This window comes from Streptococcus gordonii, from assembly GCF_001553855.1.
Classification (GTDB): Bacteria; Bacillota; Bacilli; order Lactobacillales; family Streptococcaceae; genus Streptococcus; species Streptococcus gordonii.
Genome location: NZ_LQWV01000023.1, coordinates 115,344 through 157,565 on the forward strand (window position 1 = coordinate 115,344; position 42,222 = coordinate 157,565).

Annotated in this window: 43 protein-coding genes, 1 pseudogene and 1 CRISPR repeat array (1 of these 45 cut by a window edge); of the genes and pseudogenes, 41 read left to right on the top strand and 3 right to left on the bottom strand. The window is 33.5% G+C overall.

All coding sequences use genetic code 11. The annotated features are described in order from the left end of the window. The 12 genes from AWH02_RS06560 to AWH02_RS06625 form a co-directional block, all read left to right on the top strand. A protein-coding gene (locus tag AWH02_RS06560; RefSeq protein ID WP_060553386.1) for a glycosyl hydrolase family 28-related protein crosses the window boundary here: on the top strand, positions 1-1,065 show its 3' end. It extends 1,164 nt beyond the left edge of the window; only the last 1,065 of its 2,229 coding nucleotides appear in the window; the start codon falls outside the window, past its left edge; its stop codon occupies positions 1,063-1,065. Continuing rightward, on the top strand, positions 1,052-1,786 hold the full coding sequence (locus tag AWH02_RS10705) for a PP2C family serine/threonine-protein phosphatase (protein ID WP_081041926.1): 735 nt from the start codon (positions 1,052-1,054) through the stop codon (positions 1,784-1,786). Before AWH02_RS06560 ends, AWH02_RS10705 begins: the two co-directional genes overlap by 14 nt. Continuing rightward, entirely contained in the window at positions 1,786-2,424 is a 639-nt protein-coding gene (locus tag AWH02_RS06575; RefSeq protein ID WP_060553387.1) for a phosphate signaling complex PhoU family protein, read from the top strand. The genes AWH02_RS10705 and AWH02_RS06575 overlap by 1 nt, the downstream gene beginning before the upstream one ends. 16 nt (positions 2,425-2,440) lie before the next feature. Further along, positions 2,441-3,916 carry a UDP-glucose--hexose-1-phosphate uridylyltransferase gene (galT, locus tag AWH02_RS06580; RefSeq protein WP_060954915.1) on the top strand — a complete coding sequence of 492 codons (1,476 nt, stop codon included), beginning with the start codon at positions 2,441-2,443 and terminating at the stop codon, positions 3,914-3,916. 12 nt (positions 3,917-3,928) lie between these two features. Beyond that, positions 3,929-4,942, top strand: coding sequence for a UDP-glucose 4-epimerase GalE (galE, locus tag AWH02_RS06585; protein ID WP_060553389.1), 1,014 nt, complete (start codon positions 3,929-3,931; stop codon positions 4,940-4,942). A gap of 162 nt (positions 4,943-5,104) precedes the next feature. Continuing rightward, the gene (locus AWH02_RS06590) at positions 5,105-5,761 is read left to right on the top strand and encodes a DUF1868 domain-containing protein (RefSeq protein ID WP_000793817.1); all 657 of its coding nucleotides are present in this window, start codon (positions 5,105-5,107) and stop codon (positions 5,759-5,761) included. Positions 5,762-5,798: 37 nt separating this feature from the next. Then, positions 5,799-6,878 (top strand): extracellular solute-binding protein, encoded by a 1,080-nt coding sequence (locus AWH02_RS06595; protein WP_000748691.1) that lies wholly within the window; start codon positions 5,799-5,801, stop codon positions 6,876-6,878. Positions 6,879-6,981: 103 nt separating this feature from the next. Then, complete coding sequence (locus AWH02_RS06600) at positions 6,982-7,992, top strand: ABC transporter ATP-binding protein (protein ID WP_000589128.1); 1,011 nt, start codon at positions 6,982-6,984, stop codon at positions 7,990-7,992. Between the two features lie 11 nt (positions 7,993-8,003). Then, the gene (locus AWH02_RS06605; protein ID WP_003042184.1) at positions 8,004-9,695 is read left to right on the top strand and encodes an ABC transporter permease; all 1,692 of its coding nucleotides are present in this window, start codon (positions 8,004-8,006) and stop codon (positions 9,693-9,695) included. A 2-nt stretch (positions 9,696-9,697) separates the two neighbouring features. Next, a complete protein-coding gene (locus AWH02_RS06610; protein WP_001195063.1) occupies positions 9,698-10,408 on the top strand; it encodes an MgtC/SapB family protein in 711 nt (236 codons plus the stop codon). 586 nt (positions 10,409-10,994) lie between these two features. Continuing rightward, complete coding sequence (locus tag AWH02_RS06620) at positions 10,995-11,996, top strand: LacI family DNA-binding transcriptional regulator (protein WP_060553391.1); 1,002 nt, start codon at positions 10,995-10,997, stop codon at positions 11,994-11,996. 99 nt (positions 11,997-12,095) lie between these two features. Then, positions 12,096-12,797: an MgtC/SapB family protein gene (locus tag AWH02_RS06625; protein ID WP_060553392.1), complete on the top strand. Its 702-nt coding sequence runs from the start codon at positions 12,096-12,098 to the stop codon at positions 12,795-12,797. A gap of 64 nt (positions 12,798-12,861) precedes the next feature. Here AWH02_RS06625 and AWH02_RS11185 read toward each other — a convergent pair. Continuing rightward, positions 12,862-13,026: pseudogene (locus AWH02_RS11185) on the bottom strand (ImmA/IrrE family metallo-endopeptidase); the annotation flags it as partial. A 104-nt stretch (positions 13,027-13,130) separates the two neighbouring features. Between AWH02_RS11185 and AWH02_RS06635 the strand changes: the two are divergent. Together AWH02_RS06635 and AWH02_RS06640 are read left to right on the top strand one after the other, a co-directional pair. Beyond that, entirely contained in the window at positions 13,131-13,532 is a 402-nt protein-coding gene (locus AWH02_RS06635; RefSeq protein ID WP_060553393.1) for an ROK family protein, read from the top strand. A 482-nt stretch (positions 13,533-14,014) separates the two neighbouring features. After that, positions 14,015-14,308 (top strand): hypothetical protein, encoded by a 294-nt coding sequence (locus AWH02_RS06640; protein ID WP_060553394.1) that lies wholly within the window; start codon positions 14,015-14,017, stop codon positions 14,306-14,308. Positions 14,309-14,329: 21 nt separating this feature from the next. Here the strand turns inward: AWH02_RS06640 and AWH02_RS06645 are convergent, their stop codons facing one another. Together AWH02_RS06645 and AWH02_RS06650 are read right to left on the bottom strand one after the other, a co-directional pair. Next, on the bottom strand, positions 14,330-14,755 hold the full coding sequence (locus AWH02_RS06645; RefSeq protein WP_060553395.1) for a toxin: 426 nt from the start codon (positions 14,753-14,755) through the stop codon (positions 14,330-14,332). 2 nt (positions 14,756-14,757) lie between these two features. Continuing rightward, a complete protein-coding gene (locus AWH02_RS06650) occupies positions 14,758-15,090 on the bottom strand; it encodes a helix-turn-helix domain-containing protein (protein ID WP_060553396.1) in 333 nt (110 codons plus the stop codon). A 906-nt stretch (positions 15,091-15,996) separates the two neighbouring features. Between AWH02_RS06650 and AWH02_RS06655 the strand changes: the two genes are divergently transcribed. From AWH02_RS06655 to csn2, 27 genes are all read left to right on the top strand, one after another. Next, positions 15,997-17,760 carry an LPXTG cell wall anchor domain-containing protein gene (locus tag AWH02_RS06655; RefSeq protein ID WP_060553397.1) on the top strand — a complete coding sequence of 588 codons (1,764 nt, stop codon included), beginning with the start codon at positions 15,997-15,999 and terminating at the stop codon, positions 17,758-17,760. 70 nt (positions 17,761-17,830) lie between these two features. Further along, positions 17,831-18,133: a hypothetical protein gene (locus AWH02_RS06660; protein ID WP_060553399.1), complete on the top strand. Its 303-nt coding sequence runs from the start codon at positions 17,831-17,833 to the stop codon at positions 18,131-18,133. Beyond that, entirely contained in the window at positions 18,133-18,579 is a 447-nt protein-coding gene (locus AWH02_RS06665) for a hypothetical protein (RefSeq protein ID WP_060553401.1), read from the top strand. Before AWH02_RS06660 ends, AWH02_RS06665 begins: the two co-directional genes overlap by 1 nt. Positions 18,580-18,598: 19 nt before the next feature. Beyond that, on the top strand, positions 18,599-20,344 hold the full coding sequence (locus AWH02_RS06670) for an FtsK/SpoIIIE domain-containing protein (RefSeq protein WP_060553403.1): 1,746 nt from the start codon (positions 18,599-18,601) through the stop codon (positions 20,342-20,344). Positions 20,345-20,544: 200 nt separating this feature from the next. Next, a complete protein-coding gene (locus AWH02_RS06675) occupies positions 20,545-21,870 on the top strand; it encodes a replication initiation factor domain-containing protein (protein WP_231871955.1) in 1,326 nt (441 codons plus the stop codon). Continuing rightward, positions 21,867-22,187, top strand: a complete 321-nt coding sequence (locus tag AWH02_RS06680; RefSeq protein ID WP_060553405.1) for a hypothetical protein — start codon at positions 21,867-21,869, stop codon at positions 22,185-22,187. The genes AWH02_RS06675 and AWH02_RS06680 overlap by 4 nt, the downstream gene beginning before the upstream one ends. Positions 22,188-22,448: 261 nt before the next feature. Next, on the top strand, positions 22,449-22,721 hold the full coding sequence (locus tag AWH02_RS06685) for a hypothetical protein (RefSeq protein WP_060553407.1): 273 nt from the start codon (positions 22,449-22,451) through the stop codon (positions 22,719-22,721). Between the two features lie 55 nt (positions 22,722-22,776). Then, a complete protein-coding gene (locus AWH02_RS06690; protein WP_060553409.1) occupies positions 22,777-23,145 on the top strand; it encodes a hypothetical protein in 369 nt (122 codons plus the stop codon). A gap of 19 nt (positions 23,146-23,164) precedes the next feature. Next, positions 23,165-23,377 (top strand): hypothetical protein, encoded by a 213-nt coding sequence (locus AWH02_RS06695; protein ID WP_060553410.1) that lies wholly within the window; start codon positions 23,165-23,167, stop codon positions 23,375-23,377. Between the two features lie 17 nt (positions 23,378-23,394). Next, positions 23,395-23,874: an antirestriction protein ArdA gene (locus AWH02_RS06700; RefSeq protein WP_060553411.1), complete on the top strand. Its 480-nt coding sequence runs from the start codon at positions 23,395-23,397 to the stop codon at positions 23,872-23,874. 27 nt (positions 23,875-23,901) lie between these two features. After that, positions 23,902-24,369, top strand: a complete 468-nt coding sequence (locus AWH02_RS06705; protein WP_060553412.1) for an antirestriction protein ArdA — start codon at positions 23,902-23,904, stop codon at positions 24,367-24,369. Beyond that, on the top strand, positions 24,366-24,842 hold the full coding sequence (locus AWH02_RS06710) for a hypothetical protein (RefSeq protein WP_060553413.1): 477 nt from the start codon (positions 24,366-24,368) through the stop codon (positions 24,840-24,842). Before AWH02_RS06705 ends, AWH02_RS06710 begins: the two co-directional genes overlap by 4 nt. Beyond that, entirely contained in the window at positions 24,839-25,771 is a 933-nt protein-coding gene (locus AWH02_RS06715) for a conjugal transfer protein (RefSeq protein WP_060553414.1), read from the top strand. Before AWH02_RS06710 ends, AWH02_RS06715 begins: the two co-directional genes overlap by 4 nt. Before the next feature lie 5 nt (positions 25,772-25,776). Next, positions 25,777-25,995, top strand: coding sequence for a TcpD family membrane protein (locus tag AWH02_RS06720; protein ID WP_060553416.1), 219 nt, complete (start codon positions 25,777-25,779; stop codon positions 25,993-25,995). 9 nt (positions 25,996-26,004) lie between these two features. Beyond that, positions 26,005-26,397, top strand: a complete 393-nt coding sequence (locus AWH02_RS06725) for a TcpE family conjugal transfer membrane protein (RefSeq protein WP_060553417.1) — start codon at positions 26,005-26,007, stop codon at positions 26,395-26,397. Further along, positions 26,381-28,888 (top strand): ATP-binding protein, encoded by a 2,508-nt coding sequence (locus AWH02_RS06730; RefSeq protein ID WP_060553418.1) that lies wholly within the window; start codon positions 26,381-26,383, stop codon positions 28,886-28,888. The genes AWH02_RS06725 and AWH02_RS06730 overlap by 17 nt, the downstream gene beginning before the upstream one ends. Before the next feature lie 11 nt (positions 28,889-28,899). Further along, the gene (locus AWH02_RS06735) at positions 28,900-30,993 is read left to right on the top strand and encodes a hypothetical protein (protein ID WP_060553419.1); all 2,094 of its coding nucleotides are present in this window, start codon (positions 28,900-28,902) and stop codon (positions 30,991-30,993) included. Then, positions 30,993-32,114, top strand: coding sequence for a phage tail tip lysozyme (locus AWH02_RS06740; protein WP_060553421.1), 1,122 nt, complete (start codon positions 30,993-30,995; stop codon positions 32,112-32,114). Before AWH02_RS06735 ends, AWH02_RS06740 begins: the two co-directional genes overlap by 1 nt. 23 nt (positions 32,115-32,137) lie before the next feature. After that, positions 32,138-32,962: an LPXTG cell wall anchor domain-containing protein gene (locus AWH02_RS06745; RefSeq protein WP_060553422.1), complete on the top strand. Its 825-nt coding sequence runs from the start codon at positions 32,138-32,140 to the stop codon at positions 32,960-32,962. Between the two features lie 89 nt (positions 32,963-33,051). Next, positions 33,052-33,303, top strand: coding sequence for a hypothetical protein (locus tag AWH02_RS06750; protein ID WP_060553424.1), 252 nt, complete (start codon positions 33,052-33,054; stop codon positions 33,301-33,303). Next, the gene (locus tag AWH02_RS06755) at positions 33,296-33,541 is read left to right on the top strand and encodes a DUF4160 domain-containing protein (protein ID WP_006150004.1); all 246 of its coding nucleotides are present in this window, start codon (positions 33,296-33,298) and stop codon (positions 33,539-33,541) included. The genes AWH02_RS06750 and AWH02_RS06755 overlap by 8 nt, the downstream gene beginning before the upstream one ends. A gap of 65 nt (positions 33,542-33,606) precedes the next feature. Then, positions 33,607-33,942 carry a DUF771 domain-containing protein gene (locus AWH02_RS06760; RefSeq protein ID WP_060553426.1) on the top strand — a complete coding sequence of 112 codons (336 nt, stop codon included), beginning with the start codon at positions 33,607-33,609 and terminating at the stop codon, positions 33,940-33,942. A 37-nt stretch (positions 33,943-33,979) separates the two neighbouring features. After that, the gene (locus tag AWH02_RS06765) at positions 33,980-35,119 is read left to right on the top strand and encodes a site-specific integrase (protein WP_060553427.1); all 1,140 of its coding nucleotides are present in this window, start codon (positions 33,980-33,982) and stop codon (positions 35,117-35,119) included. Between the two features lie 665 nt (positions 35,120-35,784). Further along, on the top strand, positions 35,785-39,927 hold the full coding sequence (gene cas9, locus AWH02_RS06770) for a type II CRISPR RNA-guided endonuclease Cas9 (RefSeq protein ID WP_060553428.1): 4,143 nt from the start codon (positions 35,785-35,787) through the stop codon (positions 39,925-39,927). Next, complete coding sequence (gene cas1 / locus AWH02_RS06775) at positions 39,927-40,793, top strand: type II CRISPR-associated endonuclease Cas1 (RefSeq protein WP_060553429.1); 867 nt, start codon at positions 39,927-39,929, stop codon at positions 40,791-40,793. The genes cas9 and cas1 overlap by 1 nt, the downstream gene beginning before the upstream one ends. Further along, on the top strand, positions 40,790-41,134 hold the full coding sequence (gene cas2 / locus AWH02_RS06780) for a CRISPR-associated endonuclease Cas2 (protein WP_002876413.1): 345 nt from the start codon (positions 40,790-40,792) through the stop codon (positions 41,132-41,134). The genes cas1 and cas2 overlap by 4 nt, the downstream gene beginning before the upstream one ends. Further along, the gene (gene csn2 / locus AWH02_RS06785) at positions 41,124-41,786 is read left to right on the top strand and encodes a type II-A CRISPR-associated protein Csn2 (RefSeq protein WP_060553430.1); all 663 of its coding nucleotides are present in this window, start codon (positions 41,124-41,126) and stop codon (positions 41,784-41,786) included. Before cas2 ends, csn2 begins: the two co-directional genes overlap by 11 nt. Positions 41,787-41,876: 90 nt before the next feature. Next, positions 41,877-42,176: a CRISPR direct-repeat array (repeat unit 36 nt; unit sequence GTTTTAGAGCTGTGTTGTTTCGAATGGTTCCAAAAC). Positions 42,177-42,222 lie beyond the last annotated feature (46 nt).

The window sequence follows — 42,222 nt, forward strand, 5'->3', positions numbered from 1 at the left end:
CAAAAATCTGAAAATGTAACGATTCAAAATTCTTATTTTGGTAAAAGTGAAAAATCAGGTGAATTAGTAACTGCAATTGGGACACATTATCAAACTGCAACAACTGAAAATCCTTCAAATATTAAAATTCTAAATAATCATTTTGATAATATGATGTATGCGGGTGTTCGCTTTACAGGATTTACTGATATTTTAATAAAAGGAAATAGGTTTGATAAGAAAACTAAAGAGGAAAGTGAACACTATCGTGAAAATGGTGCTGCTTTAGTTAATGCTTATAGTTATAAAAATGTTAAAGACGTATTAGATCTGAATAAACATGTGACTATTACTGAAAATGTATTTAATATTGCTGATGCTAAAACAAAAGCAATACGAGTTGCAAAAGATAGTGCAGATTATCTTGGAAAAGTGTCTGATATTACTGTAACAAAGAATATCATTCATAATAATTCGCAAAATGCTGAACAGCCAAATATTGAATTATTAAGAGTCAGTGACAATTTGGTAGTGTCTGATAATATCATTTCCGGAGGTAAAGACGGAATTGTAATTGAAGAATCCGCTGGAACTATCACTGTCTTAAATAATCAACTTTCCAATTTAACAGGAAATCACGTTTCTTTACTTAAAACAGATTTTAAAGGGACTAGTTCAGACACAAATAATAATGTTGGTGATTTTAATATTATAACTGAGAATGAAAGTTATAAAATCTTTTCTCAAGATTCAGATAACCACTCAGACAACCACTCAGATAATCATGTGGAGGAATTAAAACCTGTAGTTGAAAACAAAAATAATTTAGCTAATAATTACTCAGCAAATAGTGTAGATGATAAAATTGAAAAATCAAATCATGATTCAGATAATGTAGTAACAGTAGAAATTTCACAAAAACAAGATGATGTAACCAATATTAGTGAAGTAGTGAAGGTAAAAGATAATCAACATGCATTACCTAAAACTGGATTAAATAAAATGGCTGAGATGGTTATAACTGTAATTGGAATTTGCCTTCTATTTGGACAACGGAGTTTAAAACGTCGTTATGAAGATAGATAGAATTTGCTCAATACAAGGTAGCGCTAAAGAGAACGAAGATAGCGTAGATTACAAAAACCAATATTTCTGGATTATAGATGGAGCAACAGATTTATTTAATGCAAAAGACTCTATAGGTTATTCAGTTTCAGAAGTATCTCATCTTATTTCTGAGTGTCTCAAGCAGTATTGTAACGATTCTTTATCATTGAAGAAAATTTTCGAGCTTGCTTTAGATGACGTTAGAAAAAGAATTAAGATAGATAAGTGTGAGTTTGATGATTATTCCCAGTTGCCAACATTTGCCTTTATTTTTGCAAAATTATCCGGTTTAAAATTAGAATACATAATGATTGGCGATTGTGTTATGATAGTCAACAATCAAGTGATTACAGATCATAGAGTAGATTGTCTTTTTGAGCAAGGAAAATTTGCAATCAAATCTAATCATGAAGTTGATAAAAAGACAATATTACAAAATATTAGGAAGCTAGCTAATAAACCAGAAGGATATTGGATAGGTTCACTAGACAAAAGTAGTATAAATCATATTTTAAATGGTAGTTTGGAAGTAACTAGTAATCATATTGTTTTAATGACTGATGGTTTTTACGACTTTTATACTCAAAATTCAGGCTACTCTTTTGAAGAATTGATTGAAATAAGAAAAAAATCTAGAAATATTGATCCTATTTATGGAAAAAAAGATGATGCAAGTATTTTGATTATTGAGGTTAGATAATGTTGAGAAGCAATTTTGACAATGAAATCATTGAATTGTCAAACAATCTAGAAGATATATGGGACTCTATAATAAAAAAGTATGAAATAATATTTGACACTCTAACCGAAGTTCAAAAACAAAGTATTATAGATAATGATTTAGTTATCAATAAAGCAGTTGTTGAAATAGATATGAAAGGAACCGAACTAATCTGTTTACAACATCCTGTCTCTAGTGATTTGAGAAAAATTATTGCTATAGTAAAGCTATCAACAGATATTGAACGTATCGGAGACCGAATCGTTGAAATAGTTATAGTTTTAAAAAATGTTCATGCAATGCATGAATGGGGGGCGTTGTTTTATGAATTGTTAAAAATACATTTTGAACTAGGCGAGTACTTAAAGAGAGCTTTATTGTGGTTTAAGAAGAGAAACTATGAATCTGACGAATATGACTATAATAAAAAATATCAGTTAATATCTAATTTATGTCAAAAACTAGGAGATAAAGCAGAAGAGAATTTTCTTATTGAACCCAAAAATGTTGATGAAGCTATTGTATTTTTAGAAGTTATTAATATTCTTGATAAGATATCCCATACAACACAATCTATTTATAAATGGTTAGATTATCAGGAAAGAGGAGTATTATAGTTAAAGAGGAGTATATATGCAGACAATTGTAGATAATTTTGTTAATAGAGTTATTGAATATGGAATTTATAAACCGATGGACCAGATATATATAAAAAATAGAGTATTGGCTTTAATCGGTGAAGAAGGAACTGATAAGTTCTCAAATGATAGTGATCTTAAAAAATTAAAAGATGATTTAGTAGAAATAGCTTTAAAGAATGGTAAAATTGCTGATTTAGCTGAGGCAAAGGAATGTTTAGGTGCAGAGCTGATGAATTTCATCGTTCCATTACCAAGTCGCCTTAATGATATTTTTTGGAGTTCATATGATGTTTCGCCACAGGAAGCAGTTGAAGAGTTCTATCAGCTAAGTAAAGATAGCGACTATATTAAATTGTCAGCTATCTCTAAAAATATAGCTTTTCATACTGAAACTAATTATGGTTCACTTGAAATTACAATCAATTTATCAAAACCGGAAAAAGATCCGAAAACAATCGCGGCAGAGAAATTGGTAAAGTCATCTAATTATCCAAAATGTTTACTTTGTATGGAAAATGAAGGTTATCAGGGGAGAATAAATTATCCAGCACGTGCTAATCATAGAATTATTCGATTGGAACTGGGAGACGAAGTATGGGGGTTCCAGTATTCTCCATACTCATATTTTAATGAGCATGCGATATTCTTGAATAGTCAACATGTACCAATGGCTATTACGTCTAAAACATTTGAACAATTATTGGAGATTGTTGATATTTTACCAGGATATTTTGCTGGTTCAAATTCTGATCTTCCTATCTCAGGAGGATCTATCCTTAGTCATAATCACTACCAGGGAGGAAAACATATTTTCCCAATGGAAAAAGCAAAATTTGAGAGAGAATTTCTTTTTAAAGACTTTGAGGATATTAAAGCTGGGATTATAAAATGGCCGATGTCAGTGATTAGGCTACAAGGTGAAAATAAAAATCGTTTGGTAGAATTAGCCACTAAAATCCTAGATATCTGGAGAGAATATTCAGATTTAGACGTAAACATCATTGCTAAGACTGAAGATATTCCACACCATACGGTGACTCCTATTGCTCGTAAAGTGAATGGGAGATATGAATTGGATATTGTTTTGAGAGATAATCATACTACTGAAGAATACCCAGATGGTGTTTACCATCCTCATCAAGATGTACAACATATTAAAAAGGAAAACATCGGGTTAATTGAGGTGATGGGACTTGCGATTTTACCACCTCGTTTGAAAACAGAGTTAGAAGAAGTTGAGAAATATCTTTTAGGAAAAGATAACGAAATTGCTGATTATCATTTAGAATGGGCCGTTCAATTGAAAGAAAAATATCCTGGACTTAAAGAGGAGGAGGTTCATAGCGTAGTTCAAAATGAAGTAGGGCAAGTATTTGCGAGAGTTCTCGAAGATGCAGGTGTTTATAAGAATACTCAAACCGGACATGAAGCATTTATGAGATTTGTTAAATCGGTTGGAATTAATTAGGAGGAAGTAAAAATGGCAATATTGGTAACAGGCGGAGCTGGTTATATTGGTAGCCATACCGTAGTAGAATTACTAAATTTAGGTAAGGAAGTCGTTATTGTCGACAACCTTTCAAACTCAAGTATTTTAGTATTAGATCGTATTGAAGCAATTACAGGGCAACGTCCTGCGTTTTACGAATTAGATGTTTGTGATAAACAAGGATTGAGAAAAGTTTTTGAACAAGAATCTATTGAGGCTGCAATTCATTTTGCAGGATACAAAGCTGTCGGCGAATCCGTGCAAAAGCCTGTAATGTACTACGAAAATAATATTATGAGTACATTAGCTCTTGTTCAAGTGATGTCAGAGTTTAATGTTAAAAAGATTGTATTTTCATCGAGTGCAACTGTATACGGTATTCACAATCAATCACCCCTCGTTGAGACAATGCCGACAAGTGCAACAAATCCTTATGGATACACCAAAGTGATGCTTGAACAGATTTTAAAAGATGTTCATGTAGCAGATTCAGAGTGGAGTATTGCGTTACTTCGTTATTTCAATCCGATTGGTGCTCATGAGTCGGGGTTGATTGGAGAAGATCCATCAGGCATTCCTAACAACTTAATGCCTTTTATTGCACAAGTAGCGGTAGGTAAGCGACCAGAGCTAAGTGTTTTTGGAGATGATTATGATACGGTAGATGGTACTGGTGTTCGCGATTATATCCATGTAGTGGATTTGGCAATAGGTCATATCAAAGCCTTAGAAAAAGTATCCGAACAAACAGATGTTTATATCTATAACCTGGGCTCAGGAGAGGGAACTAGTGTATTACAACTTGTAAATACATTTGAAAGTGTTAATAAGGTTCCGATCCCTTATAAAATTGTTCCAAGACGTTCTGGGGACGTTGCGACTTGTTATGCAAATGCAGATAAGGCGTATAAGGAATTAAATTGGAAGACTACAAAAACGGTCGAAGATATGTGTAGAGATACATGGAATTGGCAATCAAAAAATCCTAATGGATACAATAAATAATAAAGTTCAAGTAGTCTTGTAATATATATATTAAAAAAAATTAAAAAAAATTAAAAAAAATTAAAAAAAATTAATGAAAGCGCTTGACAAAGTAAACGGTTACATTGTATAATACAAATATGAATGACACCGATGTCAAAAAATATAAAAGAAGGTCTGTTTATGAAAAACTTAACAAAAATTAAGTTCAAAGAGAACGGAGAATTTAATCATTTTCCTGGAAATACAGTTGTAGCAAATCTTTATACTAATTCAGATTTGATGGAAGTTGTTGATATCATTCAATCACGCTATAGAGAGTTACCATTTATAGATAAATTCACATTAACTCCAAGAGATTCTATTCATATGACTGTAATTGAATTGCTTTGCCATGAAAATCGTGAGCCAGAATTTTGGAGTAGCCATCTACCATTGGATACGCCATTACAAGAAATTCATGATTACTTTGCAAAACAACTAGAAATTTTCCCATTGCTAAACGAAGATATTCATATGCGTGTGACTGAAATGGGAAATCAAAACATTTTAGTAGAACCAGCCGATGAAAAATCAGCTAAACGATTAGAAGAAATTAGAACATATGTTTCTGAAAAAGCAGGTGTTCGATTCCCTAATCATGATCGCTATCAATTCCATATCTCAATTGGATATCTTCGAGTTCCATTAACTGAAGAAGAAAATGAAGAGTTTACTAAAGTGAAAAAGGAATTAACCGAAGTTCTGCTTGAAAAGATTCCTGTCATTACAGTAAATCGTATCGATTACACAGTATTTGAAGATATGAGACGTTTTGTTCCATATTGCGAAAAATTTTAAAATAAAATTATAATTAAAAATAAAAAGGAGATTTCATATGAAAAAATCTAAATTATTATCGTTTTTAGCTGCAGGGGTTGCGGTTACAACATTGGCAGCATGTTCAGGTGGTTCAACTAATTCATCAAATTCTTCGAGCGATACACCTCAATCAGAAGAAAAAGCTGACAAGAGCCAAGAATTAGTAATTTATTCTAACTCTGTTTCAAACGGACGTGGGGATTGGTTAACTGCTAAGGCTAAAGAAGCTGGTTTCAATATTAAAATGGTTGACATTCCAGGTGCTCAGTTGGCCGATCGTGTTATTGCTGAAAAAAATAATGCAGTAGCTGATATGGTATTTGGTATTGGAGCTGTTGATTCAAATAAAATTAGAGATCAAAAATTATTGGTACAGTACAAACCTAAATGGTTAGATAAAATTGACCAATCTCTATCAGATAAAGATAACTACTACAATCCTGTAATTGTTCAGCCATTAGTTTTAATCGGTGCTCCTGACGTGACTGAAATGCCTAAAGATTGGACTGAGTTAGGTAGCAAGTATAAAGGTAAATATTCAATTTCTGGACTTTCAGGGGGAACAGGGCGTGCGATCTTGGCAAGTATCCTTGTTCGCTATCTCGATGATAAAGGAGAATTAGGCGTTTCTGAAAAAGGTTGGCAAGCAGCTAAAGAATATTTGGAAAATGCGTACACTCTTCAAAAGGGTGAAAGTTCAATTGTTAAAATGTTAGATAAGGATGACCCAATCCAGTACGGTATGATGTGGGGTTCTGGTGCATTAGTTGGACAAAAAGAACAAAATGTTGTATTTAAAGTAATGTCTCCTGAAATTGGTGTTCCGTTTGTAACTGAACAAACAATGATTTTGAATACTAGTAAGAAACAAGCTTTAGCTAAAGAATTTATTGATTGGTTTGGTCAAACAGAAATTCAAGTAGAGTACAGCAAAAACTTTGGTTCTATTCCTGCAAATACTGAGGCAGTGAAAGAGTTACCAGAAGCTACTAAGAAATTTGTTGATCAAGTGAAACCACAAAGTATTGATTGGGAAGCTGTTGGAAAACATTTGGATGAATGGGTTGAAAAAGCTGAACTAGAATATGTAAAATAGGACATAAGTGTAAATTTTAAAATTCCAAGTCTCTCTAAAGTTTCTAAACCTACATGAGAAATTAAGAGAGACTTTTCATTTATAAGTAAAGGAAGTTAGTAATATGATTAAATTTGATAACATTCAAATTAAATACGGTGATTTTATCGCGATTGATAATCTAAATTTAGATATTAAGGAAGGAGAATTCTTTACCTTCCTTGGACCATCTGGATGCGGTAAATCAACAACTTTGAGAGCTTTGGTAGGTTTTTTAGACCCTTCATCTGGAAGCATTGAGGTTAATGGGAAAGATGTTACTCATATGGAGCCAGAAAAACGTGGAATCGGGATCGTATTCCAATCTTACGCACTATTTCCAACAATGACAGTTTTTGATAATATTGCATTCGGTCTAAAGGTTAAAAAAGTTGCTCCAGATGTTATTAAAGCCAAGGTTTCTGCAGTGGCTGCTAAAATTAAGATTTCAGATCAACAATTGCAACGTAACGTTTCAGAATTATCTGGAGGACAACAGCAGCGTGTAGCTTTAGCTCGTGCTCTTGTTCTGGAACCTAAAATCCTATGTTTGGATGAACCCTTGTCAAACCTAGATGCAAAATTACGTGTGGATTTGAGAAAAGAGTTGAAACGTCTTCAAAAAGAATTGGGAATTACGACTCTATATGTTACACATGACCAAGAGGAAGCGTTAACGCTATCTGATAGGATTGCTGTTTTTAATAATGGTTTTATTGAACAAGTGGGAACACCAGTAGAAATTTATCATAATTCTCAAACAGAATTTGTATGTGATTTCATTGGAGACATTAACGTACTTACAGATGAAACTGTTCACGGAATTCTTCTAAATAATGCTCATGTTCTTTTGGAAGATAAAAAAGGTTACATTCGTTTAGAAAAAGTTCGCTTCAAACGTGAAACGGATCAGGATTTTGTCTTAAAAGGTTCAATTATTGATGTGGAATTTTCAGGAGTTACAATTCACTATACTGTTCAGGTATCTGAAAATCAAATTATTAATGTAACAAGTATCGATAGTCAGTCTGCTATTAGATCTGTCGGAGAAAGTGTGGAATTGTTTATCACACCATCAGACGTTCTGCAATTTTAAGGAGGTGCAGTATGCGTCATAAATTAAATTGGAAAGATTGGCTCATTCGTTTAGGGTTAATCTGGTTCTTGGTAACTTTCATTATCTATCCAAACTTTGATTTAGTAGTTAATGTATTTGTAAAAGGTGGAGAATTTTCACTTGATGTCGTACAACGAGCTCTTAAATCTCAACGTGCGATTCAGAGTATTATGAACAGTTTTAAGTTAGCATTCTCACTAATTATAACTGTTAATGTTGTTGGTGTACTTTGTGTATTGTTTACGGAATATTTTGATATTAAAGGAGCTAAAATATTAAAACTAGGATACATGACGTCACTAATCTACGGTGGAGTAGTTTTGGCTACTGGTTATAAATTCGTTTATGGACCATATGGAATGATTACCAAATTTTTACAAGGTATTATTCCATCTTTAGATCCTAACTGGTTTATTGGTTATGGTGCAGTTCTATTTATTATGACATTTTCTGGTACTGCTAATCACACTTTATTCCTAACTAATACAATTCGTAGTGTAGACTATCATACTATTGAAGCTGCACGTAATATGGGTGCAAAACCATTTACAGTGTTTAGAAAAGTAGTATTGCCAACTCTTATTCCTACTTTATTCGCTCTGACAATTATGGTTTTTCTAAGTGGGTTATCAGCAGTAGCAGCACCTATGATTGTTGGTGGGAAAGAATTCCAAACTATTAACCCAATGATCATAACATTTGCTGGAATGGGAAATTCTCGTGACTTAGCCGCCTTTCTAGCAATTATTTTGGGTGTTGCCACTACGATTTTGCTTACTATTATGAACAAGATCGAAAAAGGCGGAAATTATATTTCTATTTCTAAAACGAAAGCACCTTTGAAAAAACAAAAAATCACATCTAAACCATGGAATATCATTGCACATATTGTTGCTTATGCTTTGTTCACTGTTTTCATGTTACCATTGATTTTCATTGTATTGTATTCATTTACTGACCCAGTTGCAATACAGACAGGAAACTTATCATTATCAAACTTTACTTTAGATAATTATAAGTTATTCTTTAGTAATAGTGCTGCGTTCTCTCCATTCTTAGTCAGCTTTATATACTCTATTATTGCTGCAACTACTGCAACAGTTCTTGCTGTTGTGTTTGCGCGAGTAGTTCGTAAACATAAAGCTCGATTTGATTTCTTGTTCGAATACGGAGCTCTTCTTCCTTGGCTATTACCAAGTACACTTCTAGCAGTTAGTTTATTATTCACTTTCAACCAACCTCAACTTTTAGTCTTTAACCAGATTCTAGTTGGTAGTTTAGTAATTTTGCTAATCGCTTATATTGTTGTAAAAATTCCATTCTCTTATAGAATGGTACGTGCAATCTTATTTAGTGTTGATGATGAGATGGAGGATGCTGCTAGAAGTATGGGGGCTTCACCATTTTACACAATGATGAAGGTTATTATTCCTTTCATCTTGCCGGTTGTTCTCTCTGTTATCGCACTCAACTTTAACTCTTTATTGACCGATTTCGATTTATCTGTATTCCTTTATCATCCATTGGCTCAACCATTAGGTATTACGATTCGTTCTGCAGGTGATGAAACAGCAACATCTAACGCACAAGCTCTTGTATTCGTTTATACAATTATTCTAATGATTATTTCTGGAACTGTGTTATACTTCACACAGAGACCACGCGGTAAGAAAAGGAAATAGTAATGCAAACATCCAGTATAGGACTATCGAACATCGAAATTATAATTAGAGTCGTATTATCTTTGGTCATTGGAAGTATTTTTGGCTTAGAAAGAGGAAGTAAATCTCAACCAGCAGGTATTCGTACACATAGTATTGTTTGTATGGCTGCTTGTTTAATTATGATGACTAATGAATTCGTATCTTATAAGTTTGGAACAGGAGATCCAACACGTTTAGGTGCTCAGGTTATATCTGGTGTTGGTTTTCTTGGAGCTGGAACAATTCTAATCACAGATAAAAAGAAGGTTACGGGTCTGACAACTGCAGCAGGAATCTGGGCTTCAGCAGGAATAGGTTTAGCTATTGGAGTAGGTTTTTATCAAGGTGCTCTGTTAGTAGCTATTTCTGTTTGGAGTGTGATTTCTATGTTTCAGCCTTTAAAAAAATATCTTCAAAGTCGTTCAAAAGTTATTGAATTATATATTGTAGTTAAATCTACTGAGGCATATAATCGAGTATTAGTTTATTGTGCAGAAAATGGAATTCGATTGACTGATTCAAGAACTGCTTTTGGAGATGTTAATTCTGAAAGAATTGAATATTTTGATGTTCCAGACAAAAGAATAGCATCATTTATGACTTTAGAACTTTCAGGTAAGTTTGAACATCTTAAACTAATGGAAGAAATAGCAGATATTGTTGGTGTTATTTATGTTGAAGAAGTTAGTTGATATAGAATAAACAAAGGGGCAGTTATTCTTGTCCCTTTGTTTTTTAGATTAAAAATTACTCAAGATTATTTTCAATGTATAAAGGTGTACATAAATGAAGGTGTATAATATTAATTTTGACTGTGGAAGAATAACGTATTTTGAATATAATTCTTTAATGCAAGTGTACAGATTTCATTCTTTTTATGATATTTGTGAAATGGTATTTTCGTCTTCTTTACCAGCTGATGATATACTAACAAAGCTTATTGATAAAGAAAAGATTATTCCGATCTTAGACTGCTATGTTCAAATGTTATTAGATACATTTATAGTTTCAATAGATTTTACCGTAAATGATTCTTTACATTTTTATGGTAATTTATTTTCATACAAATTTATCAGATGTGAAATAGAAAAAATTGTAAAGAATAAAGATTTGAACTGTCAATGTTGTTTTTTTGAATCAGAAGAATAGAGTACAAAATTTAAGATTATTTGAATTAAAGTTAAGGTTATAATACATTAAGATATTTTACTAAATTATCTTGTTTTAAAAAGTAAATATTGTATAATAATCATATAAAGGCCATAATGGAGGACGGAAGTGAAAAATATAAATGATAAAAAGGTAACTATTTATGATATTGCAAATTTATCAGGTTTTTCTCCAAAGACAGTTTCACGTGTTATAAATGGTGGTGAAAAGGTAAAAGAAGAGACTTATCAAGCTATAAAAAAAGTCATTGATGAATTATCGTATGTTCCAAATGCATATGCGAAAAATTTGACTAAGAAAGAAACTATAAACATTTTGATTTCTGTTAAAAAGATTGATTCATTTCCTTTGATTTGGTTTCAAACTTTGCTAGATAAAGTTTTACAAACTTGTAAGGAGTTTGGTGTAAACGCTATTGTTGAATACTTTGGTGAAGAAGATACAATTAGTAATTCAATAATTTCAAGTACTGGAAGCTTAATAGATGGAGTAATAGTATTTTATGAAAGTAAAGACGATATTAGGATTAATTACTTACAGAAGAATAGTATGCCTTTCATAGTTTTTGGAGAATCTCGAACACCGAATGTCGTTTATGTATCTAATAACAATTTTCAAGCTACTTATGACATGATGAAATTAGTATCAGAAGAGAATATTGATAGTATGTGGTTACTTATGGGAGGAGAGTCTCTTGTTAATAAGGATCGTGAAAGAGGTATTCGTACTTTTCTGACTGATAAAAATTATTTAATGGATTTACAAGTTATTTATGGTTTAACTACAATTGATTCAGTTTATTCATATGCTATAAACCATTTAACTAAACAAAACCATCCAGATATGATATTTGTTTCTGGGGACGAGAAGGTTCAGGGACTGATTCGTGCGTGTTATGAGAAGGGAATTATCATTCCTGATGATATTTCCATAATTGGTTTTGATAATATTCCTATTTCTCAATATTATACTCCGGCTTTGTCTACGATTTCTCCTAATTATGCTATGTTAGCAAAAGAAATGATAGAAGGTGTTTTAGCAATCATTAATGGAGAAAATATAGAATCTGTGGAAGTATCTTCAAAGATTGTTAGAAGACAAAGTTTTTAATCGGTAAAAAATACCGATTTTTTTGTTTGATAAAATATTAAAATAGTAGTAGAATATGGTTCATGACACCGATGTCATTTTAGAGTGGGGGCTGGATTAATGTCTACAATTTTTAATCATTCATTTAATGGTATTGTCGAGTTAAGGCATGTTATTTCAATATTAATCGCTTGTGCATGTGGGTGGGCAATTGGTTATGAGCGTAAGGCACGTAACAAGCAAGCAGGAGTCAAAACGCATATAATTGTTGCTTTAACATCTGCTTTAATGATGATTCTTTCAAAAGAAGCATTTTTAGACACACCATCCTATGATACTTCAAGGGTCGCAGCTCAAATTGTTAGTGGCATTAGCTTTATAGGTGGGGGTATTATTTTTACTCGGGATAAGAAAGTTAGTGGAATCACTACTGCTGCAGGCATATGGGCTACTGCTGGTATAGGTATGGCAATTGGTGCTGATTTTTGGATATTTGGTTCCTTTTGTAGTTTCATAGTTGTTCTTGTGCAATTAGTGACACACAGTAATGGTAGAAATCATGAAATTTATCAAGCAAAGATAGTGTTAGAAACTAATGATATTTCTTTACTTGGTAAGATTTATACTAATCTAGGGACACTTGATTTCAGAAAATATAATGTTGAGTTAAAAGAACAGTTGTCTAATAATTCTTATGATATTTTGATTTCAATTGAGAATGATAAGGAGATTTCGATTATAGATATTGAGGATTTCTTACTTAATGAAGATAAAAATATAAAAATAAAAGAGTTTAAGCTAAAGAATTATATGAAGAGTTGAAAAATTTGAATATAAAAGTTTTAAAGTCGATGAAATAAATAGCACTATCATTAGATAGTGTTATTTTTTTGTTTTCATTGTAGAATTGTGTAGCAATTTCTTTAACATAATTTTCATATTTTACTGGAATTTCAGCATTAGAAATATAGTGTTGGTAATTGAAACTATCATCAATTGGATATTCACTATTTACTAGGTCCATAAAATCAAGGATTCTTCCTGTTTCAGTATCAGATTACACCAGTGACCGAAGAAGATCGCCCAGTTGTAGAAGCAGCTGCTCAATTGATTCGTGAAACTAAGGAGCGTTTCCTCTAATCAACAGGAGGCTTTATGACTAATTACGTTGCAATTGATATTGGTGGAACTAATATCAAATATGGTTTGATTGACCAAGATGGACAACTGGTAGAGTCTCACGAAGTAGCGAATGAGGCACGTAAGGGTGGGCCACATATCTTTCAAAAAACAAAAGAAATTGTAGCTAGCTATCTCGAAAAAGGTGCAGTGGCAGGTGTGGCGATTTCCTCTGCGGGAATGGTTAATCCAGAAGTTGTCATCCTTGGCGGTGGGATCATGGGACAAGAAGCAATACTAAAACCTAAGATTCGTAAGGCTTTGAAAGATGCGCTTGTTCCAAGCTTGGCAGATAAGACGAAACTTGAATTTGCTCATCATCAGAATACTGCTGGTATGCTCGGAGCATATTATCATTTCAGAACCAAACAGGACTAGAGAGAACGCATATGTTCTCTCTTTTTAAGTAGATTGAGTATTAAAAATATACTTGTATAGAGATTAAATTTTGAAAATTGATATTAAATCCATTATGAAGATAATTTTAAAAACTGTTGGAAACGCTAACATTTCTACTTGCTTTTTCACCATATTTTATGTATAATAATCATGTACCAAAAAGTGTACAATTTCCTGAATAAGGTGTCACTCCTAAATTATGACACTTTATGTCCTTTATTAATTTCGAGGGAATGTTTTCAATTTATTCAATCAATTCCCCCGAAGGGACTAAAACAGACCGTAGTTCTCCCAACTACGGTTTTTTTTATGAAGAATATTGGAGGTAGATTTTTTATTGTAGAAATGTGATTGAAAAATTAATTGAAATTTACGAGTAACTACTATATTGAATTATAAGATTAAAGGTGGTAAAATAAGAATGCGTATAATAATTAAATGTAAGTTGTTAGGAGAACGAGATGGATATTTTAGAAATAAATTATGATGATAAAGTACCCTTTATTTTTAAACCGAAATTGAATTATCTTATTGATGTTTTTTTGGAAGAGTATTCAGATGAATTAGCAACCTTAGATGAACTACAACAAAAAGTCTTTGAAGAGGAGTACATTCTATGTGATTGTGAATTATACAATATGATTTTTAGATTTTATAAGGGAGAGAAAAGAAGTTGGAGAGAGGATAAAAGAAGCATGATGTCAGTTTCTTGTAATGGAGACTATTGTGGTGATGTATTCTTTGATGGAATTTAATTAGAAAAAATAACACTATCATTAGATAATGTTATTTTTTTTGTTTTCATTGTAGAATTGTGTAGCAATTTCTTTAACATAATTTTCATATTTTACTGGGATTTCAGCATTAGAAATATAGTGTTGGTAATTGAAACTATCATCAATTGGATATTCACTATTTACTAGGCTCATAAAATCAAGGATTCTTCCTTTTTCAGTATCAGATTCAATGTGATTTTTAAATGTCTCAATTTGAGATAAAGAGTTGTTACAATCATCATTAATGAGATGATGTTTTTCGTGAAGAAGTATATTTATTTTTTCAATATCAGTCGTATCGGAACTAAGGAAAATAAAGTGTTTGTTATTTGCAAGTACATATCGTCCTTTGCAGTCTAAGTTATCAAGAATGACAACTTTGCAATTTAATTGCTCAATCTCTTTTATAACTTTATTTAAATTCATATTTATTTTTTATTGGCGAAATAATCTTTCAGATAATTTTTGATAGCTTCTCGGTCGTCATCTGTGATAGGGGTACCATCAAAAGCGACTGAATGATTAATAGCAGTATCTAAGTCTATATCAGGATCAGAGTCAAGAATATCTGTTTTCCCCAAAAGATAGTCAGTAGAAACATTGAAAAAAACAGCTAGTTTTTCCAAAGTTTCATACTTAGGCTTACGTTTACCTTGTTCATAAAGGGCAATATTTTGCTGGCTTGAATTAATAGACACTGCCAATTCTTTTTGAGTGACTTTAGCTTTTTGCCGAAGTTCTTTCAGTCTGCTAGAAAACATAATTTTTCTCCAATAATAAAAAAATAAAATAAAAAATAAAAAACTATTGACTTGTAACAACAAATGTAGTATTATATATTTAACAACAAAAGTTGTTAAACGAGACCTTTGAAAATTTAATAAAAAAACGTGTCAGGCAATGATTTACACTGACCAAACACGAATAATAAATGTAGCAATTTAATTATAAGTGATTTCTGGTTAAAAGTCAAGGCTGTTAGTAGTTATAGTCTTTATATCTACTAATCTTTTATTTGGATCACGTTGGGTGTTTAGTCCTTTCGCCTTAGTAGATAAGAAAAGGGAACTGACGGCTGTGAACAGTCAATGATACTTCGTAGAAGGTAGCTAGAGAGAGATAGTGAAGTCTATATGTCGTATGGTCGGTATGTGAAAGTCAAGTAAATAACTTTTGCTAATGCCTTTAGGTAAGAAAGAGAGAATATTGAGTTATTCTTGAATTTGTGACTTTGGCGAAGGTAGTAAGCTTATAAGCTGAAAATATGCGAAGATACGAGCATATACATTACCAGGAATCAGAGAAGGCTTTTGAGAAAAAGTCTTTTTCTGTTTTTTAAGAAAATAAAATTATTAATAAATACTTCTGTTAATTTTCACAAGAGAATATGTTTGTATTCTTTTATGTGAATTAACAATAGTAAAAGGGGTGAAGATTAGTTATTAAAGATTTATGTATAAGTTTGTCTAGTATAGAAAAATTAATTGATAGATAACTTAATGATATACATAGCAAAATGAATTTTTGTTTCAAAAGTCAGTTGGGAACTGACTTTTTTTATTTATAGAAAAGGAGAGAAAATGCTTTTTGAAGTTTATAAGAGATCTCGTTCACCATCTTAGAATTGAGATATAAAAAATTTTTAAAAGAAAAAGGAGAAAAAATTAATGTTAAAATTTCAAGATTTTAAGGCTTATGGTTCAATCCGTAAGACAAAAATAGCAGGGGCATGTGGAGTGATTATTGCGCTTGCTACGTTGGGTATTGTTTTTGGAAGCAATAACGTATCGGCTGATGAAGTAAAACCTACTACACCTGCAACTACAGAAGTTGCTAAACCGACAACTGAAACTGCTAAACCAGAAGCTAAGGCAGAAGAAACAGTAAAATCTGTTGAATCACCTAACCTTGATTCGGCTGTTGAAAAAGCTAAAAGTGTAGGTATCAATGTGACTGAAAAAGAAAAAGTTGGCTATGATACTGAAGCTGAAGCAAAAGAAGATGAAGCTAAGCAAACTAAAGATATTGATGAAAAAATTGCTGAAAAAGAGCAAAATATCAAAGAAATTAAAGAAGCTGAAACACAAAACAGTAAAATCAATGCAGACAATAAGTCTGCTATGGACAAAGCTGGATTGAAACATACAGGAGATTATCCGAAAGATAAGAAGACTGTTGATGGATACAATGCACAAGCGATGAAAGAAAACGAAGCTAATGAAGCGAAGTTCAAAAAAGACAAGCTTGAAGCTGAAAAAATCAAAGCTAAAGACAAAGCCATCATGGAAAAAGTTGGCTTGAAATTTACTGGTAACTATGCGCAAGATCAAAAAGCTGTTGATGAATGGAATAAGGCTAACGCTGGTAAAGTCATTAAGTCAATTCAAACTGGTTTAACTGCAACTGCGAATACTACTTTTGAAGTTATTTCAGGTGGTTCTAAGGCTGTTGCTCCTGACTATACAGCTAATGTAATTCAAGGGTATGCTCGTAACACTAACTTGGATGCTAACTTTAATAATGTGTTCCTTCTTGATGATAAGAGTGGAACAATTAAAATTAAGGTTAAAAACACTACTAATGGTGATGTCACTTTAACATTTAGTGATATTACTCCATCTGCTGAATCAGGATTTGTCCGTTCTTACGTTGCTTTATGGGCAGGTGAAGATGGTGGTATTGGTTATGGTGTCTTTATCTCTGCTGGTGCTGGTGAAGCAAACGGTGGCGGTGGAGTTGATGGTCAAAGTGGCGGGGGTGCTTCAGGGGCTTACCGTAACGATCGTCAAGGCTGGGTGAAAAAGGTGACTGTTGGAGTTCTAACGGATTCAGATAACGTAAGTGAAGTGACTGTAAATGATGTTGACAGCAATCAAGTTATTGATGTGTCTAACCTAGATGGTGCTAAAGTAACAACTGGTGCTAACATTTCACAAAGTGGTAACTCATTTACTGCGAATGATTCTGCGCAAAGTCAAAGTACAGCAGGTGTGCTTGATTCTAATGGTATTGGTTGGTCTTTTGCAAAAGGACAAAAGATTAACTTTACGTTCATTCATTCAAACACTTCTGATACTTCTTTTTCTATTGTAGGTGGTGTCTTTGGTCGTGCTTCTCAAAAAGAAGTGAAGCAAGAACCTATTTCTATTGAGAAATACAACGATCCAAAATACACTTCTAAGCCAATGGTTTCAATTAAGCCTTATGTGGCTGTTCCTAAAGAAAAACAAGTGGAAGTGGAATATCATAAAGCGTATGTTAAGGAAAAACCTGTAACTCCTGAAACACCTAAAACACCTGAAAAACCAAAAGAACATAAACCTGAATTGCCAAATACTGGTACTGCCGAAAGTTCACTTGGATTTGCTGGTGTAGTTGGTGTGATGGCAACTATGGTTGGTGTAGCTGGTTTTAAACGTAAAGAAGACTAAGGGCGATTAAAACAGGAAAATCGCCCTTTTTAATTTTGAAAAATTTTAAAATAGAAAAGGAAAATATAAAATGAAAATTGAAAACTTTAAATTTAATCCCGAAGCTATCGGGAAAGCTAACTATGTACGTTCTGAGAAGGCGCCAGCAATTATTGAAGGTAAGCCTTTTGAGGGAACACGACATATTGTGATGAATGGGAAACATGGTATGTTCTCTATTATCACTCCAAAAGATATGGCTACATATCAAGTAAATGAGGAAGTTGAAGCTATTGAACCAACTTTCTTAGAAGATTATGTTGAAGGGATAAATTTTTCAGCTTCAACAAACGTATTGGCTAAAGGACTTAAACGTGTAGGAGGTAACAAATAATGGCTAAAAACGGACTAGAGCTAGGAAATCGTGTAGAAATTTTTTCTAAGAAATATCGTATTTTGAATGACCTGTTATTGAATCCAAAGGAAGTTTTGGGAATTTGTAAGTTTATTAAAAATGAAGGAGCACAATTTGTAAATATTGATCTTGAAACAGGTGAAGGTGATTATGATGGTGTTGAAGTTCTTGTGTATTCGGAAGGACAGGAAGATACCGTATTCTTAAAGGTAACAGAACAATCAGCAGAAGAAATTGATGCTTTGAATCTTGGCTATCAAGAATCTATTGATTTTGAAACTCTACTAGTTGCATATCATGGTATGAGAAAAGCTGATCGCAATCAAGTTGAGCCTAATAAGCACCGCTTCGTATTTGTGGTTGATAAGCTAAAGAAAGCTGCTACTAAATCTAAACAAGAACAGAAGCAAGAACATAAAGGATAATAAATAAAGGAGAAAAGATATGGGTTTGTTTCCTGCGTACAGGGGAATCAAGATTAAGCCTTATATGGTGAATCTTAGATACTTTATCTTTTCTTTTTTCTTTTTGTTGTTTAGTCCTGTGCTTGTATTCTATGGTTATTTAAACTTTGAAAAAGTAAAAAGTTTAGATATACCAGCTATTGTTATTTTTGTGATCCTGCTTCTAGTATTTATTGGTTTGAGTATTTATTTAACGTGGTTTTCACAAGAAAGAATATTCTTATTCCAAAAGTTAGAAAGATTATCAAAACTAGCTTTCTTTTTGAAGGAAAATGGATATACTTACACAAAGAAAGTAAAGCGTGAATCAGGTACTATTGATAAAGTGGTGTTTCCTGCTGTTTACATGAAACAGAATCGCTATGATCTTGATGTAGCCTTTAAAATGGCTGGTAACAAGTTTCAAGAGAAATTCAAGAAGATTGGTAGTGAGTTAGAAACAACTTTCTTTATGGACTTTATGGAAGTTCAGGACGATATAAAGTTCAAAACTTACAAACTAGCCTATTCTGCGTTCTTGAATCGAATTAAGGTAACTGATGTCAACTATACTGATAAGGGTATTCAACTGATGAAGAATCTCTATTGGAATCCTGTTGATGATCCTCATTTGCTAGTAGTCGGTGGTACTGGTGGTGGTAAGACTGTTCTATTAAGAACATTGATTCGTGCTTTGGCAAAAGAAGGTGTAATAGATATTGGTGATCCAAAACAAGCTGACTTTGTAACAATGGCAGAACAGAAGGCTTTTGAAGGGCGAATTTCATATAATGCAGAAGATATAGTAGCTATGATCGAGCGTGGAGTAGATATTATGTTTGCTCGTTATGCCTATATTCGTCAAAAACGAGCAGAAAATGGCGATAAGGATATGAAGAAGTATTATGAGTACGGTTTAGAGCCTTATTTCCTAGTCTGTGATGAATACAATGCCTTGTGCGCTATGCTAGACTTTCAAACTAGACAGCGCTTAGATAATGCTATGGGTCAATTCTTGCTTCTTGGAAGGCAAGCTGGCTGTTTCGGTATAATAGCTATGCAGAAGCCTGCAAGAGAAGATTTAGGTTCAAAATTACAAGCTAACATTAACTTTCGTATTTCTGTTGGTCGATTGGACGAGATCAGTTATGATTTAGCCTTTGGTGAAGTCAATAGGAATAAAGAATTTAAGTATGTGAAGTTTGTAGGTGGTAAGCGTGTTTATGGTCGAGGTTATGCTTGTGTTTATGGAGAAGTAGCAAGGGAATTTTATTCACCGTTGCTTGAAAAGAAATTCTCTTTCTATGATGAATATGTGAAGATTGAAAGACGAGAAAATCCTTTTAATCCTTTAGAAAATCCTGAAGCTGTTCTTTCTGATGAAGAAAAACAAGCTTTACAGGAAGAAATGCAAGCTAAAGAAGAACTTGAAAAAGGAACAGTTAAAAAAGCTAGTCCTGAATTGGTTCAAGAATTGACGGCTAGTAAACAGAAAGAAGATGTAGAAAATGATGATCCTGAAGGTGTCTATCTATCAGACTTTGCTTTAGAAAAAGGTATTCGTTCGAATATTTTGAGAAATGTTATTCAAAAAATAGAAGAACAGGATACTTATTCATTTGAGCGTAAAGAAGGTAAAATCCTTTTAGATAAAGATTCAGAGGAATTACTTTCAAAAATGATAGATGATAGAGAAGAATCTAATAAAAGTTGGAGTGAGTTAGTTTCCAAATACTTTGGAGATTAACCTTTCCTTCGCTTTTTATTAGAATAGTGTTGCTGCCCCTTTTTAGGGGCATTTTTTATTAAGTATAGTCCAGCTAAAAATGTAGGTGCAAAGCAGGGGTGAAGCCGTAGGCGAACCCATGCACCGCACCGACCGCATTTTTGGCTGGACTATATTTATTAACCCACCTATTCTAATAGGTGGGTAACAAAAGTTACAAAATGCACTTTACGCTTAGAGCGACAAGATTTGAAGGTGTGTCCCTTTCGTGTTTTTTTGTGTCCCTTTTGGTGAAAAAATGGAGTTTTAAAGGAGAAATGGAAGGAAAAGAGTTAAAAGATTTTAGAAAAGAACGAAAAATGACAAGAAAAGAGTTATCAATTAAGACTGGTGTTCCTGTTTCTACTATAAAAGCTTATGAAAATGGATATAGAACGTTGAAGAAGGAAGATTTTTTAGAAATAAAAAATCACTTTATTTTAAAAAGGTGTGATAAAGAATTAACAAGATATATGATTGACTATTTTAGATTTACGCTTCATAAGGAAAGTGATGTTTACTATGTAGCTAAAGAATTTTTTGGCTTTGATGTTATGCTAAATCCTGAAACAACTTCATTTATGAAATATGAATTGTTGTATCGTTATGGTGATATTTGGTTTTTTGGTTTTAATTCATCTTTTAGTGAGAATGGAGAAGAAAAAAATAGAATTACAGTACAATTAAGTGGTCAAGGGTGTAGGCAGTTAGAATTGTATCTTGAAAATGAAAATATAACATGGATAGACTTTATACAAAGGCTTGAAAAAAAGTATGGAGAAAATTTTAGTGTTACTAGAATAGATATTGCAGTTGATGAAATGGCTATGGAAGATACGAAAGAAAATTTTGATTTATCTTCACTAGTAACAAGGTATTATAATCAAGATATTGTTTCACCTTATTTAAAGAGTTTTTCATTTATTGGTGGTGGTGGATTTGATTTTGAGAATCCACTAGAAACAGAGAATAGACAAGGTTTATCAATTTATCTTGGTAGTCGTCAGTCTGAAATGTATTTTAACTTCTATGAAAAGAGATATGAGATAGCAAAGAAAGAAGGTATAAGTGTATCGGATAGTGTAAGGTTGTTTAGAATATGGAATCGTTATGAAGTTCGCTTTTCACAAGGGAAGGCAAGATCATTTGTTTCAGAAATTTTAGCTGGTTCTGATATTGCTGAATTAACACGGTCTATATTTCAAGGGGCGATTCAAATTTATGATGGAATTGATGAACATGGTTTTAGGAAGTTTGATAGTAAATGGCAGCGACTTTTTGGAAATAATGAAGCAGTAAGATTGTCAGTGAGTCCTGAGCCTTATTCAGTTGAAAGAACAATTAGATGGCTTGTAGAAAGAGTTTCGAATTCATTGTTGTTTGTGACTGAAATTGATCGTTTGTTCATGCAAGAAAACATGAAGAAAATAATGGAATCTGGAGAGATAACTCCAAGACAAAGAAAACAACTCGAAATTCTACAAAGTCAGTTAGGAAGGGTAGAATGATTGAATATAGACAAATTGAAAAAATTGTATATCTTATTCCTGCAAGAAATTTTTATGATGGTTTGACTGATAGTAAGATAGCTAGAGATTATCAAAATTATATTGAGTTTCAATCACAAAAATATAATCAGACTAAAAAAAGAGAAGATTGGTATGAATTGAAGCGTTTGATTGATGAATACGAATCATACCTAGCTGGTCAGATAGATGTTAAAAGGAAATTGTTATGGTTTGGTTTGTTAAGAAGGAACAAAGAAGAAATGGAAGCTGAATGTTTAAATTTGATTCAACGATTTCATTTAGAAAGATGGGTTTGATGATGGGGATTATAAGAGGAATATTTAAGTTCATACATTATTTGATTTTAAATTCTATTGTAGGATTGGTTATGTCGCTGTTAGCGTATGTTTTGATAGGGAATGTTAAATTCTCTATTTTGTTATTTCTGATGTTTTTTGTAGGTGGTTTATTTGTTGAATGAAAAGGAAGGTTTTTATGGAGTGAAAATTAAGAAGCGTTCTCCTGCATGATAGCTGGAAAAAATAAAAGCTAAAAAAATATGAAAAGAGGTATAAAAAATGGCTTTAAGTGGAAAAGATAAACAAGTTATTGAGTTGGCATTGGAACTTGGTAAGAAATTGAAGGATCAAGAGTTTAAGCAAGCATGGACTTTTGCTGGTGAGTTAAGTGCGCTTCTTAAAAATACTGATGATTTGAGCCTTCCATATCAAGTGATTGAATGTATCAAGAAAGATGTATCAAGTTACTATTCTATGAATCAGGAATATAACAAGGTAACGAATCGTGCGTTTGCGATTGGCTCTAGCTTTGAGCGTTCAGCTTCAATTTAATTAGACTGTGAAGGAAGTCAAGTTTGGCTTCCTTTTTTGTTTGGAAGGAGAAATAATGAGTATTAAAGTTATTTATGATAGCTATTCTGATGTTTGTAAAGATTATGCTTATGGGAAAAAATTTCTTGACGAGCCTGATATTGTTATTGAAAAGTTAAATGAACATTTTGATGGAGTTGAATTTGGTCAGTATGATGGTTGTAATCCTGATAATGTTTATATCAATTCATTTACTGAAGTTGATACAAAAGAAGCACTAATTGATTTTGCTGGAATTTTGGATCATGGAGAATATGAGCAGTTAATGAATGAAGATCGTTTATCTGATTATGTAGAAGAAAATGAAGATGAAATTGTTAGTCGCTTAGAAGATTCTTATACTTTTCTTGCTCATGAAGGCGATAGCTGGTATTTTTTGCAATAAAGAATAGCTGGTATAGAATATGGCTTCAAGAGTTTTAATTAAGAATCCCAAAAATGGAAGGCAGGCTTGGTTTAGCTTGCCTTTATATTTTGGAAAATTGTCTGTGATTGGTTTGAGTGGTTCTTATGATGATCAAATTGAAATTGTTGATTATGAGGGTACTTCATTCATTGGATATGGTTTATTTACTGTTGCTGATTTGGAACAGTTAAATAAGCAGGTAGAAGGTTAGTAAAGGAAGGTGAAAAAATGGAATTAACAGCTTTAATTATGGATAATCGGTCAAAGAAGGCGAAACAATTTTCATTGCCTGTTACTCCTGAATATATCGCTTCTGAATTTGGATATGATAAAGAGGATATACTCTTTACGATTCAATCTATTGAAGAATTACCTAAACTGAAGGTGGAAGGTGCTACGTTATCAGATGTAAATAAACTTGCTAAAAATTTAGAGTTTGTTTACGAAGAAAAGGTCTTAACGTATATTGAATTGGGAAATACTGAACTATCAGATTTGTTGAATTTTGAATTTTTGGATTGTGCATTATATCCTGAAATTCATAACGATCTTCAGTTAGGAATGTATTTAGTTAAGGAAAATGGTTTTAATTTAGCCTTATTTCTAAAATATTTGGACTATGAAAAGTATGGTCATGATGTTCGTTTAGAAGAAGGTGGTAGCTTTACTGATAGAGGTTATTTTTTACCTAAAGCAGATAGGCTTTAAGAATCATAGGAAGGTGAAAACAAAAAAATGGATTTAATGGCTTTGGTTGTTTATAAAGGAATCGCTCGTCGTGTCCTGCTTCCAATTTCTAGTGAAGAAGTAGCTGAACGATTTGGCTATGAAGGTGAAGAAATTGAGGTTACGTTTGATTCGATTGAGGGATTGCCTGATTTAGATTGTGAACGCTTGAATTTGGATTTAGCGAATGAACTTGCTGAAAATTTAGAAGATGTAGATGAAGATATTGTTTTATCATTCATTGAATCAGATAGCTCTGATCCGAAGGCTTTAGCAAATGCTGAATTTGATGATTGCTGGTTATATCCTGATGTTGCAACTGATAGAGATTTAGGTCAATATGTTGTAGAAGAATTGGGTGTTGAATTGTCAAGGGAACAATTAGAACGCTATTTAGACTATGAAAAGTATGGTCGTGATGTTCGCCTATCAGAAGGTGGTAGCTTTGTTGATAAAGGTTACTTTGTATCAAGATGATAGCGAATATCAGGGTTCTGAATGAAGGCAATTTCGATTATCTTTGTGAGTTAGATATTATGAAGTATAGTCAAGAGCAGATTGTTGCAAGATTGAAAGAATTGGGAATTGATAAAGGGAATTTCTTTGTATGTGGCATTACTGATTGGGAAGTTGATAAGATCATGTCGCTGGACGAGGTTTACTTGCTGAAAAAAGCAGTCCTTGATTTGTATGATGGTGATGATTATGTTGTGAGATTTCAGTTACAGCGATATGTTCCTATCAAAAAGATTATTTCAACCTATTATCAATTTTGTTCTAAAGATGAAGTAGCAACTGTGATTCAACTTTCAAAGAATTTAGATATTGGTCTTTTGATAAATTATTTTTTTAAATGTGGCAATTGGGTGACAGCGTTTCAAGGTTTTGTTGAGCAAGGCGAAGTGCTGAATACTCCAAAAGGATTTTATAGAAAGGTTTCTTTTGAATGAGAAATATGTTTTTAAAGAAGCCACGCAAAGACAAACAACTGACAGTTAAGAAGATTAGTCAGAAAAAATCGAATATGATTTTCATGATTAGCTTGGTTGGTTTCGTCTTGTTTTGTGGTTTAACCATGTTTGTTTCAATAGCAACTACTGCGAAGATGAAAGCAAGGCTTTCTGAAGCACCTGTGGTGGAAGCTAAAAAAGAAACAGATCGTACCTTAGAACAGTTCCTAGATGGATATGTAAGTAGATACTTTACATATAATTCACAAAGTGGCTCTGCTGATGAAGATGTCGCAAAGTTGAATGATTATTATGGTGGTGTTCCTGATGTAAAGAATCAAGGTCAGACGAAGCAGGAAATGAATATTGTTAGCGCTAGAATGTTGAGTGCTAAAGATGGTGTCGCTGTTTATCGTGTGATCTATGATACGAAGAAAGATGATAAGAATCAACGTGTAGGAATTGAATTTACGATTCCATACGGTGTGAAAGATGGCAAGTATTATGTAAGTGGTTTGCCTTGGTTCTCTCCTGTGAGCGATTTTAAAGCTGAAGGGGTGGATAAAGAGAATCATGTATCGCTGGTAGCGAATGATGAAATGGAAGAGGGCAAGCGCAAGAAGTTGGTATCATTTTTGGAATTGTTCTTTAAGAATTACACTACCAGTCAAGCAAACTTAGATTTGATTTCTAATGGAATTAAGTCTATTGGTGGTGCAACGTTTAAGAGTTTAGATTATACCTACTTTAAAGAGAAAGATGGGAAAATCTATGCTTATTCGCAAATTACTCTTGATGTTGCAGGTACAACTCATAGTGAAAACTTTAGCTTTGAGTTAAGAAAAGATAAAGATAGCTATTTTGTAGAAAAAATGGATCATACGATCCCAGCAGATTTCAATAAAAAAGATGATGATAAAGGAGAATAAAAAAAATGGCATTATTTCAATTTTTAGTAGCAAAACTTGGTATTCCAGCAGTAGCATTTTTCGCTGGTACGAAGGCTCTTAAAGCGTGGAAGGATCAAAAAGTTGGAACGATTGTAGGAACAATTCTGATTGCTGGATTCATTATTTATTTTATGGATAACCCTGAATCAGTCTTGCGTGCAACGAATACTATTTGGTCTAAAGTGCTTGAAGTATTCAAGTAGGTCAACTTTATGAAGCGTGAAGATAAAAAGCTGTATGTCTATACTACTGCATTTAGACAGCCTATATGGGTACATAAGATCAATGAAGATTTTAGTTTGCCTTTTGCTCTCAAAATGTCAACTATTATCTATGCTCTAGTAAGTTTCGCTTTATCGTGGTTCTTGCTAGGGTATGTACCTTTTTTGGATTGGGGTTTTCGATTCATGGGTTCATTGTTCATTGGCTGGTGGTGTGGAAATTTACTAGCTGAAAATAAAATTGATGGAAAAACATTGTTTCGTTTCTTAGTTGATTATTTTAAATTTTGGATAGAATATGACAGTAAGAGAAGTTCAATGTATTTATGTAAAGGTAAAAAATATGAGAAAGTGAGAAGAATCTACCGTGGAATTAACGAATAATATTTGGGCGATAGATGATAGCTTGATTCTCTTGAAAGATGGAAGTGTGCTGGCTGTATTTGAAGTTGAGCCACAAGTGATCAATACTATTGAAGATGGTGAGAAAGAAGATTCAAAAGATTTAGTATTCAATTACTTATCAAGTATTGCTGATTATAGTGATTTTGGAATTTATACTCTGAATTTTGACTTAGAATTGGCAAAGAAAATTGAGTTGCTTTCTCTCGATGTTGAGAAGGGGGTTGGCACAAGTCCATTGGCAAATTATGTGATTTCTAATATGGCTGATCGCTTAGAAGAAGAAGTTACATATTTGCTGGAATCAAAAGATTATCTAGTAGTGCCTTTGAAGTCAGTCAATGTATCTTCTGATTTTAAAGTGACGGTCAAGCAGTCTGTTGCTAACGTTAGAAAATCAGTCATGAAAATGGTTGGTTTTGAAGAATTACCGAAGGTCGATTGGTCGAAGGAATGGCAGGATCAAAAAGAATTGATTCAAACAAAATTACACGCTTTGAATATTCAAGAAGTAGTCAAAGAAGATTTGATGTTGTTGAATCGGATTCATTTCTTAAATGGCCAATACTATGATAAAGATAGTGAAATTGTTGCCCTTCAAAATTCGATTGAGAATGTTGATGAAACAATTATTGAAATTGGATCAGGTAACGCCTTGAAGCTGGTCAATGGTGAGGAAGAAAGTTATGTAGCAACTATTCCTGTATATGCTTATCCAAAGAATGTTTCCTACTTGCACTTGGCAGAAGAAATTAAGAATATTGGTTTCCCTGTTAATAGTGCCTTGAAAGTGAAATTCTCAACTAAAAGTGGAATCTATTCCTTGAATACAAGGGCAAGAAATAAGCGTAAGAATCTTGGAAATACGGTGACTGAAACAGCAGAAAATGATGATGTTCAAAAGATTGAGGTTTTGGAAAGTTATCAGTTACTAGAAGATTTTCAAGAGAAGTACGATAATAAAGAGCCTATGGTTACTTTCCTTCACCTGTTACAGATTACTGGTGATAGCATTGAAGAATTGAATGTTAAGTATGATATTTTAGCTTCAAAATTGAAAGATATGGAAGTTGAAATTGTGAAGGCTGTTGCTGATCAGGTATATCTATTCTATAAATTCAGAATGACTGAGTTAATTGATGGGGATAGAGAAGGTTTCCTACAATATTCAAGCCTGCGTGGTCTTTGTGAGAATCTGTTCTTTACTAAGAAAAAAGTAGGTACTGATGTTGGATTTCCTATTGGTCGAATTGATAAAGAAAGTTCTTCATGGTATGGAGATTTTAAACGTGCCTTAGATAATAGCACGAATGTTGTATTTACTAACTTGTTGCAAGCCAATAAAATTGGTGTTCATGGTAAAGAAACAAGCAATCCTCATACAGCTATTACTGGTTCAACTGGTAACGGTAAGTCATTCTTAACAAAATTACTCTTTACTTATCATTCATTGTTAAAAGCTAAAGTTCTGTATGTTGATCCAAAAGCTGAAATGCGAACACAATATTTATCTGTGTTAGCTGATTTGGAAGAAAAAGGTGAATTTGAAGAATTACAAGAATACATACGATCTATTCGCTTTATTACTTTGGATATGCGTAAGGAAGAAAATAAAGGTGTTCTTGATCCATTCTCATTCTTGGAAGATGAAGGTGAGTTAACGGAATTAGCAACCGTACTTGTTGCTTCTGTATTGGATAAGGACACTTATATTAAGATTAAAGCTCACCTGTTAGATTCACTTGATAAAGTGATTGAGCGTAGAAAAGCTGGTGAAAAGGTTGGTATGTTACAAGTCTTTGATGAATTGGAAAAATCTTCAAAAGAGGAAGTTTCAACTGCTGGATATTTACTAAAGAGAATTTCTAAAAATTCGTTGTTATCATTATGTTTCGCTGATGGTAGTCAAGAAGTTCTAAAGACTGATGATAAAACAATTATTGTTGAGATTGCTGGTCTTGATATGCCTGAAGATAATGATAAAGATGAAATGACTGAAACACAATTAAGAAGTTTGACCGTTATGTATGCTTTGACTTATTTCTGTGCGATTTTTGGTGAACGTGAGAAAGACAAGGAAACAATGTTATACCTTGATGAAGCATGGCAGATTATGTCAACTCCTGCTGGAAGGCAGGTAGTTAACCGTGTTAAACGTACTGGACGATCATTTAATAATTTCTTGGTACTTATTACTCAATCGGTCAAAGACTTGAAAACAAGTGCTGATACAACTGGTTTTGGTACAGTATTCGCTTTCCCTGAAAATACAGAAACAGAAGCAATCTTGGAACATTTGCGAGTTGAAAATGATGATTTATCAAGAGCATGGCTTGAAAATCAGACAATGGGTCAGTGTATCTATTATGATACATTTGGTCGTAAAGAACGTATAACTGTTGATGGTACAATCTTCCCTGAATTTTTACCATTGTTTGAAACAGTTAAATCTAATTTAGTGTCAGTACAATAGAAGGGGGAAAAATGAGAAGAAATATTTTAATAGGGTTTGTTTTATCTATTTTTTTCCTTCCTGTTTTAGCTGGTGCTGTTGAACCATCATTGCCGAATAGTGGTGTAAATGCGTTTAATTCTAATTCAATTTCAACTCCATCTTCTAATTCCTCAGTCAAGCTGGATAGTGGTATTGGAACAGATTACTTACCAAAGAATAATTTTAATATTATTGAATTTGATAAGAATACGAATAAGCCTGTCATTAAAGATCGTGATACTGAAATAGCAAAGAAGACGCTTGAACGAGCAAAGAAGGACTTAGAAGGTAAAAAAGCTATTCAAAAGAAAGAAGCAGATTCAAGAAAATTGACTTATGATAACTATAAGTCGAAGATGTCTGATCTAACAAGTAAGGTTTACTTTGATAAGAAATTCTTTGGTTTTGATTCAAACATGAATTATTTCTTTAATTCGATTGTGCAAGCTATTTTTTGGTTGTCAAAATTTATCTTTACGATCATAGCTGGAATCTATAATGCAGTAGAGGGAATGAGTGATGTATCAACTTTATTGAATAACGTTATAGGTAACTCTAGTAAAGTATTTTCTTCTCTATTCAGTAAAGAGATAGTCTATGTTATCGGTGCAAGTATGGCTATGTATCTGTTGTACTTGTTCGCAACTGGTAACGGTAGCGTAGTTAAAGCATTAGTGAAGATGTTGTTGATCTATACAATTATTGGTCTTTACTTTATCAAAATAAATGTAAATGATCAGAATAAGTATTTACTAACTCATTTGTATGATGGATTTAGAACGACAACGATTTCTCTTAATGGTCAGATTACAAAGACTTTGACTAATGAAAATTCTAATGCTATTGATGTCTATTTTACTGAAACAATCGTAAAATCGTATAAGTATATGAATTCTCCTTTAAAAGAAGATGGAGAATTTCAGTTATCTGAAGCAGAATTTGAAGATTTAGCTGGATATAAACAAGGTGATGGAGATTATCTTGTTGGTGGTAAGAAAATCAAGGATATTGCTAAAGACAAAGATCCTGAAAACAAAATGTTGAAAAGTGAGTGGGGCGCAAAGTTTAGCTATGCTCTTTCTTCATTGGTTGATGTAACGGTAGTAGGAATTGTTTATCTAGTCTTAGGTCTTTCAAGATTCTTCTTCTTGATGATCTATGTATTCTTGATTCTCATATTACCATTCATTCTTTTGGTTAGTCTATTTCCTTCAATGGAAGGTTTGATTCATTCGTTCAATAAAAAGGCTATTTCAATGTTGATTCTATCGTCTGTGACTTTGTTAGCTACAACTCTATTTGTATTTTTCTATAATTCATTAACAGATTTTATTAGCTTGGCAGTAGGTCAAAATGTGCTAATTGTGATATTCGTAAAAGCTATTCTACTATTCTTGATGTTTAAGAATAAGAATATGATCCTGTCATTGTTCTCACAAATTGGACGATTACCTGTAAATAGAATGAATGGCTTGAATCTCAATCAAGGTACTAAAAAGATTCGTGAAAGAATGTTTGGTGCTGGTAAGAGTGGACTTTCTGCTGGTGGTCAATTTGCTAAAGGTGGTTTGAAGATGGGTAAAGACAACTTACAATCTCGCCTTAAAAGTTTACGTTCAAACAGTTCGAAAAATGGATCGCTTGGAAAAATTGGGAATAGATATGCTTCTATGAAGCATGGTGCAAGAAGTACGGTGAATGCCTTGAAAGAAAAAGGGAATCGTGGTATGGCTTTCTTGTATCAAGCTAGAGCAAATTCATTCAAAGGTGGAATGAAAAAAGAATTGCTTAATGAAAAAGCAGATAAATTGACTAAAAAAGCTGATTTTCAACGAGAAGTGAAAAATAGTTCTCATGCTGAAGTGAAGCGATTGAAAGAACAAAGACTGGCTAGAAAAAAAGCAGAATTTCAATCGAAGAAGGGACAAAGAATGAATCAAGTGGATTCAGGTAAGAATCCTAAAATTAATACTCCTAAAGCAAAACGAATGAAGGGAGGAAATTCTAGTCCAAAAAAGCAGGGAAGAAAAAATAAGAAAAATCGTCCGAATGTTACGATTGATAGAAAGAGAAATAAGATTTAATGAAAAATCAAATTAAGAATCAGGTAAAAAAATATGTAGTTGCCTTTCTCTTGTCGAATCTTACAACTATTCTACCTATTATCTTGATTTTGATACTTGTCATGGGTGCTGTGGTTGCTGGTAGTTCAGGATCATCAGATTCTACGATTGGAAAACGAACACGTTTAACAGCTCAAGAAGTAGCGCAAAAAGCGAATATCTCTGTTGAAAGAGCAGAAGATGTGATTAAGATTCTAAACTGGCAACTCTCTAAAGAAAAATTTACTTTAGAGGGTGCTAGTGGATCGCTTGCTAATGCTGAAAGAGAAAGTGATTTTGATCCAAAGTTGACGAATCCGTCAGGTGGAGTTGCTGGGTACTTTCAATGGTCGGGCTGGAACGGTAACACAATCAATGGTGATAGATGGGCGAAGGCTAGTTCTCGTACTTTAGATAGTACGGTTGAATTAGAGTTAATGAGTTATGAGTTAAATCATGGCTATAAAAAAGTAAAAGACTATATGCAAAAGGCAACTGATCCTTTTGAAAGTGCAAAATATTGGTCTGAACATTATGAAGGTGTGTTGCTTTCAGACGGTCAGACAAAATTAGAGAAGCTGGAGAAGGATAGTAAGAAGTGGTACGAAGTTTTTAAGGGGACTATTGAATCTGATGGCTCGTCAGGTGGGAATGCAATAGCTGGTAGCTTAGATGTTCCTGCTGGTCAAGTTGCTATGGATATACCTAGTGGGTACTCGATAGATAAGGAAATTACAAAAGATGGCTATATTACTCAATCTTATCCTTATGGTGAATGTACTTGGTATGTATTCAATCGTGCTAAAGATTTTGGAATAAATTTTGATCCATATATGGGGAATGGTCAGGACTGGGCGCATAAGTCAGGCTATGAGGTTTCCAATACTCCTACGAAACATTCTGCTGTTAGCTTTCAGGGAAGGCAGGCAGGTGGTCACCCTACTTATGGTCATGTAGCCTTTGTCGAAGATGTAAAAGATGATGGATCAATATTGATTTCTGAATGTAACTTTGTTCAAAGTGGTCAGGGAACAGGAATTACAAACTATCGTGTATTTACTGCTGATCAGGCAAAAGAATTTTTATATGTAACTGGAAAATAAAATAAAGAAAAGGAAAGAAAAATATGAATAAAAAAATTGTAACGTTAGCGTGTGTAACGCTATTAAGTGGTTTTGTAGCTGGTGTAAATGCTGATGAATTATCTTTGGGTGGAAGCGTAGATTCTAAAGAAGATACTGCTGGTTTAGTTGTGGCAGAACAGCCAAAAGAAGAAAATCCTGCTGTTGTTCCTGCTGAACAAACTAAAGGTGAGAATCTTGATTTAGGTGGTAAAACTGAAAAAGAGCCTTCACAAGATAATGCAGGTGTTGTAGTAGAGCATACAACTCCATCAGAACAGCCAAAAGAGGAAAAGCCTAAAGAAGATAAGCCTTCTGAAAATCTAGGTAAGGAATCTGAAAAAGAGCCTTCAAAAGATAATACAGGTGTTGTAGTAGAGCCTACAACTCCATCTGAAAAACCAAAGGAAGATCAACCAAAAGAGGAACAGCCAAAAGCTGATACTCAGAAGGAAGCTGATCCAAAAGTTCAGGAAGATAAGAAGAAGGCTGAAGATAATGTAGGAGTGAAAGAATCTGATGATCCTAAACCATTGAATGTTACTAAAGAAGATATTCAAGAACAGCCTATCGAAACAAACACTGGTCACAAGGTAGTTTCAACGAATCAAGGAAAAGTTGTAGTTGAAACAAGCGAAGGTGATTATGCAGAAAAAGAGCCTTATGAAGTAGGTGCTGTGAAGCAAAAAGATGGTACTATTGCTTTGAAAGATAAAGAAGGTCAGTTAAAAGTTCTTCCGAATACTGGAACAGCTAGTACAATTTTTACTACTATTTGGGGATTTGTAGGACTGGTTGCAACTGTGATTGGTAAACGAAAATTTAACTAGAATAAACAGCAAGGTAGGATAATTCCTACCTTGTTTTTTCTTTTTTAGAAAAAGTGGTATAATAAAAGAAAGTGAAAGGAGAAGGAATCATGATTAAAGAGTTTGGTGTTACAAATTTAGAAGTAACAAAAGAAGATATTTCTAAAAATCCTAACAATCCAATTTTGCGTATGTATGATGATGAAGAACTGATTGGAACATTTAGTATTCTTACAGGTGAAGTTGTGGAAAATTTAGATTTAGCAGACTATGATATACGATTTGCACAAAAACAAATTGAATTAAACCGTGATAACTACCTTGAAACGTGGAAGGACTACGTGGGGTTATTACATGCCTAAGTATTCTTTTTTGAAGTATGGTATTGAAATTCGTCCGAATGAACATAACCATAAAGGTCAGATGGCTCATATTCATATTTATATTCATGGTGAAGAAGTTGGATCAATGTTTTTAAATGGTGAACTTCGAGATGGAAAATTAAAATCAAAAGATATGAAGATAGTAAGACAGTATGTTTTAGAAAATGCAGATGAACTTCAGGCATTATGGAATGAATACCAAAATAGTGCATATTAAGAATAATAGTAAAAAAGAGCAAGTCAGAAATGGCTTGTTTTTTTTGTTGTGTGAAGGAGTTTTAAATGAAAGAGCAAAAACAAGTATTTAATATTGAAGTTCCAATTCCTGCTGATATGGTTTTGATTAGTCGCTCTGAATATTTAGATTTGCTTCAAAAAGAAGAAGTAGGTCAATGGTGGACGATTGATAAGGTTGAAGAACTGTTATCCATTAGAAAAACAAAATTAATAAATGATATTTTATTGAATCCATCAATCAAAAATGAATTAGATATTGAGAAAAATAAAGACGGATTTGTATTATATCCGAAAAGCAAGGGTTCACCTTATAGATTTTTAGCAAGGAAAACAAGAGAATATTTTGATAAAAATTATCAAAAAATATTATTGATGTTATAATAGAATGGTGATGATTGCCATTCAGAAAGGAGTTAGTGTGGCAAGTTACAGACAGCGTGGAAAAAATAAACTTTGGGATTATAGGATATTCGGTAAAAATGGAAAACTTATTGCTTCTAATTCAGGGTTTAAAACTAAACGTGAAGCAATGAATGAAGCACAAGAAAAGGAGAGAGAGCTATTTAAGTCGAATCATTCTGTGAGATTTAATAGTAAGTCTACCTTGTATGAATTGTGGAAGGATTGGTATGATTTAGTTATTGCGCCATCAGAAAAAGCAGATGCAACAAAAGGTACATACTTTTTTAGGGGAAATTTGATCGAAAAAATGTTTTCAGATATTCCAGCAGTTAAAATATCTCATAAAGAATATCAGTTGCGATTGAATGAATATGGAGAAAAAGTAACTAAAGATCATCTCAGAAGGGTGAATGCAGACATAAGATCGGTTGTAAGATTCAGTAAACGTAATGGTTTATACATGAACGATTTCACCGAAGATGTAAAAATTTACGGTCAATCGCCTGGCGAGGTGGATGATAAGTATATCCATAGTATTGAAGATTATAAAATCTTATTAAACTATTTGAAAGAAAATATGAACTATCGAGTATCAGTTATACCATTCTTACTATATCTTTTGTTTAAAACTGGATTTAGGGTTGGTGAAGGTATGGCTGTGTGTTGGTCTGATATAGATTTTGAAAAGAAAACAATTAAAACATATAGAAGATTTGCTGGAGATCGACAAATTTTCGTTCCTCCAAAAACTAATACTTCTATAAGAGAAATTCCTATTGATGACGATTTAATATTTGTATTGAAGTCATTGAAGGATGAGCAAGATAAGGTTCTTTTTGATCGTGAAGAATTAAAAAAGCATGATTTGGTATTTTATGATAGAAGGTATAAGCTTCCTACAAATTCGGGATTGAATAAGTGCTTGAAAGTATTTTTATCTGAACTTGGTATAGGTAGCCAAACCATGACTGCAACGGCAGGAAGACATACTTACGGGTCATATTTATTAGCTAAAGGAGTTGATATATGGGTTGTTTCTAGATTATTAGGTCATAAAGATATACAGCAAATCATTCAAACTTACGGACATGCTCTTAAAGAGGTCATTGATAAAGAGTATGATTTAGTAAGAGAATTAATGCTCGTAAAAGAATAATATTTTTTTGACCAAATATTGACCAAACGAAATAGAAAAGCCTTTAGAATAGGAATTTAGCACTACTATTTTTATTCCGGCAGGGGACATGTTTATGAAAAAAGCTACGTCATTTAACGTAGTTTTTTTCTGTTTTTAAATGAAAGCGCTCTAAAATAAATTGTTTTTTTAGGAAAATAGGAGTACAATAAGTTAGTATAGTAAATAAAAAAACACCGAATCGGTGCGCACTTTTTCAAGTTGTGTACGGACAAAGCCTTATTTTAACTTGCTGTGTTGTTTCGAATAGTTCCAACAGCTTTATTGTACTATACTCGTCAAAGATTATCAAGTGAAATGTAAATTATTTTACAGATACGACAAAAAGCTAGTTTATCATCATTTGAAACAATACAATTCTAAAACTAAAATATAACTTATAATCAATTTTAGCACATTTTTACCTATAATTCATCATTATTCTATTGAAATCTTTAGTTAGAGTGATATAATTTAATTAAGTTATATTTTACGGAGATTGTTTTGGAAAAATTTAAATTTACTAAAGATAATTTAGCTATTCTAACTGAGTTAGTAAAGTTTATGAAGGGGTGCATTGATTTAATTAAGGCTCTCATTTCGTAATTATTTTAAAAATTATAATTTAATATAAAGGAGATTACAAAATGAAAAAAGGATATTCAATTGGTCTTGACATTGGTACCAATAGCGTCGGATTTGCCGTCATTACGGATGACTATAAGGTTCCATCAAAAAAGATGAAAGTTCTGGGCAATACTGATAAACGATTTATCAAGAAAAATCTCATCGGGGCTCTATTGTTTGATGAGGGAACTACTGCTGAGGCTAGACGCCTTAAACGAACTGCACGTCGTCGCTATACTCGTCGTAAAAATCGTCTTCGCTATCTTCAAGAAATCTTTTCTGAGGAAATGAGCAAGGTAGATAGTAGTTTCTTTCATCGATTGGATGACTCCTTTTTAATTCCTGAGGATAAGAGAGAAAGTAAATACCCTATTTTTGCTACCTTGGAAGAAGAAAAAGAATATCATAAGAAGTTCCCGACTATCTATCATTTGAGAAAACACCTGGCGGATTCGAAAGAAAAGGCTGACCTCCGCTTGATTTATCTAGCATTAGCTCACATGATTAAATATCGCGGGCATTTTTTATACGAAGATACATTTGATATTAAAAACAATGATATCCAAAAAATCTTTAACGAGTTTATAAGCATTTACGATAACGCCTTTGAAGGAAGTTCACTTAGTGGGCAAAACGCACAAGTAGAAGCAATTTTTACTGATAAAATTAGTAAATCTGCAAAGAGAGAACGCGTCCTAAAACTCTTTCCTGATGAAAAGTCCACTGGTTTGTTTTCAGAATTTCTCAAGCTGATTGTAGGAAATCAAGCTGATTTTAAGAAACATTTTGACTTAGAAGATAAAGCTCCACTGCAATTCTCTAAAGATACCTATGATGAGGATTTGGAAAACTTGCTCGGACAAATTGGAGATGACTTTGCAGACCTTTTCGTGGCCGCTAAAAAACTCTATGATGCGATTCTTCTGTCAGGTATTTTGACTGTCACAGATCCTTCAACCAAGGCTCCACTGTCAGCATCTATGATTGAGCGCTATGAAAATCACCAAAATGACTTGGTAGTTTTAAAACAATTCATCAAAAACAATCTTCCAGAAAACTATGTTGAAGTTTTTTCTGACGATAGCAAAAATGGTTATGCAGGATATGTCGGAGTTGATTCAAAAATACGAAAAAGAAATGCTAAATTAGCAACTGAGGAAGAATTTTATAAATATCTCAAGAACATTTTGAATAATGTTAAAGGAGCAGATTATTTCCTTGATAAAATCGAACGTGAAGATTTCTTGAGAAAACAACGCACCTTTGATAATGGTTCTATTCCTCATCAAATTCACCTTCAAGAAATGAATGCCATTCTCCGTCGGCAAGGAGAACATTATCCATTTTTGAAGGAAAACAGAGAAAAGATTGAAAAAATCTTGACCTTCCGTATTCCTTACTACGTTGGTCCATTGGCTCGTGGCAATCGTGATTTCGCTTGGCTTACTCGAAATTCTGACCAAGCAATCCGACCTTGGAATTTCGAAGAAATTGTTGATAAAGCAAGTTCTGCGGAAGACTTCATCAATAAGATGACTAACTATGACTTGTATCTCCCAGAGGAAAAAGTTTTGCCTAAGCACAGTCTCTTGTATGAAAAATTTGCTGTCTATAATGAATTAACAAAAGTAAAATTTATTGCAGAAGGATTGAGAGACTATCAATTCCTTGATAGTGGGCAGAAGAAACAAATTGTCAATCAATTATTCAAAGAGAAAAGAAAAGTAACTGAAAAAGACATCATTCATTATCTACACACTGTTGATGGTTACGATGGAATCGAACTAAAAGGAATTGAAAAACAATTTAACGCTAGTCTTTCTACTTATCATGACTTACTCAAAATTATCAAGGACAAAGAGTTTATGGATGACCCTAAAAATGAAGAGATTCTTGAAAATATCGTCCATACTCTAACTATCTTTGAAGATCGGGAAATGATTAAGCAGCGCCTTGCGCAATATGACTCACTCTTTGATGAAAAAGTGATCAAGTCACTGACTCGTCGACATTATACTGGTTGGGGAAAACTCTCTGCTATGCTAATTAACGGGATCCGTGATAAACAAACAGGTAAAACAATTCTTGATTATCTGATTGATGATGCTTACTACAATCGTAACTTTATGCAGTTGATCAATGATGATGGACTTTCTTTCAAAGAAATTATCCAAAAAGCACAAGTGGTTGGTAAGACAGATGATGTGAAACAAGTTGTCCAAGAACTTCCAGGAAGTCCTGCTATTAAAAAAGGAATTTTACAAAGTATCAAGATCGTTGATGAACTTGTTAAGATTATGAGGCACAATCCTGAATCCATTGTGATTGAGATGGCACGTGAAAATCAGACAACTGCCAGAGGGAAAAAGAATTCTCAACAAAGATATAAGCGCATTGAAGATGCACTAAAAAATTTAGCACCTGGGCTTGATTCAAATATATTAAAAGAACATCCAACAGATAATGTTCAACTTCAAAACGACCGTCTCTTCCTTTACTATCTCCAAAATGGGAAGGATATGTACACTGGAGAAGCTCTTGATATAAACCAACTGAGCAGCTATGACATTGACCACATCATTCCACAGGCCTTTATAAAGGATGATTCTTTTGATAACCGTGTCTTGACTAGTTCAAAGGATAATCGTGGTAAATCCGATAATGTTCCAAGTATAGAAGTTGTTCAAAAAAGAAAAGCGTTTTGGCAACAATTGTTGGATTCCAAACTGATTTCAGAACGTAAATTTAATAATTTAACTAAAGCTGAACGTGGCGGGCTAGATGAGCGGGATAAAGTTGGCTTTATCAAACGCCAACTAGTTGAAACACGGCAAATCACAAAACATGTTGCACAGATTTTGGATGCTCGCTATAATACAGAAGTGAATGAGAAGGATAAGAAGAACCGTACCGTCAAAATCATCACTTTGAAATCCAACCTAGTTTCCAACTTTCGTAAAGAATTTAGGTTATACAAGGTACGGGAAATCAATGACTACCACCATGCACATGATGCCTACTTAAATGCAGTAGTGGCTAAGGCTATCCTTAAAAAATATCCTAAACTAGAGCCTGAATTCGTCTATGGTGAGTATCAAAAGTACGATCTTAAGCGCTACATCTCAAGATCCAAAGATCCTAAAGAAGTCGAAAAAGCAACTGAAAAGTATTTCTTCTACTCAAACTTGTTAAACTTCTTTAAAGAAGAGGTGCATTACGCAGACGGAACCATCGTAAAAAGAGAAAATATCGAATACTCTAAAGACACTGGAGAAATCGCTTGGAATAAGGAAAAAGATTTCGCTATAATCAAAAAAGTTCTTTCACTTCCGCAGGTGAATATTGTGAAGAAACGAGAAGTACAAACAGGTGGCTTCTCTAAAGAGTCCATCCTTCCTAAAGGAAATTCTGACAAGCTAATCCCTCGAAAAACAAAGGATATTCTTTGGGACACTACTAAATATGGGGGATTTGATAGCCCTGTTATCGCCTATTCGATCTTGCTCATTGCCGATATCGAAAAAGGAAAAGCGAAAAAACTGAAGACTGTCAAAACTCTAGTTGGTATCACGATTATGGAAAAAGCTGCTTTTGAGGATAATCCAATAACTTTCCTTGAAAATAAAGGCTATCATAATGTCCGTAAAGAAAACATCCTCTGCCTACCTAAGTATAGTTTATTTGAACTGGAAAATGGTCGCAGACGACTACTTGCAAGTGCAAAAGAACTTCAAAAAGGCAATGAAATAGTACTTCCAGTATATTTAACAACCTTGCTCTACCATTCTAAAAATGTCCATAAACTAGACGAACCAGGACATTTGGAATACATTCAGAAACACCGAAATGAATTTAAGGATTTGTTAAATCTTGTATCTGAGTTTTCTCAAAAATATGTCCTCGCAGATGCAAATCTAGAGAAAATCAAGAGCTTATATGCAGACAATGAGCAAGCAGATATAGAAATTCTAGCAAATTCGTTTATCAATTTGTTGACCTTTACTGCTTTGGGTGCTCCTGCTGCCTTTAAATTTTTTGGAAAAGATATTGATCGAAAACGGTACACAACTGTATCTGAAATACTCAACGCCACCCTCATCCACCAATCCATCACTGGTCTTTACGAGACTCGGATTGACTTGAGCAAACTAGGAGAAGACTAATGGGATGGAGAACCGTTGTTGTCAATACGCACTCTAAACTTTCCTATAAGAACAATCACTTAATTTTTAAAGATGCCTCTCGGACAGAGTTAATTCACCTGTCCGAGGTGGATATCTTACTTTTGGAGACGACAGATATTGTACTCTCAACCATGTTGATTAAGCGCTTGGTGGATGAAAATATTCTGGTTATCTTCTGTGATGATAAACGATTGCCAACTGCATACTTAATGTCTTACTACGGTCGGCACGATTCCAGTTTGCAACTTTCTCGGCAAATTGCTTGGAGAGAAGATGTTAAGGCACAAGTTTGGACAACCATTATTGCTCAAAAAATACTTAATCAGGCCCTTTATCTTGGGAACTGTGGCTTTCTGGAAAAATCTCAGTCAGTCATTGACCTTTATCATGGTTTGGATTTGTTTGACCCTAGTAATCGCGAAGGTCATGCAGCTCGAATTTATTTCAATACTTTATTTGGAAATGATTTTAGTCGAGAGCAGGAGAGCGATATCAATGCTGCCTTGGATTATGGGTATACTTTGATTTTAAGTATGTTTGCGCGTGAGATTGTGTTGTCTGGTTGTATGACTCAGTTTGGCTTGAAACATGCCAATCAGTTCAATCAATTCAACCTAGCTAGCGATATTATGGAGCCTTTTCGTCCGATTATTGATAGAATCGTCTATGAAAATCGAAGCAGTTCCTTTGTCAAAATCAAGCGAGAACTTTTCGCTATTTTCTCAGACACCTTTCACTACAATGATAAGGATATGTATCTGTCCAATATCGTCAGCGACTATACTAAGAAAGTCATTCAAGCTCTCAATCAACCGGAGAAAGGAGTTCCTGAGTTTAGGATATGAGTTATCGATATATGCGTATGATTTTAATGTTTGATATGCCTGTTGATACCGTAGAGGAACGCAAGGCCTATCGGAAATTTCGCAAGTTCCTCATAGATGAAGGATTTATCATGCACCAATTCTCCATCTATAGCAAGCTCTTGCTCAACAACTCTGCTAATAACGCCATGATTGAACGCCTTAAGACGCACAATCCTAAAAAAGGGAACATTACTCTCTTAACCGTTACAGAAAAGCAGTTTTCTCGCATGATTTACTTAAATGGTGAGCGAAATACTAGCGTAGCAAACTCCGACGCACGTTTGGTTTTTCTAGGAGAGGAGCCTAGAGATGAAGATTAATTTCCCATTATTGGATGAACCATTGGCTATTGAAAATGCGACCTTTTTAGTCCTGGAAGACCAGCTTACCTTTTCAACTATCGTCAAGCAGTTCTACCAGTACACTGATGATGGAGAGTTGAAATTATTTGATAGAAATCTAAAAGCTCTGAAAGAGTCCGAGTTACTAGTGATAACGGATGTCTTAGGATACAATCTCAACTCACCCGCCATGCTCAAGCTGATACATGCAGATCTTGAAAATCAGCTTAATGACAAGCCAGAAGTCAAATCCATGATTGAAAAACTGGTAGCTACGATTACAGAATTGTTAGCATTTGAGTGCTTAGAAAATGAACTAGACCTAGAGTACGATGAAATCACCATTCTAGAGTTAATCAATGCTCTAGGAGTCAAAGTTGAAACTCTGAGTGATACACCTTTCGAAAAGATGCTAGAAATTATCCAGGTTTTTAAATATCTTTCCAAAAAGAAACTCCTTGTTTTCATCAATGCGACCGCCTATCTATCAGAGGATGAGTTAATAAATCTGATAGAGTATATCCAACTCAATCAACTGAGAGTCTTATTTGTTGAACCTCGAAAAGTCTATGATTTCCCGCAATATGTGCTGGATCAAGACTATTTCTTGAACCCTGAAAATATGGTATAATAAGAGTAAGAATTGGAACTTGACGAGCTGAAGTCTGGCTGGGACGAATGGCGCGATTACGAAATTTCGTGAGAAAAATTTTTCTACGAGGTTTTAGAGCTGTGTTGTTTCGAATGGTTCCAAAACCAGAAAAGAAACCAACAATGAAAACTTCAAGTTTTAGAGCTGTGTTGTTTCGAATGGTTCCAAAACTGCATGTCTTGAGCGTATAGTCGTCTTTGTGTTTTAGAGCTGTGTTGTTTCGAATGGTTCCAAAACACATCGTCACCAGCAAGCACAATAGCTTTTGTTTTAGAGCTGTGTTGTTTCGAATGGTTCCAAAACTAACAACGAGTGTATATTCTGCAAGCGAGCGTTTTAGAGCTGTGTTGTTTCGAATGGTTCCAAAACGAACAGCATCCCAGAATTTCTTAATCTTATGTTTTAGAGCTGTGTT

Excerpts from the sequence above, each read along its gene's own strand:
- AWH02_RS10705 (WP_081041926.1), top strand. The coding sequence starts at position 1,052 with ATGAAGATAGATAGAATTTGCTCAATACAAGGTAGCGCTAAAGAGAAC.
- AWH02_RS06575 (WP_060553387.1), top strand. The coding sequence starts at position 1,786 with ATGTTGAGAAGCAATTTTGACAATGAAATCATTGAATTGTCAAACAAT.
- galT (WP_060954915.1), top strand. The coding sequence starts at position 2,441 with ATGCAGACAATTGTAGATAATTTTGTTAATAGAGTTATTGAATATGGA.
- galE (WP_060553389.1), top strand. The coding sequence starts at position 3,929 with ATGGCAATATTGGTAACAGGCGGAGCTGGTTATATTGGTAGCCATACC.
- AWH02_RS06590 (WP_000793817.1), top strand. The coding sequence starts at position 5,105 with ATGAAAAACTTAACAAAAATTAAGTTCAAAGAGAACGGAGAATTTAAT.
- AWH02_RS06595 (WP_000748691.1), top strand. The coding sequence starts at position 5,799 with ATGAAAAAATCTAAATTATTATCGTTTTTAGCTGCAGGGGTTGCGGTT.
- AWH02_RS06600 (WP_000589128.1), top strand. The coding sequence starts at position 6,982 with ATGATTAAATTTGATAACATTCAAATTAAATACGGTGATTTTATCGCG.
- AWH02_RS06605 (WP_003042184.1), top strand. The coding sequence starts at position 8,004 with ATGCGTCATAAATTAAATTGGAAAGATTGGCTCATTCGTTTAGGGTTA.
- AWH02_RS06610 (WP_001195063.1), top strand. The coding sequence starts at position 9,698 with ATGCAAACATCCAGTATAGGACTATCGAACATCGAAATTATAATTAGA.
- AWH02_RS06625 (WP_060553392.1), top strand. The coding sequence starts at position 12,096 with ATGTCTACAATTTTTAATCATTCATTTAATGGTATTGTCGAGTTAAGG.
- AWH02_RS06635 (WP_060553393.1), top strand. The coding sequence starts at position 13,131 with ATGACTAATTACGTTGCAATTGATATTGGTGGAACTAATATCAAATAT.
- AWH02_RS06640 (WP_060553394.1), top strand. The coding sequence starts at position 14,015 with ATGGATATTTTAGAAATAAATTATGATGATAAAGTACCCTTTATTTTT.
- AWH02_RS06645 (WP_060553395.1), bottom strand. The coding sequence starts at position 14,755 with ATGAATTTAAATAAAGTTATAAAAGAGATTGAGCAATTAAATTGCAAA.
- AWH02_RS06650 (WP_060553396.1), bottom strand. The coding sequence starts at position 15,090 with ATGTTTTCTAGCAGACTGAAAGAACTTCGGCAAAAAGCTAAAGTCACT.
- AWH02_RS06655 (WP_060553397.1), top strand. The coding sequence starts at position 15,997 with ATGTTAAAATTTCAAGATTTTAAGGCTTATGGTTCAATCCGTAAGACA.
- AWH02_RS06660 (WP_060553399.1), top strand. The coding sequence starts at position 17,831 with ATGAAAATTGAAAACTTTAAATTTAATCCCGAAGCTATCGGGAAAGCT.
- AWH02_RS06665 (WP_060553401.1), top strand. The coding sequence starts at position 18,133 with ATGGCTAAAAACGGACTAGAGCTAGGAAATCGTGTAGAAATTTTTTCT.
- AWH02_RS06670 (WP_060553403.1), top strand. The coding sequence starts at position 18,599 with ATGGGTTTGTTTCCTGCGTACAGGGGAATCAAGATTAAGCCTTATATG.
- AWH02_RS06675 (WP_231871955.1), top strand. The coding sequence starts at position 20,545 with ATGCACTTTACGCTTAGAGCGACAAGATTTGAAGGTGTGTCCCTTTCG.
- AWH02_RS06680 (WP_060553405.1), top strand. The coding sequence starts at position 21,867 with ATGATTGAATATAGACAAATTGAAAAAATTGTATATCTTATTCCTGCA.
- AWH02_RS06685 (WP_060553407.1), top strand. The coding sequence starts at position 22,449 with ATGGCTTTAAGTGGAAAAGATAAACAAGTTATTGAGTTGGCATTGGAA.
- AWH02_RS06690 (WP_060553409.1), top strand. The coding sequence starts at position 22,777 with ATGAGTATTAAAGTTATTTATGATAGCTATTCTGATGTTTGTAAAGAT.
- AWH02_RS06695 (WP_060553410.1), top strand. The coding sequence starts at position 23,165 with ATGGCTTCAAGAGTTTTAATTAAGAATCCCAAAAATGGAAGGCAGGCT.
- AWH02_RS06700 (WP_060553411.1), top strand. The coding sequence starts at position 23,395 with ATGGAATTAACAGCTTTAATTATGGATAATCGGTCAAAGAAGGCGAAA.
- AWH02_RS06705 (WP_060553412.1), top strand. The coding sequence starts at position 23,902 with ATGGATTTAATGGCTTTGGTTGTTTATAAAGGAATCGCTCGTCGTGTC.
- AWH02_RS06710 (WP_060553413.1), top strand. The coding sequence starts at position 24,366 with ATGATAGCGAATATCAGGGTTCTGAATGAAGGCAATTTCGATTATCTT.
- AWH02_RS06715 (WP_060553414.1), top strand. The coding sequence starts at position 24,839 with ATGAGAAATATGTTTTTAAAGAAGCCACGCAAAGACAAACAACTGACA.
- AWH02_RS06720 (WP_060553416.1), top strand. The coding sequence starts at position 25,777 with ATGGCATTATTTCAATTTTTAGTAGCAAAACTTGGTATTCCAGCAGTA.
- AWH02_RS06725 (WP_060553417.1), top strand. The coding sequence starts at position 26,005 with ATGAAGCGTGAAGATAAAAAGCTGTATGTCTATACTACTGCATTTAGA.
- AWH02_RS06735 (WP_060553419.1), top strand. The coding sequence starts at position 28,900 with ATGAGAAGAAATATTTTAATAGGGTTTGTTTTATCTATTTTTTTCCTT.
- AWH02_RS06740 (WP_060553421.1), top strand. The coding sequence starts at position 30,993 with ATGAAAAATCAAATTAAGAATCAGGTAAAAAAATATGTAGTTGCCTTT.
- AWH02_RS06745 (WP_060553422.1), top strand. The coding sequence starts at position 32,138 with ATGAATAAAAAAATTGTAACGTTAGCGTGTGTAACGCTATTAAGTGGT.
- AWH02_RS06750 (WP_060553424.1), top strand. The coding sequence starts at position 33,052 with ATGATTAAAGAGTTTGGTGTTACAAATTTAGAAGTAACAAAAGAAGAT.
- AWH02_RS06755 (WP_006150004.1), top strand. The coding sequence starts at position 33,296 with ATGCCTAAGTATTCTTTTTTGAAGTATGGTATTGAAATTCGTCCGAAT.
- AWH02_RS06760 (WP_060553426.1), top strand. The coding sequence starts at position 33,607 with ATGAAAGAGCAAAAACAAGTATTTAATATTGAAGTTCCAATTCCTGCT.
- cas9 (WP_060553428.1), top strand. The coding sequence starts at position 35,785 with ATGAAAAAAGGATATTCAATTGGTCTTGACATTGGTACCAATAGCGTC.
- cas1 (WP_060553429.1), top strand. The coding sequence starts at position 39,927 with ATGGGATGGAGAACCGTTGTTGTCAATACGCACTCTAAACTTTCCTAT.
- cas2 (WP_002876413.1), top strand. The coding sequence starts at position 40,790 with ATGAGTTATCGATATATGCGTATGATTTTAATGTTTGATATGCCTGTT.
- csn2 (WP_060553430.1), top strand. The coding sequence starts at position 41,124 with ATGAAGATTAATTTCCCATTATTGGATGAACCATTGGCTATTGAAAAT.